Genomic DNA, 57,671 nt, shown 5'->3' on the forward strand with positions numbered 1-57,671 from the left:
GCAGNCCTTCGGCCTCCAGCGGGAGCAAGCTCCCTCGCCACAAAAGCGATCCGCGACTATGCTCGCTTAGAATTTTCCGCTCATAAGCTCATTCGAAAAAGTTATTTATTTTCGNATTCTTAGATCATTTAGTCTCCTCACTCGCCGACCCTCGGCCGCCTGATTAGGAGCTTCTCAATGAAACTGAATTTCCCTCTTCGCCTCCTGGCGGCCGCGTCTCTGGCTGCGGCGAGTTTCTTTGCCCAGGCGGCTGACGTGACCGTCGCCTACCAGACCACCGTTGACCCGGCGAAAGTCGCCCAGGCCGACGGCGCTTACGAAAAAGCCACCNACGCCAAGATCGACTGGCGCAAATTCGACAATGGCGCCGACATCATCGCCGCCATCGCCTCCGGCGACGTGCAGATCGGCTACCTCGGTTCCAGCCCGCTGACCGCTGCCGTCACCCGCAAAGTCCCGGTAGAAACCTTCCTCATCGCCACCCAGATCGGCGCCGCTGAAGCCCTGGTCGCCCGCGACGGTTCCGGGATCAAAACCCCGCAGGACCTGATCGGCAAAAAAATCGCCGTGCCGTTCGTATCCACCGGCCACTACAGCCTGTTGGCCGCGCTGAAGCACTGGAACATCGACCCGTCGAAAGTCACCGTGCTCAACCTCGCTCCGCCAGCCATCATTGCCGCCTGGAAGCGCGGTGATATCGACGCGACCTACGTTTGGGACCCCGCCCTGGGCGTGGCCAAGGAAAACGGCAAGGTGCTGATCACCTCCGGCGAATTGGCCAAGTTCGGCGCGCCGACCTTCGATGCGTGGATCGTGCGTAAAGACTTCGCCGAGAAACACCCGGAAATCGTCACGGCGTTCGCCAAAGTGACCCTGGACGCCTACGCCGATTACCGAAAAGACCCGAAAGCCTGGCTCGCCGACACAGGCAACGTCGACAAACTGGTGAAGCTCTCCGGCGCCAAGGCCAGCGATATCCCGNTGCTGCTGCAAGGCAACGTCTACCCGCTGGCCGCTGACCAGGTGACGCTGCTGGGCGCACCGACCACCAAAGCGGTGACCGATACCGCCGCGTTCCTCAAGGAACAAGGCAAGGTCGACGCCGTGCTGCCGGACTACGCGCCTTACATCAGCGCCAAGTTCATCACTCACTGATTCGGGAGTTCATTGCGATGGCCTTGCTACAACTGGAGCGCATCAGCGCACAGTACCCAGGCGCCACAGAACCGGTACTGTCTGACATCTCACTCGACCTTGGGCCTCAGCAATTGCTGGTGGCTCTCGGGCCGTCCGGTAGTGGCAAGACCTCGCTATTGAACCTGATTGCCGGTTTCGTCGAACCTTCTGCCGGGCGCATCACCCTCGATGGCGTGCCAGTCAAAGGCCCCAGTGCCGAACGTGGCGTGGTGTTCCAGGACGACGCCCTGCTGCCGTGGCAGGACGTGCTGGCCAACGTTGGNTTCGGCCTGGAGCTGGCCGGCATTGCGCGGGAAAAACGTGAACTGCGCGCTCGGGAAATGCTCGCACTGGTGGATCTTTCAGGCTTCGAAAGTCGCCGCATCTGGCAGCTCTCGGGCGGCCAGAAACAGCGTGTCGGCCTGGCCCGCGCGCTGGCCGCCGACCCACGCGTTTTGCTGATGGATGAACCCTTCGGCGCGCTGGATGCCTTCACGCGCGAACAGATGCAGGAGTTGCTGCTGCAAGTCTGGCGGCGCACGGCCAAACCGGTATTCCTGATTACTCACGACATCGAAGAAGCGGTCTTTCTCGCCACCGATTTGATTCTGCTGGCGCCGAACCCGGGGCAAATCGTCGAGCGCCTGANCCTGGATTTCGGCCAACGCTACGCCGCCGGTGAATCGGCCCGGGCGATCAAGTCCGACCCGCGCTTCATCGAAACTCGCGAACACGTACTCGCCAAAGTGTTCTCCCAACGCAGCACCGCCCAGCGGCAGGAGCGCGCATGAGCAGCTATCAAATTCCCGCCGTTGCGGTGAAACCAGGTTCGACGGTCATTCCTGTACGCCGCAGTTTGAGTACGCGCTGGATCAGCGTGCTGACGCTGGTNACCTTGCTGGCGATCTGGTGGGCCGTGACCGCTACCGGTTTGATCGAACCCTTGTTCCTGCCACCACCGTCTGCCGTGCTGCAAAAAGGCTGGCTGTTGGTGACCACGGGCTACATGGACTCCACATTGTGGCAGCACTTGGGCGCGAGCTTGAGCCGTATCGGTCTGGGCCTGGGCTTTGCGGTGCTGACCGCCGTGCCGGTCGGCATTGCCATCGGCTCCAACCGAATTGCCCGCGGCATTCTCGACCCGTTGATCGAGTTCTACCGGCCGATTCCGCCGTTGGCCTACTTGCCGTTGATTGTGATCTGGTGCGGCATCGGCGAACTGTCCAAGGTGCTGCTGATTTACCTGGCGATCTTCGCGCCCATCGCCATCGCCACCGCGACCGGCGTGCGCACGGTCGACCCGGCCAAGCTGCGTGCCGCGCAGTCGTTGGGCGCGACCCGTGCCCAGTTGATTCGCCATGTGATCCTGCCGAGCGCCCTGCCCGACATCCTCACCGGTGTGCGCATCGGCCTGGGTGTGGGCTGGTCGACGCTGGTCGCCGCCGAGCTGATCGCCGCCACCAGCGGCCTGGGCTTTATGGTGCAGTCGGCGGCACAGTTTCTGGTCACTGACGTGGTGGTGCTGGGGATTCTGGTGATCGCCTTGATCGCCTTCGCCATGGAAATGGGCCTGCGNGCCCTGCAACGCAAACTGGTGCCGTGGCACGGCCAGGCCCACTAAATAACCCTGTGGGAGCGAGCTTGCTTCCACAAAGAGCTCAGCGCTCTGGATTGAAGAGAATCACCATGANCCACTAAATAACCCTGTGGGAGCGAGCTTGCTTCCACAAAGAGCTCAGCGCTCTGGATTGAAGAGAATCACCATGAGTAACCTGACCATCGTCCCCCTCAGCTCTGCCCTCGGCGCGCAAATCAGCGGCATCGACGTCAGCCAACCGCTGCATCAGGAACAACGCGATGCCATCGAGCAAGCGCTGCTCAAGCATCAAGTGCTGTTCTTCCGCGACCAGCCGATCACGCCACANCANCAGGCGCGCTTCGCGGCCAATTTTGGTGACCTGCATATTCACCCGATCTACCCCAACGTGCCGGAACAGCCCGAAGTGCTGATCCTCGACACCGCGGTGACCGATGTGCGTGATAACGCCGTGTGGCATACCGACGTGACCTTCCTGCCCACCCCTGCCCTCGGTGCGGTGCTCAGCGCCAAGCTGCTGCCGGCGTTTGGCGGCGACACGTTGTGGGCCAGTGGCATTGCGGCGTACGAAGCGTTGTCCGCGCCGATGAAAAGTTTGCTCGAAGGCCTGACGGCCACTCACGATTTCACCCGCTCGTTCCCCCTGGAACGTTATGGCAACACGCCTGAAGCACTGGCCCAGTGGGAAGAAGCACGCAGAAAGAATCCGCCGCTGTCGCACCCGGTGATCCGCACACACCCGGTGAGCGGGCGCCGCTCGTTGTTCCTCAATGAAGGCTTCACGTCGAAGATCAACGAGCTGTCGGACACCGAGAGCGAAGCGATTTTGAAGTTTCTGTTTGCTCACGCAACGCGGCCCGAATTTACGATTCGCTGGCGTTGGCAGAAGGATGACGTGGCCTTCTGGGATAACCGCGTGACACAGCATTACGCCGTGGATGATTACCGGCCGGCGCGGCGGGTGATGCAGCGGGCGACGGTGTTGGGGGATGTGCCGTTTTTTCGGTGAGCCCTGAGTTCTTTACTGCCTGTTCTGGCCCCATCGCGAGCAAGCTCGCTCCCACAGTGGATCTGTGTNNAACNCATAACCCTGTGGGAGCGAGCTTGCTCGCGATGGCGATCCAACAGGCGCCAGAAGATGTAGCGCCGGAACACTTACTCAGCCGTCGAAGGCTTCTTCCAAAGATTGATCCCGCCTTCCTGGGCAAACCGATCAATCTCCGCCAGTTCTTCGGCACTGAAGCTCAAGTTCTTCAACGCCCCGACGTTCTCGATGATTTGCTCTGGCCGGCTCGCACCGATCAGCGCACTGGTCACCCGTGGGTCACGCAGGGTCCAGGCCAACGCCAGTTGCGCCAGGCTCTGACCGCGACGCTTGGCGATTTCNTTCAACGCGCGCACGTGGGCGATGTTGGCTTCGGACAAGTGCTTGGCCTGCAACGAGCCGCCACCCGGGCGATTGACCCGCGCATCCGCCGGTACGCCGTTGAGGTACTTGTCGGTCAGCAAACCCTGGGCCAGCGGCGTGAACGCGATCACTCCGGCGCCAAGTTCTTCGGTGGTGTCCAGCAGGTCTTTTTCCACCCAGCGGTTGAGCAGGTTGTACGCCGGCTGGTGGATCAGCAACGGTACTTTCCACTCCTTGAGCAGCGCCGCGATTTCGCGGGTTTTCACGCCGGAATAAGACGAGATACCGATGTACAACGCCTTGCCTTGTTGCACGGCCGTGGCCAGGGCGCTGGCGGTTTCTTCCAGCGGGGTGTCGGCGTCGAAACGGTGCGAGTAAAAAATATCCACGTAGTCAACGCCCAGGCGCTGCAGGCTCTGATCCAGGCTCGCCAGCACGTATTTGCGCGAGCCGCCGCCCTGGCCGTAGGGGCCGGGCCACATGTCCCAACCAGCTTTGCTGGAGATGATCAGTTCGTCGCGGTAATGCTTGAAGTCTTCGCGCAGCAAACGGCCGAAGTTGATCTCGGCGCTGCCATAAGGCGGGCCGTAGTTGTTGGCCAGGTCGAAGTGGTTGATACCCAGGTCGAACGCGGTGCGCAGCAAGGCGCGCTGGGTGTCGATCGGGGTGCTGTCGCCAAAGTTGTGCCACAGCCCCAGGGACAGTGCAGGCAGCACCAATCCACTGCGGCCTACGCGGCGATAAGGGATAGCGTCATAGCGGTTTTCGGCAGCGGTGTAAGTCATCGAATCCTCTCTTGTCTGTCTTGAACTTGATATCGACTGCTTCGCAAGTTGCCCAGCATACGCCCAGACAAACGCCGATAAACCTCCGACTCGAGAAAATGCTGAAACGTTTCACAAGTTTCATCTTGATGATCGTTCCCACGCTCTGCGTGGGAACGATCAAGAGCAGCGAAGCGAGGTCAAACAGCCCCCGCAAACACCTCCCCTAACCAATCCACAAACACCCGAACCCGTGGCGACATGTGTCGGTTGTGGGGGTACAACACCGACACCGGCATCGGCGGGGGGGGCGTGTCGATGAGGACTTCTCGCACCAGGCCTTGGGCAATCTGCGCTTCCATTCGGTAATGCGGACACTGGATCAGGCCGAGCCCGGCAATCGCCGACGCCGCGTAGATTTCCGCGCCGAACACTGAGACCGCGCCTTCGATAGCGACTTCTTTCAGCTCACCATCGACCATGAATTCGAAGGGGAAAACTTGGCGGTGGTGCGCGAGACGTAGTTCACTGCGCGATGGTGTCTCAGGTCTTCCAGGCTTTGCGGTTCGCCGTATTTGCGCAGGTAGGCGGGGCTGGCGCAGGTGATCTGGCGCAGGTTGGCGATGCGTTTTCCGATCAGCGCCGAATCACTTAAGGTGCCGGCGCGCAGCACGCAGTCAACGCCTTCGGCAATCAAGTCGACAAAGCGGTCGGCCTCGCTGATGGACAATTCGATGTCCGGGTAACGCTCCATGAATTGTGGCAATGCCGGGATCACAAAATGCCTGGCCAGGGTGCCGTGCAGGTCAACGCGCAAGCGGCCTTTGGGTGCGCAGCCGCGAAACGCCAGTTCGGCCTCTTCCAGTTCCGCCAACAGTTGCACACAACGCAGGTAGTAGGCCTCGCCATCCAGTGTCGGGCGCACCTTACGCGTGCTGCGTTCGAGCAAACGCGTACCGAGCCACGCTTCGAATTGATTCAACGTATGGGTCAATGTCGCCCGCGGCAGGTTCAGGTCTTCGGCGGCCAGCGTGAAGCTGCTGCGCTCGTAGATCCGCACGAAGACCTTCATCGCTTTGACTTGATCCACGACATGGCTCCTGAAGCTTGATTGTTGGCGATTATTGAACAGTCAAGGCAACTCTCGTGCATTTATCGGCCTGAGTAAACATGTGAATCTGGCTCCACACCCAACAAACACCTTCAAAGGAATCACCGCCATGACTACTCAAACTTCAAAAGTTGCCATCGTGACCGGCGCCTCCCGCGGCATCGGCGCGGTGATCGCCAAACAACTGGCCAGCGAAGGTTTTGCCGTCGCCATCAATTACGCCAGCAGCGCCACCGAAGCCTCAAAACTGGTTGTTGAATTGCGCCAGGCCGGCCATCAAGCCATAGCGATCAAGGCCGACGTGGCCAATGCCGACGACATGCGCCGGATGTTCGACGAAACCGAAGCGCAGTTGGGCAAGGTCGATGTGCTGATCAATAACGCCGGCATTCTCAAAGTGATGCCGCTGGCGCAACACACGGATGAACTGTTCGACCAGACCTTCAACATCCATGCGCGCGGCACCTTCAACACCATGCGCGAAGCGGCCACGCGTTTGAATAACGGCGGGCGGATCGTCAACTTCTCCAGCAGCACCGTCGGCCTCAACCTGCCAGGCTACGCGGTGTACATCGCCAGCAAAGCGGCCGTGGAATCCCTGACCCAGGTATTCGCCAAAGAAATGCGCGGGCGCAACATCACCGTCAACGCAGTCGCCCCCGGACCGGTGGCGACCGAATTGTTTTTGCACGGCAAGAGCGAAGAGCAGATCCAGAACTTCGCCAAGATGCCGCCGCTGGAGCGTCTCGGTCAGCCGGAGGACATTGCTCGCGTGGTGTCGTTTCTGGTTGGGCCGGATTCGGCGTGGGTCAATGGGCAGATTCTGCGGGCTAATGGTGGATTGGTTTAAGCTGGTTTGCAGGCTTGCCCGCGAANNTGGGCAGATTCTGCGGGCTAATGGTGGATTGGTTTAAGCTGGTTTGCAGGCTTGCCCGCGAAGGCGGTCTTGAGGGCAGCACACATCTAAAGGACGGAATGCATCATGCACACCACGATCATCATCACCTTCGGCCTGATCCTGCTGGCGCTGATGCTGTTCATCGGCGACAAAATCGGCTTCAGCCGCGAGACCCTGGCCTACAGTTTTGTGGTCCTGTGGCTGGCCCTGACGCTGATCAACGGCGCGGTCGGCATGGTCAATGCCGGCCAGCCGTTGAGCACGGAACTGGTCGTTGGCAGCGCCGTGTTCGGTGTACCGGTGGCGGCGCTGGTGCTGTTCATGGTCCTGAGCACTGAACCATGAGCACCACCGCCCTGGCGATCAACGCACCAGATGCAAGAACTGCAAATGCCGTTCGTACTGATCGAGGATGTCGTTGATGATCTGCTCCTTGGTGTAGCCCACCAGATCGTAGTCCTGGCTGCCCTCNCTCAAATGCACTTCGGCCCGGTAATAGCGACGGTTGTTGATCTCTTTCGACCCCATGCCACCCCGGGCAAACGACGGCGTGAAGTAGCCGCGCATCTGCACCTGGTAGACGAACGGGTGCTCCTCGCCATGGCCGATTTCCAGGCTGACACTGTCATTGGACGGGTCAGGCTGAGTGACCACGTTCAAGCCTTTCTCGACAAATACCGCCGTCACTTCCTCGATCGCCGGGCGCACCGTTGTATCAAGGAAGCGGTACACCTCATCGCGAGACGGGAAATGCACAGCCTGAGTCAAACGTTGACGCCAGCCACCACGCCTTGACCCGGACACCGGCGCCAGGGAGTGCAGTTGCGCGATCTGCTTCTGCGATTCGAGATGGAAAGCCTTGTGCAGCCCCCACATCATCAACAGCAGGATCAGCGAGAACGGCAACGAGGTCAGTACCACTGCGGATTTCAGCGAGTCGATACTGCCAGAGAACAGCAGCGCACTGGTCACCAGCGCCGTCATCGCGCCCCAGAACACCCGCAGCCATTTCGGCCCGTCTTCATCCGGGTTGCCGCCCTTGGCGGAGAGCGTCGACAGCACCACGGTGCCGGAGTCGGCCGAGGTGACGAAGAACACGAAGCTGATAAACACCGTGACGGCGATCACGGTCTTGCTCCACGGATAGGTTTCCAGCAGCAAGTAGAGGCTCATCGACGGGTCGTCGATGGCCGACTGGCCGAGGGCGGTCAACCCGTGGTTGAGTACCTGGTCGATGGCGCTGTTGCCGAAGATCGACATCCACGCCAGGGTAAAGCCCAGCGGAATCAGCAGCACGCCGAAGACGAATTCGCGGATGGTCCGGCCACGGGAAATCCGGGCGATGAACAGGCCCACGAACGGCGACCACGCGATCCACCAAGCCCAATAGAACACCGTCCAACCGCCCAGCCAGTCACTGGGTTTGTCGTAGGCGTACACATCGAAGCTCTTGGTCGGCAACGCGCCGAGGTAGTCACCGATGTTCTGGATCAGCGTGTTGAGCAAGTGCTGGGTGGGCCCGGCGAACAACACAAACAGCAGCAGCGCACAGGCCAGCAGCATGTTGATGTCGGACATCACCCGCACACCCTTGTCGACACCGGCCACGGCCACGAGGATCGCCGCGCCCATCATCAGGGTGATCAGGCCGACCTGAATCCACTGGGTGTGGGCAACGCCGAACAGGTAGTCGAGCCCTGAGTTGAGGTGCAGCACACCAAAGCCCATGTCGGCACCCAGGCCGAACACCGTGGCGATGATGCCGAAGCCGTCCACGGCGTAACCGATCGGGCCGTTGATGCGCTTGCCAATCAGCGGATAGAGCGCCGAACGNAGCGCCAGCGGCAGGTTATGCCGGTAGGCGAAATACGCCAGGGCCATGCCGACAAAGGCGAACACGCCCCAACCATGCAGGCCCCAGTGCAGAAACAGGATCTGCATGGCCTGACGCGCCGCATCCGCCGTGCCGGCCTCGCCTTGCGGTGGTTGGGCCAAGTGAGTGAGCGGTTCGGACACGCAAAAGAAGAACAGCGTGATGCTGATCCCGGCGGCAAACAGCATGCCGGCCCAGGACAGGTAACTGAATTCGGGCTCGTCGTGGTCGGCACCGAGTTTTATCTTGCCGTAGCCTGATAGCGCGGTGACCACCACGAAGACCAGATACAGGGTCATCGCCAGCATGTAGTACCAGCCGACCGTATTGGCCGCCCAGTTTTGCGCCGCCAGCAGCCAGGCGCCGGCCTGTTCAGGCATGGCAATGACGACGATGCCGAACAGCAGAATGAAGGTCGCCGCGAAATAAAACACCGGCGGATTCATGCGGACCTGGCCGCTTGGAGGGACGGACGATGCACTCATGAAAGGCGCACCTCGAGGGGGTGAAACAGGGCAATCAGTAACGGACTCGGCAAGGCAAGCCTCCTGTTGTGAACGGGCAGCAAACCGGCGGTTTAACTTGAATGAGCGTTCAAGTTAAACATGAATAGGGTGCTAAGGACTAATCGCAGGGCTCGGCGGTTCCCTGTGGCGAGGGAGCTTGCTCAAGGATGAGTATGACGGGGGATTTGGAGGATTCGTTCAGCGGGAAATTAGCTAGATGCGAGTATTACGGTTCGGCTTTAAACCCATCGCGAGCAAGCCCGCTCCCACAGGTTTTGTGTTGAACGGACAAAACCTGTGGGAGCGTGGCTTGCCCGCGATGGCGTCAGCAAGACCACTAGAAATTCAGGGATTTACTTCTGCGTCCCATCATCATGCTGCAAGTTCGCCTGCGTCAGGTTGCACCCCGGTGGCACGCTACGGGTCAGCCAGACGTTGCCGCCAATGGTCGAGCCCTTGCCGATGGTGATGCGCCCCAGGATCGTCGCCCCGGCATAGATCACCACATCGTCCTCAACAATCGGATGGCGTGGATGGCCCTTCTGCAATTGCCCATCCTCATCCGCCGGGAAGCGTTTGGCGCCCAACGTCACGGCCTGGTAGATACGCACGCGCTCGCCGATGATCGCGGTCTCGCCGATCACCACACCGGTCCCGTGATCGATGAAGAAGCTACGACCGATCTGTGCGCCCGGATGGATGTCGATACCGGTGGCCGAGTGGGCGATTTCTGCGCTGATCCGTGCCAGCAGCGGCANGCCGGCGCGATACAAATGGTGCGCCAGGCGATGGTGAATCACCGCCAGAATCCCCGGATAGCACAGCAGCACTTCATCCACACTGCGCGCGGCCGGGTCGCCGTGATAGGCCGCCAGCACATCGGTGTCCAGCAAGCTACGCAGCCCCGGCAACGCGAGGGCAAAGTCTTGAATGATCGCAATGGTCTTGGCCTCGACTTCAGTGTCGGCCTCGGCGCTGTGGCGCGCGGCGTAACGCAGTTCGAGTCGCGCCTGGGCCAGCAACGCATTCAACGCGACGTCCAGCGTGTGGCCGACGTAGAAGTCTTCACTCTCCTCACGCAAATCCACCGGCCCCAGACGCATCGGAAACAAGGCACCGCACAGCGCTTCAAGAATTTCTGCCATGGCGGCCCGGGAAGGTAACTCGCGACCGCCCTGCTCGCCGCTGGCGCGGCCGTTTTGTGCGCGCCACTGGTCACGCGCAGTACGCAGCTGGCTGACGATGGTCTGCAATTGCCAATGGCTGGAACGCTCGCTCACGGTAAAAACTCCTCACGGGCGGCCGGACTGTCTGGCCGCGTTGTCGGCGATTACTTTACGGCAAGGGCTGGAAGCCGAATTAAGAACCAATTGTGCTGTGTTCCGCACGTTTGGATATAAGCGATTGGCGGTTGCCCATGCATATAGGCGTGCCTATAGTCCTGACATCTCCCTTGGCCAGTACGGACCCATGATCAAACAACAGCTTGCCCGCTTTAACCGCCTCGACCTCCTCGGCCACCCTACCGCACTTGAAAAACTCGAACGGCTGTCGACCTGGCTNGGCAGGGATATCTACGTCAAACGCGATGACACCACGCCGCTGGCCATGGGCGGCAACAAGCTGCGCAAACTTGAATACCTGGCGGCCGATGCCCTCGCCCAGGGCGCCGACACATTGATTACCGCTGGCGCGCTTCAGTCCAACCACGTGCGCCAGACTGCCGCCATTGCAGCCAGGCTTGGCCTGGGCTGCGTCGCGCTACTGGAAAACCCGTTGGGCACCGACGACGCCAACTACCTGGGCAACGGCAATCGGCTGCTGCTCGACCTGTTCGATGCCAAGGTCGAACTGGTGGAAAACCTCGACAACGCCGACGAACAACTGCAGGCCTTGGCCGACCGCCTGCGCAGCAACGGCAAGAAGCCGTACCTGGTGCCGATCGGCGGCTCCAATGCCCTGGGTGCCTTGGGTTATGTGCGCGCCGGGCTGGAGCTGGCCGAACAGATCAAGGACACCGGTCTGCAATTCGCCGCCGTGGTCCTGGCCTCGGGCAGTGCCGGGACCCACAGTGGTCTGGCGCTGGCACTGAGTGAAGTACTGCCGGATTTGCCAGTGATTGGTGTCACGGTTTCCCGTAGCGATGAAGATCAGCGCCCGAAAGTCCAGGGCCTGGCCGAGCGCACTGCCGAGTTGCTGGGCGTGAGCCTGCCGGCGAGTTTCAAGGTCGAGTTGTGGGACGAATATTTTGGCCCGCGCTATGGCGAACCGAATGCCGGAACGCTGGCGGCGGTTAAGCTGGTGGCAAGTCAGGAAGGGTTGTTGCTGGATCCGGTTTACACCGGCAAGGCGATGGCCGGATTGCTCGATGGCATCGGTCGTCAGCGCTTCAACGACGGCCCGATCATCTTCCTGCACACGGGCGGGGCGCCGGCGTTGTTTGCCTATAAAGACTTCCTGTAGTGATCGTTCCCACGCTCTGCGTGGGAATGCAGCCCGGGACGCTCTGCGTCCCATTGGAACGCGGAGTCCCCCACGGTCAGCCCGGGACGCTCTGCGTCCCATTGGAACGCGGAGCGTCCCTTGAGGCATTCCCACGCAGAGCGTGGGAACAATCTCGCTGACATATTCGAATAAAGAATAACAAACTCAATATTTATTATTTTCCTATCTAAAAGCGCCATCATATAGTCACGCCGCAGGCGAATTTGCAGCGAGACGCATACGCTGCTTTAGGGCAGGATATTGCAGTCGTCCAAATCCCGATTTTGCCAACATTCCTAAAAGCGTCTTCATAAGAAAACACAGGGGCTTGTCATGAATTTTTCCGCACTACGTCGAAATCTGCTGGTCGGTTCGCTGGGCCTGGCGCTGAGCGCCGGTCTGCTGGGGCAAGCGGTTGCCGGTGAGCAGCTGCAAAAAATCAAGGACGCAGGCGTGATCAACGTCGGCCTGGAAGGCACCTACCCACCGTTCAGCTTCGTCGACGCCGACGGCAAACTGGCCGGTTTCGAAGTCGAGTTCTCCGAAGCCCTGGCCAAAGAACTGGGCGTGAAGGTCAAACTGCAACCGACCAAATGGGACGGCATCCTCGCGGCGCTGGAATCCAAGCGCCTGGACGCCGTGGTCAACCAGGTGACCATCTCCGAAGAGCGCAAGAAAAAGTATGACTTCTCCAAGCCNTACACCGTTTCCGGGATTCAGGCGCTGGTGCTGACCAAGAAGGCCGCGGAGCTGAACATCAAGACTGCCGCCGATCTGGCCGGCAAAAAAGTCGGCGTAGGCCTGGGCACCAACTACGAGCAATGGCTCAAAGACAANCAACCCAAAGCCATCATCAAGACTTACAACGATGACCCAACCAAGTTCCAGGACCTGCGCATCGGCCGCATCGACGCCATCCTGATCGACCGCCTGGCAGCCCTGGAATACGCCAAAAAAGCCCCGGACACTGCCGCTGCTGGCGATGCCTTCTCCCGTCAGGAAGCCGGTATTGCCCTGCGCAAAGGCGAGCCTGAANTGCTGGCGGCGGTGAACAAAGCTCTCGACAAGCTGCGCGCCGACGGCACCTTGAAGAAGCTGTCCGAGAAATACTTCAACGCTGACGTCACTCAATAATGGAAGCAGGTTTCCAACTCGCGCTGGACTCCGCGCCCTTCCTGCTCAAGGGCGCGTATTACACGGTGATTCTTAGCCTCGGCGGAATGTTTTTCGGCTTGCTGCTGGGCTTCGGCCTGGCCTTGATGCGCTTGTCGCGCTTCAAGCTATTGAGCTGGACTGCCCGTGTCTACGTGTCGTTCTTTCGCGGCACGCCNTTGCTGGTGCAACTGTTCGTGATCTATTACGGCTTGCCGCAATTGGGCATGGAACTCGATCCGCTGCCGGCAGCCCTGATCGGCTTCTCGCTGAACATGGCCGCTTACGCCTGTGAAATCCTGCGTTCCGCGATCAGCTCCATCGAGCGCGGCCAGTGGGAAGCGGCTGCCAGTATCGGCATGACCCGCGCGCAGACCCTGCGCCGGGCCATCCTGCCGCAGGCCATGCGCACGGCCTTGCCGCCGCTGGGCAACAGCTTTATTTCGCTGGTCAAGGATACGGCGCTGGCCGCCACCATCCAGGTGCCCGAGCTGTTCCGCCAGGCGCAGCTGATCACAGCACGCACCTTCGAAGTGTTCACCATGTACCTTGCCGCCGCGCTGATCTACTGGATTCTGGCCACGGTGCTCTCGCACCTGCAGAACAAGTTGGAAGAGCGGGTCAATCGGCATGACCAGGAGTCCTGACCCAATGATTGTCGTGGAAAAACTGACAAAGCAGTTCAAGGGTCAAGTGGTGCTCAACGGCATCGATCTGGAAGTGAAGGAAGGTGAGGTGGTGGCGATCATCGGGCCTAGCGGCTCGGGTAAAACCACGTTCCTGCGTTGCCTGAATTTTCTGGAAGAACCTACCAGCGGCCGGATCAAGGTCGGTGACATCGAGATCGATGGCAGCCGCCCGTTGAATCAGCAGCAGAGCCTGGTGCGGCGCTTGCGTCAGCACGTCGGCTTCGTGTTCCAGAACTTCAACCTGTTCCCCCATCGCACCGCCCTGGAAAACGTCATCGAAGGCCCGATCATCGTGAAGAAGATCCCGCACGCCGACGCCGTTGCCCTGGGTAAAAAGCTGTTGGCCAGGGTTGGCCTGGCGGGCAAGGAAGACGCTTACCCGCGACGCCTTTCCGGTGGTCAGCAACAGCGTGTGGCGATTGCCCGTGCGCTGGCGATGGAGCCGGAAGTGATCCTGTTCGATGAACCCACCTCAGCGCTCGACCCGGAGCTGGTCGGCGAAGTGCTGGCGACCATCCGCAGCCTGGCCGAAGAAAACCGCACCATGGTGATCGTCACCCACGAAATGGGCTTTGCCCGGGACGTGGCCAACCGTGTGGTGTTTTTCGACAAGGGTGTGATCGTCGAGCAAGGCGAAGCCAAAGCGTTGTTTGCCAACCCGAAAGAAGAACGGACTAAGCAGTTCCTCAGCAAGTTCCTGAATAACGCCCACCATTAACATCGCTTCACTGCTTGTTAACTTCCATGGATGGAAGTGACAACTCCCCCACCCCCACATCGTTCAACACTCTCTTTTCGTTCACTCGAACAATAGATCAGTTTTTACAACTGCATGCGGTACATATATATGTCCTGCAACAGATTCAACGCGCCTAAAATCCGCCAAATCCAGTGCCCTCGATGAGCACACGTTCGCCGCCACCCACCCTTGAAAATCGACAAATACGCGGCGAAATTCGACGGAGCAGTGCGGCTTATTAACTTCAATGCGTAGGATTTTTCTGAATAACGCTGAATGCACTACTTAACTAGCCAGTTCTATTGACACCCATTCAAGCTCACTCTTATCTAGTCTCCAGCAGGCGTCAGCCATCGTTCAAAATCATTATTTAAACTTGCAAATAGTGAACAACTTTGTTGCTCGGTAATACACGCCTTTTGATTTTTCAGAAACGGACTTCGCTGCAAGGCTTCAAGGAGAAACCCATGACAAGCACCTCGAATAAATCCGGACTTGCGGCCCCTACCCTGGCGCAATCCCACAAGACCGGCATCAATGTCACTTCGGCGGCCCACCTGCTGATCGATGTGGCGCCCTACCCCGGCATGGACGAAGGCGACCTGATCGAACTGTTCTGGGACAACTGCTACGTCGCTTCCCGCGTCCTCATGGCCGACGATGTCGGCGAAGTCGTCAGCCTGCGTGTACCGCAAAGCTTCATTGCCAATGGCTCCTCCTGCATTCACTACCGCATCATGCAGGTCGGACAAGGGCCGGCGCTGTCGCTCGCCACACGGGTACAGATCAAGCTCGATTGCCCGGGCGGTCAGCCACTCACGCTGTGCGGTCATGAAAACGAGCACCTGGCGCCAGTGGGCATCCCCGAAACCATTCGCCGTCAGGGGGTCAATCCGAACCAGATCAAACGCGGCGTACCGTTGACCATCGAGCCTTACCTGAACATGGCCGTCGACGATGAAATCACCCTGCGCTGGGGGGATGTGCGCATGGACCTGCCGCCGCTCAAGGCTGATGGAGTGGGTAAGCCGATTCAAGTCTGGGTGCCGCCGGCGATCATCCTCGAAGCGGGCGAAGACCTTCGGCTGGAAGTGACTTACTGCATCCTCGATCGCGTGGGCAACAACTCCGGCTGGGCACCGCCGCGCAGGTTGAAGATCGGTTGCGCCAATCCCTACCTGAAGGCCCGGCCCAAAGAGATGCTCATGGCCGCCGAACCGCGCAAGAAGTGAAAACACCGCCGTCCCACTGTGGGAGCGGGCTTGCTCGCGAAGAGGTCATGTCAGTCGCCATCAATGTTGNCTACGAGGCAAGTGTTGCTGCATAAACATGTGTTGCGCTACGAACAGACACCCTTCTATGCATATTCCTAAAAGTTAGTTTATTAATTATTTATACGCGTTTAGGGTATATAAACCGGACCACCGGACATTCTTGTTTTTATTTCGCCGCAACCATCGCGGCGACCCATGAGATGTGAGGTAGGTATGGTCCGGAACACAATCACCCCAGTGCAGATCGCCAGGGCATTGCGTGCAGCCAAGGAGCGGCACTGATGTCCAGTCTGGCAGATGCAATCGTTCAGAGTGATCTGGACATCGCCCCCCTGTTGTTGCCCGCGCAGGTCTTGCGCAACGACGCACAAGCCATCAAGGCCGCCCATGAGCTGGCGCAAGTCGCCCGCCTGCAAGCGGCCAAACGTGACCGGCAGCGCAAGTTGCCATGGTCGGAAATCGAACAGTTCACCCGCAGCGGATTGGGCAGCATTGCCATCCCGCGCGAGTACGGTGGCCCACAAGTTTCGTTTTTCACCCTGGCCGAAGTTTTCGCGATCATTTCCGCGGCAGACCCGGCACTGGGACAGATCCCGCAGAACCAGTTCGGCATCCTGAACCTGGTACTCGGCAGCGCCACCGAGGCGCAGAAAAAACAGCTGTTCAAAAGCGTGCTCGAAGGCTGGCGCATCGGCAATGCCGGGCCCGAACGCGGTACCAAAAATACCCTGGAACTCAAAGCGCGGATCACCGCTGACGGGGATGGTTTTGTCATCAGCGGGCAGAAGTTTTACTCCACCGGCGCACTGTTCGCCCATTGGGTGGCGGTCAAGGCGCTGAACGACGACGGCAAGCAAGTGCTCGCCTTCGTCCGTCGCGGCACACCGGGCCTGCGCATCGTGGATGACTGGTCAGGCTTCGGCCAGCGCACCACCGCCAGCGGCACCATTTTGCTCAACAACGTGCGGGTCGACGCCGAGCTGGTGGTGGATAACTGGAAGATCAACGACAGCCCGAACATCCAGGGTGCCGTGTCGCAATTGATTCAAGCCGCCATCGACGCCGGCATCGCCCGGGGCGCCCTCGACGACACCATCGCCTTCGTGCGTGAACGTTCGCGCCCGTGGATCGACGCCAAGGTCGAGCGCGCCAGCGATGACCTGTATGTGATTGCCGATATCGGCAAGCTGAAAATCGAACTGCACGCCGCCGAAGCACTGCTGCGCAAGGCCGGCAAGGTGCTGGACGAGGTCAGCGCGGCGCCAATCACCGCGCAATCCGCCGCCAGGGCATCGATTGCCGTGGCCGAGGCGAAAGTGCTGACCACCGAAGTGTCGCTGCTGGTCAGCGAAAAGCTCTTCGAGCTGGCCGGCAGCCGCGCCACCCTCGCCGAATTCAACCTCGACCGCCACTGGCGCAACGCCCGCGTGCATACCCTGCACGACCCGGTGCGTTGGAAGTATCACGCCNTCGGCAGCTATCACCTGAACGGCACGCTGCCGGCGCGCCACTCCTGGATTTAACGACCAGATCTCTGGAGAAACACATGACTCTTTCTCACCACGTCGCGGTCATCACCAGCGATGAGCAAGCCCTGATCGTCGCCACCGATCTGGCCGAAGATTTCAAACGCGACAGCGCCCTGCGCGACCGCGAACGTCGCCTGCCGCACCCGGAGCTGGAAGTGTTTTCCCGCTCGGGTCTTTGGGGCATCAGCGTGCCCAAGGAGTACGGCGGCGCGGGCGTTTCCAACGTGACCCTGGCCAAAGTGATCGCACTGATTGCCCAGGCTGACGGCTCGCTCGGACAGATCCCGCAGAACCATTTCTACGCCCTTGAAGTGCTGCGCGTCAACGGCAGCCCCGCGCAGCAGCAACGCCTGTACGCCGAAGTGCTCGCCGGCCAGCGTTTCGGCAACGCCCTGGCGGAGCTGGGCACAAAGACCGCCCATGACCGCGTCACCAGCCTGACCCGCGACGGTGACGGATATCGCATCAACGGTCGCAAGTTCTACGCGACCGGCGCAATCTACGCCCAACGCATCCCGACGTCGGTGGTGGATGAGCACGGCGTGCAGCAACTGGCGTTTGTGCGCCGCGACAGCGAAGGCCTGACGGTGATTGACGACTGGAGTGGCTTCGGCCAGCGCACCACCGGCAGCGGCTCCGTCGTGTTCGATAACGTGTGGGTCGCCGCCCAGGACGTGATCCCGTTCCAGAGCGCTTTCGAGCGCCCGACCACCGTCGGCCCACTGGCACAGATTCTTCACGCCGCCATCGACACCGGCATCGCGCGCGCCGCCTTCGAAGATGCGCTGCACTTTGTGCGCACCAAGACCCGCCCGTGGATCGACGCCGGCAACGACAAGGCCACCGAAGACCCGCTCACCCTGAAGAGCTTCGGCCACCTGAGCATTCGCCTGCACGCCACCGAAGCTTTGCTGGAACGCTCCGGCGAATTCCTCGACAAAGCTCAGGCCGACACCAACGCCGAGACCGTCGCCGCCGCGTCGATTGCCGTTGCCGAAGCCCGCGCCATCAGCACCGAAATCTCCCTCGCTGCCGGCAGCACCCTGTTCGAACTGGCCGGCAGCCAGGCGACGCTGANCGAACACGGCCTCGACCGCCACTGGCGCAACGCCCGGGTGCACACCCTGCACGACCCGGTGCGCTGGAAGTACCACGCGGTGGGCAACTACTACCTCAACGATGAAAACCCGCCACTGCGGGGGACCATCTGATGGNCNAGNCGAAAAANAAAATCCTGCTCAATGCCTTCAACATGAACTGCATCGGGCATATCAACCACGGCCTGTGGACGCATCCACGGGACACCTCGACGCAGTATAAAACCGTCGAGTACTGGACCGAACTGGCGCAGACCCTGGAGCGTGGGTTGTTCGACGGCCTGTTCATCGCCGACATCGTCGGCGTGTACGACGTTTACCAGAACTCTATCGACGTGCCGCTCAAGGAGTCGATCCAACTGCCGGTCAACGACCCGCTGCTGCTGGTCTCGGCCATGGCGGCGGTGACTAAAAACCTCGGCTTCGGCCTCACCGCCAACCTCACCTACGAGCCGCCGTACCTGTTCGCCCGGCGCATGTCCACGCTCGATCACCTGAGCCGTGGCCGGGTCGGCTGGAACATCGTCACCGGTTACCTCGACAGCGCTGCCAAGGCCATGGGCCTCACGGAACAGGTCGAGCATGACCGGCGCTACGACCAGGCCGACGAATACCTGGAGGTGCTGTACAAACTCTGGGAAGGCAGCTGGGAAGACGACGCGGTCATCAATGATCCGCAGCAAAGGGTCTACGCGCAGCCGGGCAAGGTGCACAAGGTCGAGCACCATGGCGAGTTCTATCAGGTGGAGGGTTATCACCTGTGCGAGCCGTCGCCACAGCGCACGCCGGTGCTGTTCCAGGCCGGCAGTTCGGACCGTGGCCTGCTGTTCGCCGGGCGACATGCCGAGTGCGTGTTCATCAGCGGGCAGAACAAGGCGGCGACCAAGGTCCAGGTGGACAAGGTACGCGCCAGCGCCGTCGAAGCCGGACGCAACCCGGATGACATCAAGGTGTTCATGGGCCTCAACGTGATTGTTGGCGCCACGCAAGAGCTGGCCTGGGCCAAGCACGCCGAGTACCTGAGCTACGCCAGCCCTGAAGCCGGCGTGGCGCATTTTTCGGCGTCGACGGCGATTGATTTTTCCCAATACGCGATCGATGAACCGATCCAGTACGTGAAAAGCAACGCGATTCAGTCGGCCACCAAGAACCTGCAAAACAACGACTGGACCCGGCGCAAATTGCTCGAGCAACACGCCCTCGGCGGCCGCTACATCACCTTGGTCGGCTCGCCCGAGCAAGTGGCGGACGAACTCGAATCGTGGATCGCCGAAACCGGGCTCGATGGCTTCAACCTGACACGGATTGTCACGCCGGAAAGCTATGTGGATTTCATTGAGCTGGTGATTCCGGAGTTGCAGCGGCGTGGGTCGTACAAGACCGCTTATGACGACGGCAGCCTGCGGGAAAAGCTGTTTCACGGCGAGGCGCATTTGCCTGAGCAACATACGGGCTCGGCGTTTCGCCGCTAAAAGCATCGCCAGCAAGCCGGCTCCTACAAGGACAACGCATTCCCCTGTAGGAGCCGGCNGCATTCCCCTGTAGGAGCCGGCTTGCTGGCGATGAGGCCCTGACAAACACTCCAAATTTATGCCCTGACTGGAAAAAACCTCATGAAAAAGAACTCCCTCTCCCACCCAGTCAAAGCACTGGCCCTGGCCCTCGGTTTATTCAGCTCGGCGGTGTTTGCTGCCGATGCACCGCTGAAAGTCGGCACCACCGCCGCGTTCGCGATCCCGCTGGAAGCCGCCGTGGCAGAAGCCGGCAAACAAGGCCTGCAAGTCGACTTGGTGGAGTTCAGCGACTGGATCGCCCCCAACGTCAGCCTCGCGGCCGGCGATATCGACGTGAACTACTTCCAACACATCCCGTTCCTGGAAAACGCCAAGGCCGCCGCCGGCTTCAAGCTGGAGCCGTATGCGCCGGGCATCATCAACAACGTCGGGCTGTATTCGAAGAAGTACAAAAGCTTTAACGACCTGCCCCAAGGGGCCAGCGTGGCGATTGCCAACGACCCGATCAACAGTGGTCGCGGCCTGCAACTGCTGGCCAAGGCCGGCTTGATCACGCTGAAGCCGGGGGTGGGCTACAAGGCCACCGAAGAAGACATCATCGCCAATCCGAAGAAGATCAAAATCCTGCAGGTAGAAGCTGTGCAACTGGTGCGCGCCTATGACGACGCCGACCTGGTGCAGGGTTATCCGGCGTATATCCGCCTGTCCAAGACCTTCGATGCCGAGTCGGCGCTGCTGTTCGACGGCCTCGACCACCCGGAATACGTGATCCAGTTTGTCGTCCAGCCCAAGAGCAAAACCGATCCGCGTGTGATCAAGTTCGTCGACATCTACCAGCACTCGCCGGTGGTGCGCGCAGCCCTGGATAAGGCCCACGGCAAGCTCTATCAAGCCGGTTGGGAAAGCTGAGGATGACGGCTGCGATCCAACGGCGACTGGATATTCCAGAGCCACATAAAGCCGAACAGACCGAACTGCACCCGGACCTGAACCGCGCTCACGTACGCTTCATCGGTCTGGGCAAAACCTACACCGGCCAGCAGGGNNCCGTGCATGCCTTGCAAGGCATCGATCTGGCGATCCAGCGCGGTGAAGTGTTCGGCATCATCGGCCGCAGCGGCGCCGGCAAGTCCTCGCTGATCCGCACCATCAATCGCCTGGAGCAACCCAGCAGCGGCCGGGTGCTGATTGATCAGGTGGACATCGGTGAGTACGACGAAGACCGCCTGGTGGCGTTGCGTCGGCGTATCGGCATGATCTTCCAGCACTTCAACCTGATGTCGGCCAAGACCGTGTGGCAGAACGTCGAGTTGCCGCTGAAAGTCGCCGGCGTGCCCAAGGAAAAACGCGAACAGAAAGTCCGCGAACTGCTGGAACTGGTCGGCCTGCAAGGCAAGCACAACGCCTATCCGGCGCAGCTGTCCGGCGGACAGAAACAGCGCGTCGGCATCGCCCGCGCCCTGGTGCACGACCCGGAAATCCTGCTGTGCGACGAAGCCACCTCGGCGCTCGACCCGGAAACCACGCAATCGATCCTCGGCCTGCTGCGTGAAATCAACCGGCGCCTGGGGCTGACCATTGTGTTGATCACCCATGAAATGGCGGTGATTCGCGAAATCTGCGACCGCGTGGTGGTGCTGGAACACGGCCGCATCGTGGAGCAAGGCCCGGTGTGGCAAGTGTTCGGCAACCCGCAGCACGAGGTCAGCAAGACCTTGCTCGCACCGCTGCAACATGCGCTGCCGGAAGAACTGCAAAGCCGCTTGCGCCCGCAACCTCAGTCCTCAGACGCAGCGGTTGTGTTGCGTGTGCAATTCACCGGTAGCGCCACGGACGAACCAGATCTGGCGGCCTTGTTCAGCGCCCTCGGTGGCCGCGTGAGGTTGCTGCAAGGTGGTGTGGAACGGATTCAGGGCCACGCGCTGGGGCAATTGCTGCTGGCAGTGACCGGTTCGTCGCTCGGCGCTGAAGAATTGCGTCAGCGCGCCGGCCACTGGGCGCAACAGGTGGAGGTGCTGGGCTATGTGGTTTGATCGTTTATTGCAGGGCGCCGTCGATACCTTGTTGATGGTCGGCGTGTCGTCACTGATTGCGTTGCTGGTGGGCATTCCGCTGGCGGTGTTTCTGGTNACCAGCANCAAGGGCGACATCTATGAGGCACCGGCGCTGAATCGCGCACTGGGTGCCTTCGTGAACCTGTTCCGCTCGATTCCGTTCCTGATTCTGATGGTGGCGCTGATTCCGTTTACCCGGTTGATCGTCGGCACCACTTACGGTGTCTGGGCCGCCGTAGTGCCGCTGACGATTGCGGCCACGCCGTTCTTTGCGCGTATTGCAGAAGTCAGTTTGCGCGAGGTCGACCACGGTTTGATCGAAGCGGCGCAAGCGATGGGCTGCCGGCGCTGGCACATTGTCTGGCATGTGCTGTTGCCCGAGGCGCTGCCGGGGATTGTCGGTGGTTTCACCATCACACTGGTGACCATGATCAACTCGTCGGCCATGGCCGGCGCGATTGGTGCGGGCGGGTTGGGGGACATTGCGTACCGGTATGGGTATCAGCGGTTTGATAGCCAGATCATGCTGACGGTGATTGTGCTGCTGGTGGTGTTGGTCGCGATTATCCAGCTCGGCGGGGACCGCTTGGCGCGAGGCCTTAACAAACGCTAAGCCAATTGCGAACACTTACTGTGGGTGAAGGAGCTTTTGTGGCGAGGGGGCTTGCCCCCTCGCCACAAAAGCGTCGGCTACCGTGGGTAATGAGCCACTTCATCTGACACACGAACACTTACTGTGGGTGAAGGAGCTTTTGTGGCGAGGGGGCTTGCCCCCTCGCCACAAAAGCGTCGGCTACCGTGGGTAATGAGCCACTTCAGAGGGGAACATTTCCCACAGGAAAATCAGTGTGCCTACAGGCCTGCTCCCTTTCATTTGCAGGACATTTCCTAGATCATTCCGCTCGCTTGCGCCGGTGGATTCTCGTGGCTAGTCTCCGTCCGTCACTGCTCATCAGTGATCGGGTTTAGTCGCCCGGACCGGACGCATAGCGCCACCCATTCTCAGGCATTTCCTTTGCCTGAAATTTAATGGTGGCTGTGCGTAGGGCACCTTCGGGTGCGCCGGTTCCCGGTGTCCGGTCGACTAACCTGCGTGCAGCCGCCACCCCTAATTCGTTTAGTCGCGAGATCGGTTGGCTCCAACTAATCACCGGAGTTTTACCCATGAAAAGATCTGTCCCCGATCCACCGCCCGAGACAACCACCGAAAGCAAACCCTCCGATCCACTCAGAGATCGCTCCGCGCTTTACCGCGCCATCGATTTCTACCTCACCGGCAACCAGCCCTCTCCACCGGATGAATTGCGGTTCTACAACGTCAGCGAAGATGTCAGTTTCGAAGATGCGCAGCTCCACCTCGCTGACCTGCTTCGTTGTGCTTCTGTTTCGGCGTATCAATGTGGTGAACACCTGAAAGGCGCGGACCGAGCCATGGTGTTTTCCGTTTGGCATTTGCTGGAGATTGCCAAAGCCATGGTTGATCGCTCCATTGATTGTTTGGGGATGAAGCAAGGCTGAGACGTCGGTCGGTAGTTACATCGCTATCGCGGGCAAGCCCGCTCCCACAGGTGTGCGCGATCGACTGGNGTGCGCGATCGACTGTGGGAGCGGGCTTGCCCGCGATTGGCTGCGCAGCAGCCACCCGGCTCATGGCGTATATTCGGCAAACCTCAATTGCCTGCGCAGCCGACCATGAAACAAACCCCCGACGACCTCCAGAAGATCACCGCCACCACCCTGGGCCATTACAACTCGGTGGCCGAAGATTTTCGCGAGGGGACTCGCGATCATGATGTCAGCCAGAACATCGACGCCCTGCTGCGGCATATTCAGGGCGAGGCGCCGTTCGACATTCTCGATTTTGGCTGTGGGCCGGGGCGTGATTTGCAGACGTTCACACGTATGGGCCACACGGCTGTCGGGCTCGACGGGTCGGAAAAGTTTGCGCAGATGGCCCGCGAAGACAGTGGTTGTGAGGTGTTGCANCAGGACTTTCTGAAGCTGGATCTGCCGGCCGAACGCTTTGACGGGGTTTTTGCCAATGCGGTGCTGTTTCATATCCCGCGCCAGGAATTGCCCCGGGTGTTGAAGGAATTGCGCGGGGCGTTGAAGCCGGGTGGCGTGTTGTTCAGTTCCAATCCTCGCGGCGAGAATCAGGAAGGGTGGAATGGGCCGCGGTATGGGGCGTATCACGATCTTGAGGCTTGGCAGCAATTGCTGACGGAGGCGGGGTTTGTGGAGTTGGAGCATTACTATCGGCCGGCGGGGCTGCCGCGAGAGCAGCAGCCTTGGTTGGCGAGTGTCTGGCGCAAAGTGTGAAGCCTTCAGACTTGTGGTGCCTGGGCTGACGTCTTCGCGGGCAAGCCGNAAATTGTGATCGACGCAAATCCTGTGGGAGCGTGGCTTGCCCCCGATGAGCGCGTAGCGCTCGATTTTAAGTCTCTTTCTGCGGCTCGCGGATTTTGTACCAGGCAACGTAAAGCGCCGGCAAAAACAGCAACGTCAGCAACGTCGCAATAATGATNCCGCCAATCATCGCGTACGCCATCGGCCCCCAGAACACTTCCCGGGCAATCGGGATCATCCCCAGGCTGGCCGCCGCAGCGGTCAATAGAATCGGCCGGCGCCGATGCTCCGTGGCCTGCGCCACGGCATCCCAAGGTGAAACGCCCTCGTTCTCCAAGGCATCGATCTGCGTCACCAGAATCACCGAGTTGCGGATGATGATGCCGATCAGCGCGAGGATGCCGAGGATCGCCACAAACCCCATAGGCGTGCCCGTGGGGATCAGTGCCAGCACCACACCAATCAGGCCGAGCGGCGCGACACTCGCCACCAGGAACATCTTCTGCACGCTGTGCAACTGGATCATCAGGAAGGTGGCCATCAAAAACAGCATCAACGGCACCACTTTGGCAATCGGGCCCTGGGCCTTGCCGCTTTCTTCCACAGTGCCGCCGGTGGCGACCTTGTAACCCACCGGCAAACCGGCGCTGAATTTATCGATGGCGGGTTTGAGCTGTTTCACCAAGTCAGTCGGCTGAATCTCGTCGCGCACTGCCGCCTTGATGGTGATGGTTGGTTTACGGTCACGGCGCCAGACCAGCGGTTGCTCGAGTTCATAGCGCACCGTGGCGAAAGCCAGCAGCGGAATCGACGTGCCGCTCGGGGTGACGATCTGCAAGTTCTGCAGGGTTTCCGGCGTGCCGCGCTCCGCGTCCACCGCACGTCCCACGACGTTGATCAGGTAGATATCGTCATCGACCTGAGTGACCTGCGAACCGACCACGATGCTGTTCATCAGNTGCGCCACGTCTTCCGACGACAGCCCCAGTTGCCGCGCCTTGTCCTGGGCGATGTCCACGCGCAGCACTTTGCCCGGTTCGTTCCAGTCGTAAATGATCTCGCCGATGTGCGAGTTCTTGTCCAGCTCGGTGGCCAGGGCGATGGCGTGCTTGCGCACCTGATCGATGTCCTTGCCGCTGACCCGGTACTGAATCGGGCGACCCACCGGCGGCCCCATTTCCAGCGCCTGGACGTAGCTGCCGATGCCGACGAAATCTTTGCGCAGCCGCTCGCGCAAGCGTTGGCTGAGGGCGTTACGCGACTCCAGGCCTTTGCTGACGATCACCAGTTGCGCGTAGTACGGGTTCTGCAATTGCTGGTCGAGGGGCAGGTAGAAACGAATCGCGCCCTGGCCGATATAGGTGCTCCAGCGGGCAATGTCCGGGTCATCCTTGATGATGGCTTCCAGGCGGTCGACCGCTTTGCGTGTTTCGTTGATCGAGGCGTTTTGCGGCAGGTTGAGGTCGACGAGGATTTCCGGGCGGTCCGACGACGGGAAAAACTGGTTCTGCACAAACTGCATGGAAAACACCGAGGCCACGAACAGCGCAATGGTGATACCGATCGCCCACCAGCGATTACGCATGGCCCAAAACATCCCGTAATTGAATGCCCGGCCGATGCGGCCCGGCTCGGCGTCATGGGGTTTCACGTTGGTGCTGAGAATGTGCACCCCAATCACCGGTGCAAACAGCACCGCCACCACCCACGACACCAGCATCGCCACGGCAATCACCGCAAACAGGGTGAAGGTGTACTCGCCCGCCGAACTGGCATTGAGGCCGATCGGCACGAAACCGGCCACGGTGACCAAGGTGCCGGTGAGCATCGGGAAGGCCGTCGAGGTGTAGGCGTACGTCGCCGCCTGCTCCTTGGTTTCACCTTTCTCCAGGCGCGTGATCATCATCTCCACGGTGATCATCGCATCGTCCACCAGCAGGCCAAGGGCGATGATCAACGCGCCCAGCGACACCCGCTGCATGGTGATGCCGCTGTACTCCATAAACACGAACACCAGCGCCAGCACCAACGGGATCGAGCACGCCACCACCAACCCGGCACGCATACCGAGGCTGACGAAACTGACGATCAGGACGATCACCACCGCTTCGAACAAGGCACTGGTGAAGCCGCCGACGGCTTTTTCCACCACTTCGGCCTGGTCGGACACCGTGTGCACACCGACGCCCACCGGCAAGTCGGCGGTCAGGTCGGTCATGCGCTGGTGCAACGCCTTGCCGAACGCCTGGATGTTGCCGCCCTTCTTCATGGCGATGGCGAGGCCAATGGCCGGGTGGCCGTTGAAACGGAACTCCGGGGTCGCCGGGTCAACGTAGCCACGGCTGATGTCGGCAATGTCCGCCAAACGATAGAAGCGGTCATTGAGCCGCAGGTTGACGTTGGCCAAATCTTTCTCGGAAGCGAACTGCCCCGAGGTGCGCACCGAGATGCGCTCCGGACCGGCCTCGATCACACCGGCCGGGGTCACCGCGTTCTGGGTTTGCAGGCTTTGCACCACCTGGCGCTGATCGATGCCCAGCGCCGCCAGTTTGCGGGTGGAGAAGTTCAGGTACAGGACTTCATCTTGCTCACCGACCATCTCGACCTTGCCCAGCCCCGGCACCGAACGGATCTCGGCACGCACCTGTTCCACGTAATCGCGCAACTGGCGCATCGACAGGCCGTCGGCGGTAAAGGCGTAGACCGAACCGTACACATCACCGAATTCGTCGTTGAACCCCGGCCCTTGCAGGCCCTGGGGGAAGTCGCCACGAATATCGTCGATCTTCTTGCGCACCTGGTACCAGATATCCGGGATGGCCTTGGCGCTGGTGGTGTCCTTGAGGAACACGAATACCGTGGATTCGCCCGGCCGCGTGTAGCTTTTCACGTAGTCGAGGGAGTCGAGCTCTTCGAGTTTTTTCTCGATGCGGTCGGTGACCTGCTTGAGGGTTTCTTCCTGGGTCGCGCCGGGCCAGCGGGTCTGGATCACCATGGTCTTGATGGTGAACGACGGGTCTTCCTCACGGCCAAGGTTCATGTACGAGAACACGCCCATCAGCAGCGCGACGAACATCAGGTACCAGACGAAGGACTGATGCTTGAGGGCCCAGTCGGATAAGTTGAAGCTCCCTTTCATCGCGGGCTGTCCTCGTCGATTTTGACTTTTTGCCCGGGTTTCAGGCTGTTCACACCCGCGCTGACCACCCGTTCACCGGACTTCACGCCACTGGCCAGGATCATCGTTGAATCCGTGCGGCTGACCAGGCTGACGTCCCGTGGGGAAACAGTCTGGGTCTGCGCATCGATCACCCAGATGCGCGATTTGCCATCGATCTCCTGCAGCGCGCTCAGCGGCAATTCGATACGCGGCTTGATCGCGGAGCTGAGGGTGACACTGATCGCAGTGCCCAGGCGAAAACCGGGCGGTGTGTCTGTCAGGGTCAGGCGGGCTCGCCGGGTGCGCGTGGCGCTTTGGGCCTGGGGCTCGATCTCGCGCACGATGGCGGTGGTGTTGACGCTTGGGTCNAGTTGCGCCGCGACCTGAAACACGACATCGGTCGGCAGTTGGTCGACCAGGGTGTCCGGCAGGTCGATCACNGCTTCCTTGATATCCGGGCGGGCCAGGGTCACCACTTGCTGACCGGCGCTGACCACTTGGCCGGCCTCGGCATTCCACAAGGTGACCACGGCTTTGTGGTCGGAACGCAGTTCGACGTAGTTGAGCTGGTCCTTGGCCTGATCGACCGCCGCCTTCGCTTGATCGAGGGAGGCCTGGGTGGTCTTGAGGTCAGTCTGTGCGGAGTCGAGTTGCGCCTGGGCACCCACGCCACGATCGAACAACGCCTGCTGACGCCGGGCGTTGGCCTGGGCGTTGATGAATTGCGCCTGGATGCTGGCCAGATCGCCTTGGGCGGCGCGCAACTGGTTCTGCTGGTCGGTGGGGTCCAGGGTGGCGAGCAGCGCGCCCTTTTCCACTTCGGCACCGACATCGACGTTACGGCTGGCGATGCGCCCCGGCACGCGGAACCCGACATTGCTTTCATAGCGGGCCTGGATGCTGCCGGCGAAGCGGCCGAGATTTTCCTCGTCCAGCGACTGGACCTTGACCGACAGCACCGGGCGTATCGGCTCCGGTGGCGGTTCTTCTTCCGAGCAGGCCGCCAGCATCACCGCCGTGCACACCAGTAACAGACGCTTCATGGCTGGGCTTCCACAGCGAGATCCTTGTAGGTGTTTTCGGCGATTTCAACTTTCACGCCGGGGTGCAGCAACTGACCGCCCGCGATGACGACTTTTTCGCCGCCCTGCAGGCCGGCGCTGATGATCACTTTGCCGGTCAGGTAACGACCGACCGTGACGGTGTGCAGTTGCGCCTTCCCTTCACCGTCCACCAGCCATACCGCCGGATCGCTGAGGTTTTTGGTCAGCGCCGACCACGGCAGTTCCACGGCGGACTTGCCCGGCGTCTTGGCCGTGGCGCTCACCACCGAGCCCAGTTGCATGCCCTCGGGCAGGCTGGCCAGGGTGACTTTGACTTGCACGGTGCCGGTCTGTGCGGACACCGCCGGTGTGATCTCCCGCACGGTGCCGGTGGTTTTGATCGCCGGGTTGTCGAGCAGGCTGACCACGATGGTTTTATCCTCCGGCGCCTCGGCCAGCAGCGATTCGTAGACGTTGAACACCGCATCACGTTCACCATCGCGCGCCAGGCTGAAAATCGGCACCGTCGCCTGCACCACTTGGCCGACCTCGGCCTGACGCGCCGTAATCACACCCGGTGCCTCGGCAATCAGCGCGGTGTAGCCGAGCTGTTCACGGGCGTTGGCGAATTGCGCCTGGGCAGCGGTCAACGCGCTCTGACTGCTGCGCAAGGCGGCTTGCGCGGAATCGTATTCGCTTTGGCTGGTGTAGCCCTTGGGCAGGAGTTTTTGCTGGCGGACGAACGCGGCGGCGGTCTGTTTGACCCGGGCCTGTTCGGCGGTGACTTGGGCCTGGGCCGAATCGACGTTGGTCTGCAGGTCCTTGGGATCGAGCTTGGCCAGCACTTGTCTGGCCGACACCCGGTCACCGACATCGACCATGCGCTGAATGATCTTGCCGCCCACGCGGAACGACAATTCGGTCTGGACCCTGGCCTGAACATCGCCAGTGAGCGTCACCGACGCGGCGTAATCCAAGGGTTTGACCTCCTGGACGAAAACCCGTGGACGGTCCTTCTCGACCGGTTTTTTATCGCCGCACGCGGTCAGCAGCGCAAGGAGGCTCAGACCAACCACTATGTTCAATCCGGGACCAGCCATGCAGACTCCTTTGCGTTGTACGGACGTGCCAATGGCGATACGACTGTGAGCTTAGAACAGGGTTCCACGGGTGCACAGGTTTGCCATACATACCGTGGGAGCGAGCTTGCTCGCGATGGCGGAGTTTCANCTTCCCGGCAGGCACCGACTTTAAAGGTATAAAAAGAAGAATTTAAATACCGTTAAAGCATATTGATATCACGCAAAAAACTATCCTGCGGATTTGCCGTGGCGAAGGAACACGACTATTTTCCTTGCAGCTGTAGGAGGGATCTTTTTTTCAAAAAGACCCTCCAAGGACGCACAGCTTTTGGCCAGACTCCCTGGCCGAACCCTCACAAGGAAGAGAAAAATGGCTGACTTGAAAGTGCCAAAGCGGTTGGATCCGCAGGAAATCGTGAAGTTATTGGTGGCGTTGCGCCGGGCGCTGGAGGCCAGGGCGGCCTAACGCTCGTGAGGCGAGCAGATTCCCCTGTGGAGAGGGGGCTTGCCCCCTCGCCACAAAAGCTCCCTCGCCACAGGTTGCCTAACGCTCGTGAGGCGAGCAGATTCCCCTGTGGAGAGGGGGCTTGCCCCCTCGCCACAAAAGCTCCCTCGCCACAGGTTTCTCGCACGCAAAAAAACGCCGACGCTATTGCTAGCCGTCGGCGTTCGAAACCTTGAAGGGGTTTACCTCGCGAATCAGAACGCCGGCAGTACCGCGCCGCTGTACTTCTTGNCGATGAATGCTTTGACTTCCGGGCTGGTCAGCGCCTTGGCCAGTTTCTGGATAGCGTCGCTGTCCTTGTTGTCTGGACGTGCGACCAGGAAGTTCACGTAAGGCGACTTGGCATCTTCGATGATCAGCGCGTCTTTCGCCGGGTTCAGGCCAGCTTCCAGGGCGTAGTTGGTGTTGATCACGTCCAGGTCAACCTGGTCCAGCACGCGTGGCAGCAGGGCCGATTCCAGCTCNTTGAACTTGAAGTTGTGCGGGTTCTTGGCGATGTCTTTCGGAGTGGACAGGGCGTTTTTCGGGTCTTTCAACTCGATCAGTCCAGCCTTCTGCAGCAGGAGCAGGGCACGGCCACTGTTGCTGCCTTCGTTTGGCAGAGCGATGGTCGCGCCGTTTGGCAGCTCGGAAATATTCTTGATCTTCTTCGAGTAACCGCCGATGGGTTCAACGTGCACGCCGATCACAGTGACCAGGTTGGTGCCCTTGCCCTTGTTGAAGTTTTCCAGGTACGGCAGGGTCTGGAAGTAGTTGGCGTCCAGGCGCTTCTCGGCAACCTGTGTATTGGGTTGTACATAGTCAGTGAAAACCTTGATCTCCAGGTCCACGCCTTCTTTGGCCAGGGTCGGCTTGACCAGCTCAAGGATCTCGGCGTGCGGGATCGGGGTGGCGGCAACGACCAGTTTCTCGTTGGCCTGGGCGAAGCTTGCAGTCAGGGCAGCCGCCAGTGCGGTAAACAACAGAACCTTTTTCATGCAGTGTCCTTATCGAAATTCCGGGGCGTCTCTGACGACCGTTTTTTGTNNGTGTGCCAGCGAAGTGCTATCGCGGCGTGGGATGGACAATACCGGGATTTTTTATTCCCGAACAATATCTTTTATTCACTTTCATATTCCATTTTGTTCATAAAGATCACTACAGCGTCTGGGTCAGGCTTTCCAGCAAACGCTTGAGTGCCGAACGCTCTTCAGCCGTGCCATTTTTGCTCACTTGCGCGATTTGCCACTCGATCTGCACCAACGACACAGGTACTTCAGGCAGATTCAAATGCTCCGGCAAAATCTCGTCACCGGTGCTGACCAGCAGCGCGAAGTGAATAACNTTTTCCAGCTCGCGGGTGTTGCCCGGCCAACTGTGGTGTTCCAGCACGCGTTGGGCGGCGTCGCTGATCAGCGGCACCGGCAGGTCAAGGCGCTGGCTGTAGATGCCGAGGAAGTATTCGGCCAACGAAAGGATATCGCCGACCCGCTCGCGCAATGCCGGCAGTTCGAGCTGGCCTTCGCTGAGGTAGTGATAAAGCCGCTCATGGAATTTCCCGGCCGCCACCGCCTGGGCCAGATCGATACTGGTGGCCGCCACCAGACGCACGTCCACCGGGCTCGGTTGCTGAGCGCCAACGCGGGTGACTTCGTGGTTTTCCAGGGCGGCGAGCAATTTGATCTGGATCGGCAGCGGCAAGTCGCCGATCTCGTCCAGATACAAGGTGCCGCCGTTGGCCGAACCAAACCACCCCGCCCGACTGCTGGCCGCGCCGCTGTGGCTGCCGGCGGCATAGCCGAACAGTTCGGCGTCGGCATAGGTAGGGCTGATCGCGCCGCAATTGACCGANACNAACAACCCGCCGCGATCACTCGCACGATGGATGTGCCGCGCGAGCAATTCCTTGCCGCTGCCGGTTTCACCACGGATCAACACCGAGATCGAGCGCGGCGCCAGTTGTTCCAGCTCCTGGCGCAACTGCCGGGACCGTGGATCGACAAACACCAGCGCCTTGGCGCGAATGCTCAGCGGGCTCTTTTCGGCGTCGGGGAAGGTCAGCAGTGGCTGGCCGAAGGCTTCAAAACTCATGGCAGACTCCCGCCCAAAACCGCCGGGAGACGGGTAGGCGTGCTAAAAAATAAAAAGGTTCAAGCGCGTCGCAGGGCGTGGTGTTCCATTCGGTTTTGCAGGCGATAGAGATAGGCAAAGCCCTGCTCCCAGCGCTGATGCCCGGACTTCACGTTGATGTGTCCGGCACCCGCCAGAATCCCCGCCTCCGCGCCCCAGTTGCGGGCCAGTTCAAGGGCTCGCGGCGCACTCACGGCGCTGTCGTTGTCGGAGCTGACGACCTGGCTCGGGAAGGGCAAAAGAGTTGTGGGAATCGGNGCGAAGTTGCGCAAGGCCGGTGAACAGGCCGGACGTTCGACATCCGCCGGGGCCACCAGCAAGGCGCCACGCACCTGACGCAAAAAATGCACCGGCGCAGTGGCCGCCCAATGGGCGACGGTGATGCACCCCAGACTGTGCGCAATCAAGATCACCGGCGTGCTGTCGGCAGCAATCGCTTCGGCCAGCGCCGCGACCCAGTCTTCACGACGCGGCGTCAGCCAGTCGGCCTGCTCCACCCGCGCGCTATTCGGCAGACTGTTTTGCCAATGACTTTGCCAATGATCTTCTGGCGATCCTTGCCAGCCCGGCACGATCAGGTAGCGAATTGATTCGTTGCGCATGGGGGAACTCTCCTGCTGCGTGTCTGTTCCCGGTCGAGTATAGGGAGGAGAGTTATATTCGTTAAGGAATAAGAAGCTATTTATTAAGACCCATAAGGAATATGAAGCCGTTTTGAATGGATAAAAAAAGGGACCGCACCCTGCCAAGGAGACGGCCCCGGAAACTCAAAATCTGCTATCGCTAATCAACATCACTGGATGCGATGATTGACTGAAACGCTTATCCAATAAAGGAATATTTAATTACTTTACTAGATCCAAAATGCATATGTAGATCAGCGATACAACAACTACCAAGCCATCCTGCCTGGGTCATAACATACCGCCCCTTTGGGTCAGATTGATGACGGGCGCCTTTGCCGTTTTGAGTTTCCGAGAATATCGATCAAGCCTGAGCGGCACGCACCTCCTGCGCCTCTGCTGTTTCCTTGCGCACAAACCGGTTCGCCCGCCCAAACGTCCCGAAATCATTGAACCGCACACCCATCTCGCGCATCACTTTNTGCGCCACTGGCGCCGTCATCTGGCGGATGTAGAACGGTTCCTTCACCACAAAATGATGGATGCCATGGGTGCTGCCGAAGTTGAAGCAGAACGCCTGCATCGGCCACATCCACCAAGGGTTCAGCACCTGGGTTTGCTGAATCACGTTGCCCAGCTCCACATCNCCGTAGTAGTGCATGTTGGAGCTGACAAAATGCAGGCAAAAGGTGCGCAACACGTTCGGGCCGATGATCACCACCGCCGCGATATCGATCACCTGCATCACCGACAACGTGGTCGTCGACCATTCGATCGGCGTACCCAGCAGATCGGCAATGCCATTCGCCCCATGAAAACCGAGGAACACGTACCAGGCACCCCAATGCACCAGCGCCAGCGGCGCGTAGACCTTCAGCGTGCGTTTGATGATGCTGAATTTATGCGCCCAGGTCTTGGCTCGCAGCATGCGAATGAATGCCGACATCACGTTGTCGCCGACCATCAACAACCGCGCGAATCCCCAAGGTTCGCCGTTGGTGATCGCGCGCTCTTCCATGTCGGCTTCCGTACCGGACACCTTGTGATGATTGAGGTGCAGATGACGGCGAATCCATGGATTGATCGTGCTCGGGCGCGCCAGCCACACCAGACCCATCATCAGGTTGTGCGGCACCCGTTGTTTGCGGAAGTACATGCTATGAATCAGGTCGTGCTCCAGCTCGTGGGTCAACGAGGCGAAGAACGCGTTGAGCAACAGGCACGCCCACCAGGCCATGTGCCCGGTCAGGTAGAGCGCCGCTGAACCGATCATTCCAGCCAGGGCGAAGGCCAGAATGCCCGCGCCCAAGGCGTCCTGATGGTTAAGAATCGGGTAGCGTTTGCGCAGTTCGACCCCTCTGGCCAACACCACTTCGCGAATATGGGCTGATCGTTGGGCTGCATTCAGTCGCTGGGGACTTGCAGAAGTACCGTCCATGCTTCCATCCTCTGGTTATTGATGTTCGCATCCTGCCTTGTGAAGCCTCACAACGCGGTAGCCGTGAACGCCAACCTGTTGACCGGAAGCGCCAATCAGCATGACCGAACCCACTTCGCTCGCCAGCTGGACCCGCGCCCTGCGCAAACAGCTCGATGCCCTAGGCCTCGACAGCACCGCCCTGTGCCAACAGGCGGGGCTCGATCCGCAATTGATGGACGACCCGAACGCCCGTTACCCGTTGTCGGGCACCACGCGCCTGTGGGAAATCGCGGTGCAGGTCAGCGGCGACCCGGCGATTGGCTTGCGCGTCTCACGCTTTGTCAGCCCGACCACGTTCCATGCGCTCGGTTATGCGCTGGTGGCCAGCGGCAGCTTGCGCGAGGTGTTCGAGCGGATCGTGCGTTATCACCAGGTGGTCAGCGATGCGCTGGAACTGGAGCTGACCCGCGCTGAAGATCGCTACCGCTTCTGCCTGAAAATCCCTGCCGGCAACCCGGCCCCCGCGTTCGAAGCCATCGATGCCTTCACGGCGATTTACGTGCGCACCTGCCGCAATCGCCTGGGCCGCGAATATGCCCCGCTGGCGGTGTACCTGCGCCGCCCGGAACCGGCCGACCCGCATCAATGGCACAAAGTCTTTCGTTCGCCAGTGCACTTCGCCGCCGACGAGGACCGACTGGAATTTGCCCTCGTGGACTTCGACAGTCACCTGGACGATGCCAACCCGGAACTGGCCGAACACAACGAAGCGGTGCTCAAGCGCACGTTGGCGCAACTCAAGCCGCTGACGTGGGAACGCAAGGTCCGCGATGCCATTGAAGAACAATTGCCCGAAGGCGAACCGAGCGCCGAACACATCGCCAAGGCCCTGCACCTGAGCTTGCGCAGTCTGCAACGGCATCTGGCAGACGAAGGCTGTCGGTTTGATGCGCTGCTCAATGAGTGCCGCGAGAACCTGGCGCTGCTGCACCTGCGGGACCCGCAGTGTTCGTTGGCCGAGATCAGCCATTTGCTGGGCTTTGCCGATACCAGCAGNTTCAGCCGCGCGTTCAAACGCTGGACCGGGATGACACCGGGGCAGTTTCGGGATGGGTTGCGGTGATAGATCCGAAAGGTGGGTTGCCTGTTCCGGCCTCATCGCGAGCAAGCTCGCTCCCACAGGGATTTGTGCCAGGCGCGGACTTATTGGTAAACACGAACCCCCTGTGGGAGCGAGCTTGCTCGCGATGGCGTTTTTCCAGACACCGCAGAAATACTTAACGCCCCCGATCCCGCCGCAACAACTTGCGCACCCGCGTCACCAGTTCACTCACGGCAAACGGCTTGAGCAAGTAATCATCCTCATGCAGCTCCAACCCACGCAGGCGATCTTCGATGCCATCCTTGGTGGTCAGCAACAGCACCGGCGTTTCGCCGAGCTTGCGGATCTGTTGCAGCAACTGCCAGCCGTTGAGCCCCGGCAGCATCACGTCGAGGATGATCAGTTCGTATTCGCCGGACTCGATAAAGCGACGCCCGTCCATACCGTTGAGCGCCACATCGACCGTATAACTCGCCTCGTTCAGGCCGTTGGCCAGGCGTTTGGCGATCTCCGGTTCGTCTTCTACTAACAGCACACGCATGGCACACCTCGATTATCGTCATCACAGGCTAGGCGCCTTCGCAGCGGTTGCCCATCAAATATTTTTTTCACCNTGTCGCCAGAACCCGCAACCGCTCGGCATCGACAATCTCGATCTCGCCATACTTCAAATTCAGAACCCCCTGCCCCTGCAAGTCCTTGAGGATCTGGTTGGTGGTCTGGCGCGACAGCGACAACATCGATGCCAATTGTTCCTGGGGCAGTTGCAGCACCCGGCGCGGCGGATCGTATTCGCCGTAGCCCTCGGCGATCATCAGCAAGCGGTGAGCCAAGCGTGCCGGGGCCGGCATCAGGCTCAGCTGTTCGAGGTTGATGAAGGTCAGGCGCAGTTTGTGGCTCATCAGCAATGCCAGCTGCCGCCAATACACCGGTTGTTCGTCGAGCAACGCCAGCAGCGCGGTCTGTGGGATGTGCAACAGCGTGCACTGGCCCACACCGAAAGCATCGTGGGTGCGCGGCTGGCCGTCGAACAGGCAGATTTCGCCGAACCAGTAAGGCAGCTCGACCTGGCTCAGCAACGCTTCCTTGCCCTGTTCGCTGACCGCGCCGATGCGCACCGAGCCTTCGAGCACCGCATACAACCCGCACGGCGGGTCACCGCGCTTGAACAACAATTGCCCCGTCGACAACCGTCGCAGCCGGGCCGCTGCCAGCAGACTATCCTGTAGTGGAACAGGTAAATGACTGAACCACTGCCCCGACTCCAGGCGCGAACGCCAAACCTGCATGTCCATTTAAACTCCTGGAGATTGTCGCCTGCCTGACAGAGCGAAACGTGAACCCGAGGCATGATCAATCACCCTACAGGAGGAATAACAATGAAAAGCCTCGTTGACCATCTCAGTCAATACGCCGCCTACCATCGCGACCCCCGCAATATCGCCAGCCACTTCATCGGGATTCCACTGATTGTGGTGGCCGTGGCGGTGTTGCTGTCACGGCCGCAATGGGTTGGAGGCTGGGTTTCACCGGCGGTGCTGGTGGCACTGGCCTCGGCATGGTTTTACCTGCGCCTGGAGGTGCGGCTCGGGGTGTTGATGACGGTGTTGCTGGGGCTGTGCGTTTGGGCGGGCCAGGTGTTGGCGCAGCAAAGTACGCTGGTATGGTTGGCGAGCGGGATCGGGATGTTTGTGGTGGGCTGGGCGATTCAGTTTGTCGGTCATCACTATGAAGGGCGCAAACCGGCGTTTGTCGATGATGTGACGGGATTGATTGTCGGGCCGTTGTTTGTGGTGGTTGAACTGGCGCTTTTGCTGGGGATGCGGCGGGATTTGAAAGAGCAGATCGAGGCGCGGGTGGGTGGGGTGCGGGTTAATCCGAAGCGTGCTGCTGCGTAGGACGCCATCGCGGGCAAGCCCGCTCCCACAGAATCGAGATTGAACACAAAATCTGTCGCCAACCCGGAAACCTGTGGGAGCGGGCTTGCCCGCGATGCATTTAGAGGCTGGCGAGTTTCTGCCAGACCTTCGGTTTGAAGAACAATGTCTCGCCCTTCGCCAGGCCGATCAGGCTGTCGTGATCCTTCACCACTTCAGCTTCGATCAACTCGCTCTGGCCTTCGACCTTCAACGTCACCCGAGTCGTCGCGCCCAACGGACGGATATCCCGCACTTCCGCCGCGTGATGGTCTTCCAGCTCATGGCGCGACAGCGACACTTCGTGCGGGCGGAACAGCACGTGCTTGTCCTCACCCAGGTGCAGGCGGTTGGAGTCGCCGAGGAAGTGGTACACAAAATCGCTGGCCGGGTTTTCGTAGACGTCGCCCGGTGAACCGATCTGCTCGATCACGCCCTTGTTCATCACCACGATACGGTCGGCGACTTCCATCGCCTCTTCCTGGTCGTGCGTCACAAATACCGACGTCAGGTTGATGTCTTCGTGCAGGCGCGCCAGCCAGCGGCGCAGTTCTTTACGGACCTTGGCGTCTAGGGCGCCGAACGGTTCGTCGAGCAGCAAGACTTTCGGCTCGACCGCCAGCGCACGGGCCAGGGCGATACGCTGGCGCTGGCCACCGGAGAGTTGCTCCGGATAGCGATCAGACAACCAATCGAGCTGCACCATGTTCAGCAGTTCGTGAACCTTGACCGCGATCTGGCTTTCGCTCGGGCGCTGGTTTTTCGGCTTCATGCGCAGGCCGAAGGCGACGTTGTCGAACACTGTCATGTGGCGGAACAACGCGTAGTGCTGGAACACAAAACCGACGTTGCGATCCCGCACGTCGTGGCCGGACACGTCTTCACCGTGGAACACAATGCTGCCGTCATCCGGGGTTTCCAGCCCGGCAATGATGCGCAGCAAGGTAGTNTTACCGCAACCCGACGGGCCGAGCAGGGCCACGAGCTCGCCGCTTTGAATGTCCAGGCTGATGTTGTCCAGCGCCTTGAACGCATTGAAATTCTTGCTGACGTTACGCACTTCAATCGACATGACTTATTCCTCACCGGCGCTTTTGCGCAGGCGGTTGATACGGTTCTCGCTCCACTGCTTGAGCAGCAGGATGAAGAGCGCCAGGATCAGCAACAGGCTCGCGACGGCAAACGCGGCGACATGGTTGTATTCGTTGTAGAGGATCTCGACGTGCAGCGGCAGGGTGTTGGTCACGCCGCGAATGTGGCCGGACACCACCGACACCGCGCCGAACTCACCCATGGCCCGCGCAGTACACAGCACCACGCCGTAGATCAGGCCCCATTTGATGTTCGGTACGGTCACATGCCAGAACATCTGCCAGCCATTCGCACCGAGCAGGCGCGCGGCCTCTTCTTCCTGTGTGCCCTGCTCCTGCATCAGCGGGATCAGTTCACGGGCCACGAACGGCACCGTCACGAAAATGGTCGCCAACACGATGCCCGGCAAGGCGAAGACGATCTGGATGTCGTGATCCTGCAACCACGGCCCGAACAGGCCCTGGGCGCCAAACATCAGCACGTAGACCAGGCCCGCGATCACCGGCGACACCGAGAACGGCAGGTCGATCAGCGTGACCAGGATGCTCTTGCCACGGAACGAGTACTTGCTCACGCACCAGGCGGCGCTGACCCCGAATACCACGTTGAGCGGCACCGAAATTACCACGGCGATCACCGTGAGCTTCAGCGCCGACAGCGCGTCGGGTTCGAGGATTGCGGTGAAGAANGCACCGATTCCGAGTTTCAGGCCCTGAGACACCACGATCACCAGCGGCAGCAACAGGAACAGGGCGAACACCAGCCAGCCAAGGCCGATCAGGATTCGCCGCGATGAAGCACTGCCACGGCGGGCGGCGTTCGAGGACGCGGCGGAAATAGACGATTGGGACATGTTCCGCGCCTCCTTATGGACGTTCGATGCGCCGCTGCAACAAGTTGATCAGCAGCAGCAGGACAAAGGAAACCACCAGCATCAGCACGCCAATGGAGGTGGCGCCGCGGTAGTCGTATTGGTCGAGCTTGACCATGATCAGCAGCGGCAGGATCTCGGTTTTCATCGGCATGTTGCCGGCGATGAAGATCACCGAACCGTACTCGCCGACCCCGCGGGCAAAGGCCAACGCGAAACCGGTCAGCCAGGCTGGCAGCAGCGCTGGCACCAGAATATGGCGGAAAACCTGTAGCGGTTTTGCACCCAGGCACGCCGCCGCTTCTTCCACTTCACGCGGGATATCAGCCAATACTGGCTGTACGGTACGTACTACGAATGGAAGCGTCACAAAAGTGAGGGCAAGGGTGATGCCGAGGGGGGTATACGCGATCTTGAAACCCAGGTCCGCTGCAAACTGACCCACCCAACCATTGGGCGTGTACAGCGCGGTCAGCGCGATACCGGCCACGGCGGTGGGCAGGGCAAACGGCAGGTCGATCATCGCATCGATGATCTTGCGGCCGGGGAAGGTGTAACGCACCAGCACCCAGGCCAGCAGCGTACCGATTACGCCGTTGATCAGCGCGGCGTACAACGCGGTGCTGAAGCTCAGTTTCAACGCCGCCAGCACGCGTGGTGCGGAAATAATGGCCCAGAACTGATCCCAGGTGAGTTGAGCGGCGTGCACAAACATCGCCGCAAGGGGGATGAGTACGATCAGGCTGAGGTACACCACGGTGTAGCCCAGCGTCAGCCCGAAGCCGGGTATGACGGGGGAGATACGACGCGACATAAAAGTCCTTGGTTGAGAACGCGCAAAGCCCCGAATGTAAATCCGGGGCTCGTTGATGGCTATTTAAAATTACTGCGCCTGATAGATCTGGTCGAACACGCCACCGTCATTGAAGAATTTCGGTTGGGCAGTTTTCCAGCCGCCGAAGTCTTTGTCGATAGTCACCAGGTCCAGTTTCGGGAACTGCTGGGCGTATTTGGCGGCGACTTTCTCNTCACGTGGACGATAGAAGTTTTTCGCCGCAATTTCCTGGCCAGCCGGGCTGTACAGGTGCTTGAGATACGCCTCGGCGATCTCGGTGTTACCCTTTTTCTCGGCGTTTTTGTCGACCACTGCCACCGGTGGCTCAGCAAGAATCGACAACGAAGGCACGACGATGTCGAACTTGTCAGCGCCACCGTCTTCTTTCAGGGCCAGGAATGCCTCATTTTCCCAGGCCAGCAACACGTCGCCCTGACCGTTGTTGACGAAGGTAATGGTCGAGCCACGAGCGCCGGTGTCGAGGATCGGCACATGCTTGAACAGCGCTTGAACGTATTCCTGGGCCTTGGCTTCGCTGCCGCCGGCTTTGAGGCCATAGGCCCAGGCGGCGAGGAAGTTCCAGCGGGCACCGCCGGAGGTTTTCGGGTTCGGGGTAATGACCGAAACGTCTTTCTTGATCAGGTCACCCCAGTCCTTGATGCCTTTAGGGTTGCCCTTGCGCACCAGGAACACGATGGTCGAGGTGTACGGGGTGCTGGCGTCCGGCAGGCGAGTTTGCCAGTTTTCCGGCAGGGTCTTGCCCAGCTTTGCGATTTCGTCGATGTCGCCGGCCAGGGCCAGGGTCACGACGTCGGCGCGCAGGCCGTCGATCACCGCACGGCCTTGTTTGCCGGAGCCACCGTGGGACTGCTGGATTTTCACGTTATCGCCAGCGTGGTCCTTCTTCCAGAAGTTGACGAACTCGGCGTTGTAATCCTGATACAGCTCGCGAGTCGGGTCATACGACACGTTGAGCAACTCGTAATCCTTGGCAACCGCGGAACCAGCAAAAAGTGCACTGGCCAGGGCGGCCAAAGCGAAATGACGAATCGACGACATGGTGAAAGCTCCTGGAATTCTTGGTGTGTTGGCTTTTTTTATGGTGTGCTGGACGCGGGTTGTCGGTTTGTTTAGCTCGGTTTGGTACCCGGGTTCTGCAAACGGAATTTTTCTTTGCGTTCGATCTGTACCACTTGGGCGTTATGCACAGTGATTTCCACCGCGCCAAACCGCAGGTCGCGCAAGGCGCTCTGGATCTCNCGCAAGATGGTGGCTTCGTCTTGACCGTCAACGCTACGTAGGGATGCGCTCATGGTGCTGCTCCTTCAACTGAGAGGTTGCCTGGCAGTGGCGGCACTGCTTGCGGCGTGAGAGCAATAGTAGAGAAGCGCGGATATTCTTAAAAATACTATTTAAGAATGTTTATATAACCAGAAAGAATTTTCTGGCAGGACGTGGGGTTGCGAGGTTTTTTACGCGTGCGACACTGCCAAATAAAATTATTTGACGGGGCGCGGGCTTAGCGGATTTCCGGCGTGTGCTTCCAATCCAATTGCTCGGCCGGGACCGGTCGCCCAAACCAGTAGCCCTGCCCCAGATCGCAGTCGTGTTCGAGCAGGAAACGCGCCTGCTCGACCTGCTCGATTCCTTCGGCGTGCACCTGCATCCCCATGCTGCGCGCCAACGCGATAATCACCCGCACGATCGCCGCGTCGTCCTCATCCCACGGCACACCGGCGACAAAACCCTGGTCGATCTTGAGCTTCTGCACCGGCAAGCGCTTGAGGCGCAGCAGCGATGAATAGCCCGTGCCGAAGTCATCAATGGCCAGGCGCAAGCCCAGTTCACGCAGGCGATGCAGTTGCTCAAGGGCCACTTCGGGGTCTTCCATTACCGCGCTCTCGGTGACTTCCAGCTCCAGAAACGCTGGATCGAGCCCGGTTTCGTGAAGCACTTTCGCCACTTGCTGAAAGAGCTCACGGCGAGCGAACAGTCGAGACGAGACGTTCACTGCGATAAACGACAACGCCATACCGGCCTGCTGCCACGAGCACATTTGCTGACAAGCCTGGCGCATCACCCACGCATCTATTTCCGCGATCAATCCGGTGCGTTCGGCGATGGGGATGAATTCTGCCGGTGGCACCAGCCCACGTTGCGGATGCTCCCAGCGCACCAGCGCCTCGGCGCCCACCAGGCGACGGGTCCTGAGGTCGTGAACCGGCTGGTAATAAACGCGCAGTTCCTGCTTTTCCAGCGCTCGGCGCAGTTCAACGGCGATTTCCACGCGATTCTGCGCGTGGGCGGTCAGCTCTTCGGTGTACAACGCATACCCTTCGCGGCCGGCGCTCTTGGCCTTGAACAGCGCCGAGTCGGCATTGCGCAGCAACTGTTGGGCGCTCAAGGCATCGCCGGGGAACAGGCTGATACCGATGCTGGTATTGATGAACAGTTGATGCCCGCCGATCAGGAACGGCTCTTTGAGACCCTCAATGATCCGCTGCGCCAGCGCCGCCGCCTGCATCAACTGCGGACAGCTTTCGGCGAGCACCGCGAACTCATCGCCGCCCAGACGCGCCAACGTGAGCTCCGGGCCGAGCATGGCCTGCATACGCTTGGCCACGGCTTTGAGCAGTGCGTCACCGATCGTGTGCCCGAGGCTGTCGTTGATCATCTTGAAATGATCCAGATCGATCATCAGTAGCGCACAGCCACGCTTGTGCAGTTGCGCCGAGGTCAGTGCCTGCTCGGTCCGGTCGGTGAACAGCAAGCGGTTAGGCAAGTCCGTCAACGGGTCGTGATGAGCCAGGTGCTTGAGTTCGTGTTCGGAGTTCTTGATGGCGCTGATATCGGAAAACACCGCGACGTGATGGCTGAGCTGGCCCCGATCGTCGTGAATGACGCGGATCGTCTGCCATTGCGGGTAGATCTCGCCGCTTTTCCGGCGATTCCAGATTTCCCCGCTCCACTCACCGAGGCTCTTGAGTGTCGCGAACATCGTCTGGTAAAAATCCGCGGCGTGATGGCCCGACTTGAACAGGCTCGGTCGCTGCCCCAACACTTCCGCCTGCGAGTAACCGGTGATTTCCATGAACGCCCGGTTAACGTGGACGATCAACCCGTTGCTGTCGGTGACCAGCACACCTTCACGCGTGCAATCGAACACCGCCGCCGCCTGACGCAAACGCTCGCGGTCGTCATGCCGCTCACGCAATGTGTTGCCAATTCCCAGGCAACGGAGCAATCGCGCTCGGGCGATGAAAATCAACCCGGCGCTCAGCAGGATCCAGGCATAACCGTTGATCAGTTGCCACCGCACCAGCTCGTCGGAGCTATCGAAGAAACTGTTCAATAAATAGCCGCTGAGCTGCAGCCAGACGATGGAAAGCAACAGATAAAGCAGCGCTGCACGCAACGCGTCGCGATAGGTGGCAGACATTAGCCGTCCTTGTCCCTGCGAAAAGGATGGGATTATAGGTTAAAGAAACATCCAGCCACTCTTATCTGAAAGGGTGACTGGTTTTATCTGTGGGCTTAGTGATAATGCAACGGCTGTTTTTTTCTTTATCGAGGGCCCTATAGCCTATGTGGTACGAAGGTTTTCTCGGCTTGTCACCCTGGTCACTGGTGGCAGTCACCCTGCTGATGACCCACGTGACGATCATCGGCGTCACGGTCTATCTGCACCGTTATTCAGCCCATCGCTCGCTTGAGCTCAATGCTGGCCTGAAACATTTCTTCCGCTTCTGGCTGTGGTTGACCACGGCGCAGAACACCCGCGAGTGGACTGCTATCCACCGCAAACACCACGCCAAATGTGAAACCGTCGACGACCCGCACAGCCCGGTCATCAAAGGCCTGTCCACCGTGCTGCGCAAGGGGGCCGAGCTGTACCGCGCCGAGGCGGAAAACCCNGAGACCCTGCGCATCTACGGCAAGAACTGCCCTGAAGACTGGATCGAGCGCAACCTCTACAGCCGTTTCCCGCTGTTGGGTGTGGCGATCATGGGCGTGATCGACCTGCTGCTGTTCGGCACCATCGGCATCACCATCTGGGCGATCCAGATGATGTGGATTCCGTTCTGGGCCGCCGGCGTCATCAACGGCCTGGGGCATGCCATCGGCTACCGCAACTTCGAATGCCGCGACGCGGCGACCAACCTGGTGCCATGGGGCATCATCGTCGGTGGCGAAGAACTGCACAACAANCACCATACCTACCCGAACTCGGCCAAGCTGTCGGTCAAGAAGTGGGAGTTCGACCTGGGTTGGGCCTGGATCAAAGTCTTCAGCTTCCTGCGCCTGGCCAAGGTGCAGCGCGTCGCGCCAATCGCGCACCGCGTGGAGGGCAAAGGCAACCTGGACATGGACACCGCCATGGCGATCCTCAACAACCGCTTCCAGATCATGGCCCAATACCGCAAGTTGGTGATCGCGCCACTGGTCAAGCAAGAGCTGGAAAAGGTCGATCACTCGGTCCGTCACCAGTTCCACCGGGCCAAGCGTCTGCTTTCGCGGGAAACCAGCCTGCTGGACGATAAACACCACCTGCGCATCCAGACCATGCTCGAGCACAGCCAGGCGCTGAAGGTAATTTACGAGAAACGCCTGGCCTTGCAGCAGATCTGGGTCAAGACCAGCTCAAATGGCCACGACATGCTGGCTGCCATCAAGGATTGGGTGCACGAAGCGGAAGCCAGCGGGATTCAATCCCTGCGCGACTTCGCCGACCAGCTGAAAACCTACTCCCTGCGCCCGGCCGCTGTCTGACTTGGCGCCACAAGCTTGCCTCTGGAAAGAGGCGTGCCTGTCTCGGCTGCGCAGCAACCAGACCTGACGACGCGTTTTAACTGAATAAACGCGTCGCCTATACCGCCCGGCGGGAGCCAGCTCCCTCGCCACCAAGGGCGGGAACCAAACGCCAAATCCCCTATCTCAAAGACACTTCGCCGCCCGGCGGGCTTTGCTGTAGCCGCTTTCGAAACTCGAGCGGCGTACGCCCTTTGAGATTTGTCCCGATGGTCCCCAAAAACCCACAAGACTCATCCCTTCCTCAGCTGCCCGACGCTGCCCAAACGCTGATGGCACTCATGCATGCCCAAGGCGAAGTGGCGCGCCTGAGCGAACGCGAACAGTTGTTCAGCTCCCTGCTGGTGAGCGTTAATGCGGTGCTTTGGGCATTCAATTGGGAAACCCGCCAGGTGCTCTATGTCAGCCCGGCCTATGAACGGATTTTTGGCCGTTCGGCAGGCCTGTTGCTGTCCGACTACAACGAATGGCGCGACAGCATTTTCCCCGATGACCTGGATTACGCCGAGCGCAGCCTGGCCGAAGTCCTGGTCAAAGGTGCCGTTGAAGACCGCGAATACCGCATCATCGCCGCCGGTGGCCAGGTGCGCTGGCTCAGCGACAAATGCTTCATCAACCGCCAGGCCGAGCCGGGCCAACCAGTGATCATCGTCGGCATTGCCGAAGACATCACCGAAAAGAAACGAATGGAGGCCGAGCTGCAGCGCCTGGCGACCACCGACGTGCTGACGCAAAGCAGCAATCGCCGACACTTCTTCGAATGCGCCCAGCGCGAGTTTGCCCAGGCGCGCAAGCAAGGTGCACCAATGGCGTTCCTGTTACTGGACATCGATCATTTCAAAGTGGTCAACGACACCTACGGTCATCAAGCGGGCGACAACGTACTGCAACGAATCGCCGAAAGCGGTCGTGCCGCATTACGCCGGGGAGATGTATTCGGGCGGATCGGGGGTGAGGAATTCGCAGCGGTGTTCCCCGGTTGCGCACCGGACATGGCCATGCAAGTTGCCGAGCGCCTGCAACGGCAGATTCAGCAATTGAGCTTCAGTCATGACGACCAGACGTTCGGCATCACCGTCAGCCAGGGCTTGACCAGCCTGACTGCTGAGGACGATTCCCTCGACAGCATGTTCGCCCGCGCGGATGCCGCGATGTATGAAGCCAAGCGCCAGGGCAAAAACCGCATCATTTCCGTGTAATAAATCCAACACAAAACCTGTGGGAGCGGGCTTGCCCGCTCCCACAGGTTTTGTGTGAAGTTTACTTTTTGCGCAAACGCATCAATTCCGGCAAGCCGATCTTGAGCAACCGCGCCGTCCGGCTTTTGGCCAATTCCTCAATGCCCTCATGCTCGGTCAGGCGCGCCAGTTGCGCGGCCATGTTCATCACCAGCGCTTCGCGAGAGTAAACCCCGCCACCGAGCTGGTAGGCCGCTGCGATCAACTCTCGCAACTCCAGCGGCAGCCGCCAGCGAGTCCGCAGCGCCGAACCGTAGGCTGCGCCGAACTCGGCCAAGGCATTACCCACCTCCTCCCGTTCATCCAGCTCGCCACCGGCCTGTTTCCATTCCTGCAAACACAGCAGCAACGCAAGGTCGCCGAGGCAATGCAGCATGCCCGCGCAATAACAGCGCTCCTGATTCAGATCCAGCAACCGCGCCAGCGTGCGCGCGTATTCGGCGGTGTGCAGCGACAAGTCCCAGAAGCGCTCGGCATAGTCCGCCAGGAACGGATCGCTGAGCCGGGCACTGCGCTTGAGCGCCAACCCCAGGATCAGGTTCATGCTTTGCGCGGAGCCCAGCCGGTGCAGCGCCTGGGCCAGTGTCTGGACCGAATCGCCAACATGCAGTGCTGCGCTGTTAGACGCCGCGATCAGCACGGCGGTGATGTGCGGGTCGGTGCGGATTTCCTCTTCCAGCCGCACCAGGTCAAGTCCGCGGGTATTCAGGCTGGCGTTGACCGCCACCTGCACATCGGCCATCAGCGGCGCACCCTCCGCCAGTTCACGACGGCGCTCCAGGTACACCGACAAGGTCATGCCGGCCGCCAGCGTCGGCATTGCACAGTAAACCTCTTCACCGGCGTTCAGCAGCAGATCCTGCAGACGCTGGGTCAGGCTTTCCATGTTCAGGGGTTTGGTCAGGTATGCCGTGGGCGCCAAGGGCAAGGCCTCGCGCACGCTGGCACTGTCATTGCGGCTGCTCATCAGAATGAAAGGCAGCGGCGGATTGCGTTTGCGCTGACGGACGTGGCGCAAGACATTCAGGCCATCGATGCCAGGCAATGCCCAGTCAACGATCACCAGGTCGTAAGGGTGTTCCGCCAACAGTTCCAGCGCCTGCTGGCCATCGGCACACAAATCCAGCCGTGCGTCGCACCGCACATTCAACAACACTTGCTTGAGCAGGTCCCGAGACCAAGGGTCAGCCTCGGCAATCAGCACACGGGGTACAGCGGGTAAATCCACAGCAGTCATCTACACACTCCCTTTGCGATGCTTGTACCTTAGTCAATGCGGGTCATTTGGAATGGTGCGACTTGTCTTCGGGGACAAAAAAACCCGCCGAAGCGGGTTTTTTGTCTATCAGCTCACACATTCATCTGAGCATCTTAGATCAGAGTTCCGAGAAGCACTCTTCGATGATTGCCAGACCTTGGTCCAATTGCTCATCCGGCGAGGTCAGCGGTACCAGTACGCGCAACACGTTGCCGTAGGTACCGCAGGACAGCAGGATCAGGCCCTTGTCGCGCGCCTTGGCGACCACGGAGGCAACAGCAGCCGCGTTCGGCTTGTGGCTGTCNCCGTCGACGAACAGCTCGACCGCGATCATCGCGCCCAGGGCACGGACTTCGCCGATCACCGGGTATTTGGCCTGGATGGCTTTGAGGCCGGTCACCAAGCGCTCGCCGACAGCCTTGCAGCGGTCCAGCAGGTGCTCTTCTTCGAACACTTCCATCACCGCCAAAGCAGCAGCGCAAGCGATCGGGCTACCGGCATAAGTGCCGCCCAGGCCACCTGGGGCGATGGCGTCCATGTATTCAGCCTTGCCGCACACACCGGCCAGCGGGAAGCCACCGGCGATGGATTTGGCGAAGGTGGTCAGGTCGGCAGCAACGCCCATCTGTTCCATGGCAAAGAAAGTACCGGTACGGCCGGCACCGGTTTGCACTTCGTCGGCGATCAGCAGGATGCCGTGCTTGTCGCACAGCTCACGCAGACGCTTCATGAACGACTTAGGCGCGACGTAGAAACCGCCTTCGCCCTGCACCGGCTCGATGATGATGGCCGCGATATCACGCGGCTCGGCATCGTTTTTGAAGATGCGTTCGATGCTGGCGATGGAATCATCGTCGCTCACACCGTGCAGTTCGTTCGGGAACAGCGCACGGAACACACCGCCGGGCATCAAGCCCATACCGGCCGAGTAAGGCACGACTTTACCGGTCAGGCCCAGGGTCATCATGGTGCGGCCGTGGTAGGCGCCGGTGAAGGCGATCACGCCGGCACGGCCCGTCGCGGCACGGGCGATTTTCACGGCGTTTTCAACGGCTTCGGAACCGGTGGTCACCAGCAGGGTTTTCTTGGCGAAATCACCTGGCACCTTGGCGTTGATTTTTTCGCACAGTTCTACGTAAGGTTCGTAGGCCAGTACCTGGAAGCAGGTGTGAGTCAGTTTGTTCAACTGCGCGGTCACGGCGGCGATGATTTTCGGGTGCACGTGGCCAGTGTTCAGCACGGCGATACCGCCGGCGAAGTCGATGAACTCGCGACCTTCAACGTCGGTCACGGTTGCGTTCTTTGCCGACTCGGCGAAGATCGGGTGAATCTGGCCAACACCGCGTGGTACAGCGGCTTCGCGGCGTTTCATCAGGGAGGCGTTGGTCTTGCTCATAAAGTCCTCATTCGCCACTCATCGGGTGGCGGGGTCCAAGGAATACGTGGCGGGGAGGCAACTACGGCAGCATGCGATGATCGACTGCCACAGCTTTCCCGGCCACAGAGAAAATTCCGTTTGAAGCGCAGAAAGGGACAGCGCTCTCGTGCCCTTCCCGCTTATTGCATTCCCGCCTGCCGAGCTTAGATGCCCAGGCAGAGGTATTTGATTTCCAGGTAATCCTCGATCCCGTACTTGGAGCCTTCACGGCCCAGGCCCGAAGCCTTGATGCCGCCGAACGGCGCCACTTCGTTGGAGATCAACCCGGTGTTGACGCCGACCATGCCGTATTCCAGGGCTTCAGCCACACGGAACACACGGCCCAGGTCGCGGGCATAGAAGTAGGAGGCCAGGCCGAACTCGGTGTCGTTGGACATCGCGATCACTTCGGCTTCGTCTTTGAAGCGGAACAGCGGCGCCAGCGGGCCGAAGGTTTCTTCCTTGGCCACAGCCGCGTCTTTCGGCACATTCACCAGAATAGTCGGTTCGAAGAAGTTGCCTTCCATCACCTTGCCACCGGCCAGCAGCTTGGCGCCTTTGCTCAGGGCATCAGCAATGTGCTCCTGAACCTTGGCCACGGCTTTTTCATCGATCAACGGGCCGGTGGTGGTGCCTTCTTCCAGACCGTTGCCGATCTTGAGTTTGGCCACGGCCACCTTGAGTTTTTCCGCGAACGCGTCGTACACCGAATCCTGGATGTACAGGCGGTTGGCGCAGACGCACGTCTGGCCGTTGTTGCGGTACTTGGAAATGATCGCGCCTTCGACGGCCTTATCCAGGTCCGCGTCGTCGAACACGATGAACGGCGCGTTACCGCCCAGTTCCAGGGAGACTTTCTTGATGTCCTTGGCGCACTCGGCCATCAGCTGGCGACCGATTTCGGTGGAGCCAGTGAAGGACAATTTACGCACGATCGGGTTGCTGGTCAGCTCGCTGCCGATATCACCGGCGCTGCCGGAGACCACGCTGAACACGCCTTTAGGGATGCCGGCACGCTGGGCCAGTTCAGCCAGGGCGAACGCCGAAAACGGGGTTTGCGAGGCCGGCTTGAGCACCATGGTGCAACCGGCGGCCAGGGCCGGGCCGGCTTTACGGGTGATCATCGCGGCCGGGAAGTTCCACGGCGTGATGGCGGCGGTAACGCCGATCGGCTGCTTGATTACGATCAGGCGCTTGTCCGGCTGATGGCCGGGAATGACATCACCGTAGACGCGCTTGGCTTCTTCGGCGAACCACTCGATAAACGAGGCCGCGTAGACGATTTCGCCTTTGGCTTCGGCCAGTGGCTTGCCCTGTTCCAGGGTCATCAGGCGAGCCAGGTCGTCCTGGTTTTCGATGATCAGTTCGAACCAGCGACGCAGCTTGTTGGCGCGGTCTTTGGCGGTGAGTGCACGCCAGGCCGGCAGGGCCTTGTCGGCGGCTTCGATNGCNCGGCGGGTTTCGGCAGCGCCCATTTTCGGCACAGTGCCCAGAATTTCGCCCGTTGCCGGGTTGTTGACCTTGATCGTNTGACCGTTGTCCGCATCGACCCAAGCGCCATCGATAAAGGCTTGTTGGCGGAACAACTGGGTATCTTTGAGCTGCATGTCGGCTTTCCTTAACAGCACCGCGCGCACGCGGAGCGAATTAGAGTTGTAGAAAGGCGCCTTGTAGGCTGCCGTCAGGGAAATCATTCACCGGGCTGAAGCACATAAATAGCGCACTGTTCGAAACTCGTGCGGTTCAGCACCCAGACAAGAGCGTTTGAAATCTCGAACGAATCCTAGGATCAATGCNGGNACAGGACAATAGGGCGTTCGAAAAAAAGAACGAAAACGGCGCATTTGCCTATTTTTTCTGATCAACGTAGCAAACGGTTGTTACGGTTGCTAAAACCGCAGTCGATTCAGCAGCATGGACGCCCGCAGTGCATATGAGTATCATGGCGCCCGCANGCATCCGTAGCTCAGCTGGATAGAGTACTGCCCTCCGAAGGCAGGGGTCGTGGGTTCGAATCCCGCCGGGTGCACCAGATACGCNAAACGAGAAAGCCTCAGACCGCAGGGTCTGGGGCTTTTTTGTGGGTGCTGGTTCGCTCTGACCAAGGCGTACTGAGTACAGATTCAGTTGTTCGGTTTAACCGAACTACTGCACCGGTCAACAACCGCCTAAGCGGTTGTTTCTTACAGCTAGCTTCAATAGCCTTAGCTTTCGCTCTGACCAAGGCGTACTGAGTACAGATTCAGTTGTTCGGTTTAACCGAACTACTGCACCGGTCAACAACCGCCTAAGCGGTTGTTTCATTCAGTCGTCCAATCAAATTCGTCGTATTCATCATTCTCTTCATCCTCAACCTCTTCCTCATCAAGGAAGTCTTCCTCCAGCGCTTCCTCTGCCTGCTTCGCCAGCAGAAACTCCTTACGACTCTCAGTCACAGCACGCCGCAATTCCTCGCCCTTTTCCGGGCAGTTGAGCATTTGGGCGATGCGGTCGATTTTTTTTGCCACGGCATCCTCCAACGCATCGGCTATAGGCCGATAGTGCGCGCTTTCGGGGCTCGTTGCCAAATGGCCGACCGCCCTGCTGCTCAGTTTTTCTGCAATTCCTTGAGTTTCACGATGAGATTTTCCTTGGGAAAGCGTTTGTGCAAGGTCGCCATCAGCTCATCAGCTGCTTTGGTTTGACCGGCATTTTGCAGGCGGATCACTTCACGTAACTGGTCGTCGATAAACTTCGCCGGGGCCGCCGCTGGACGTTTACTCACCTTTGCCTCTTCTGCCATGTCAGCGCTGATCGATTCGCTCTGTGCCGGCGCGGAAAATTCAGCCATTGGCGCCACAGGTGCTGGCGCGGACATCGCGCCAGCCGGGGCAGCCATTGAGCGGGCAACCGATGCAGGTGCTTCTGCAGCTTCTTTCTTGGCGGCAAAAGACGAGGTTTTGGGCGCTGGAGTGGAATCAAACGTTGGCACTTGCTCGGGCGTACGTTGCACCAGCGCCATCATGAGAGCGACGCCGACGAGGCTGGCGAATGCGACCTGCCAGCGGGGTTTCTGGCAAGCCTGGACCCAGCGTTGCCACAGGTTCGGTTTGTGTGCAGGTGTTTCACGGTGTGCAGCAGCCAGGATGAATGCATCCAGATGAGCCGGTGGCTCGCCAGCCGCATGTTCACGGTAATGCTGAAGCACTTGGTCTTCCGGTGTTTTGCGGGCGTCAGTCATGTCAGTACCTCCTCGGCCAGCAGCCGACGCAGTTTTTGCTGGGCGTAGCGCAAGCGACTCTTGACGGTTTCCAGGGGGGTTTCGGTGAGGGCTGCGATCTGCGGCAGGTCGAGATCGCCGTGGGCGCGCAGCAGGAACACTTCGCGCTGGTCGGCGGGCAGGTCTTGCAACGCGGTTTCGAGGCGTTGGCTGTCGCGGCTCAGGCTCAGCAGTTGCTCGGGATCGGTCGCTTCATCAATCACGGCGTGGGTTTGTTCGTCGTAGCTGTCGTGCAAAGGGTTGTGAATGCCATGTTTGCGCCAGTGATCGATCAATCGGTTGCGGGCAATCTGATAGAGCCAGGTACGAAAATTCGCCCGGCCTTGTGGCTGACTGGTGCTGCGGATCAGGCTCAGCCAGGTGTCCTGGTAAACCTCTTCGGCCAGTTCGGGCTTGCCGCTCAATCCGAAGAGGAATCGGTAAAGGCCCTGGCGATGACGGGCGTACAAGATCTCGAACGCTGGCCCGTCGCCTGCGCGATACCGGGCCAATAGCGATTCGTCGCTCGGTTCAGGCGCGGACATGTCAGTTATAAGCTCCTTTAGGCGACTCAGTGTTGGAGGCAGTGGTGGATCGCAGGCTCTGTGCCAATTCCACCAGTTGCACGAACTCTGCGCGCAGACCGAATGGGTCGTCACCCCGTGCACCGCGCGCCAAGGCTTCGGTGTCCTTCAGGCTGAAATCACCGGTGTAACGCCCGTCCTTGAGCTGCTGGGAAAACGCCGCCACGGCCGCTGCAAATCGCAGGTCGTCACTGGCCTTGCCTTCAGAACCACCTGCGATCGGGCGCTCGATCAAACGACTTTTCCCACCTTCCGGCAGCTGATAACGCACACGCAGCATCGCCAATTCCCCGACTGTACCGGAAGCCACCGACTCAGCCTTGCCGTACCGCAGCGGCTCCAACCAGCCCTTCTCGCCCTTGGGCACGATTTCGTACAACGCCGTCACCGTATGTCCTGCACCGATTTCTCCGGCGTCGACTTTGTCATTGCTGAAGTCCTCACGCTTCAGCGCCCGATTCTCATACCCCAGCAGCCGATATTCGCTGACCTGCGCCGGGTTGAACTCCACCTGTAGCTTCACNTTNCGCGCCACCACCGCCAGGGTCGAGACGAGTTGGTCCACCAGCACCTTGCGCGCTTCGCGCAGGTTGTCGATGTAGGCATAGTTGCCATCGCCTGCGTCAGCCAATTGCTCCATCAGGTGCTCGTTGTAGTTATCCACACCAAAGCCCAGGGTGGTCAGGGAGACACCACTTTTGCGCTGGTCGACGGCCATTTGCTTAAGGCTGTCGAAGTCGCTGATGCCCACATTGAAGTCACCGTCGGTGGCCAGCAGGATGCGGTTGATGCCCTTGTCGATAAACNCCTGNCGCGCCATCTGATAGGCCAGTTCGATGCCCGAGGCGCCTGCCGTCGAGCCACCGGCGGTCAATTGATCAATCGCGGTCCGAATCTTCGCTTTTTCCCGTCCGGACGTCGGCTCAAGAACCACACGCGAATCGCCGGCGTAGACCACCAAAGACACCCGGTCCTGTTCGCGCAGTTGATCGACCAGCAANTTCAGCGTGCTTTTCACCAGTGGCAAGCCTTCGCGGCGGTCCATGGAGCCGGAGACATCCACCAGAAACACCAGGTTGGCCGGCGCCAGATCCGCCACCGCGCGATCAGACGCCTTGATGCCGATGCGCAGCAGACGGGTATGCGGATTCCACGGCGATGGCGCCAGTTCAGTGGTCACGCCGAACGGCGAGCCGTCTGTGGGCAGCGCGTAGTCGTAGGGGAAGTAATTGACCATTTCTTCCAGGCGCACCGCGCCTTCGGGGGGGCAGGCGTCCCTGATTCAGCAAGCGCCGGACATTGGCGTAAGCGCCGGTATCGACGTCGGCGCTGAAGGTCGAAACCGGCGCCTCGGCCACGCTGTGAATCGGGTTATCCGCCAGGGCCTGATGTTGCTCGCGCTGCTCATCCCGATAACCCGGCGCAGCCATCTCAGGCGCAAAGCCCGCCATGGGGGCCGGACGTGCGCTGCGTTTGGCCATCGAGGCATCCGCCGCAACAGACTCGCTGCGCACCAGCGCCTCGGTCTTCATTGCACCTTGAGCCGGTGGTGGCACCGCTGCGGACTCAGGTTTAGAGGAAACGCCGCAACCGGCAACGGCCAGCAGCAACCCGACGGTGAAACCCTGGGCGGCCGGGCGGAGGAAATGCAGAGGGAGGGACATGGGGGCTGACCTCAGGAGGAAATTGATCCATTCATCCTCTGAGACGAGCCCCCGTTCAGGTTCGGGTTAACCCGGCCAAGAAATAAATCTCAGCGGTGATAACGCCGCACCACGCTGCTGTTTTTCAGCACATGACCTTTGATTTTCTCCAGCAGCTGCGCACGCGTCAGGCCGGCGGGCAAAGCGTCTGGAGCGAGGTCCAGGGCGTACAGTTGAATAATGTAGTGATGCGCACTATCGCCAACGGGCGGGCAAGGACCGACGTAACCGGTGGTGCCTTTGCTGTTGGTGCCGCCGACGCCTTCAAGGGCGGATTTTGCGCCGACACCCGCCGCAATCTGGTGCGTCGTGGCTTTGATGCCGTAATGCACCCAGTGATCGACGCCCTGGCCTTTCTGGCCGTCGGGATCGTGCATGACGATGGCGTAGCTCAAAGTGCCCGCCGGGCCAGCGTTCCAGTTCAGCGCCGGTGACGCATTGTGTCCGCCGCAACCCGGGGCATCGCTGGCGGCGGCCGAGGTGAACAGTCGGTCATCCGTAACACCCGGGATATTCAGGGTAAAGCGCTCCTGGGCCTGCGCCGGAAATTGCACGCAAAAGGCGACTGCAACGGCCGCCAGCCAAGGGTTCAGAGAGGTCAATCGGGTCATTCCAAAGCACCTTGTGCGGATGGGGCCTTCGTCGGCCTGCGAACTATAGCCGTACCGTTGGTGCGGTGGCAGTGGGAATTGGCTGAACCTCGGGTTACGCGCCAAACTCTTAAGTGAAACGCCCGCCTGGAGAGTGATCATGGCCCTGCACCGCGTCGCCCGTTTTACCGATGTGCCCGAAAACCGAGGCCTGGAAGTACGGATCGCGGACACCAAGATTGTTTTGCTACGGGTCGGCGATCAATTGCGCGCCTATCAGGGTGAATGCCCCCACGCCGGGGCGCCGCTGGCCGAGGGTGCGCTGTGTCATGGGCGCCTGATCTGCCCGTGGCACAAGGCCGCGTATCGGATCGAAGACGGCGGGCTGTGTGATCCGCCGTCTCTGGACAGCCTCAAACGCTATCCCCTGGAAATGCGTGATGACCAGGTCTGGGTCGACGATCAGCCACTGTCGGATCCCCACACCCCTCCGGCCGATGACGAGCGTACATTTGTGATCATCGGCGCTGGTGCCGCCGGCACCGCCGGAGCAGCGGCATTGCGCGAGAAAGGCTTTGGTGGCCGCGTCCTGTTGATCGACCGTGAAGCCGATGCCGGTTACGACCGGACGGTGCTGAGCAAATTCGTGATTGCCGGGGATATGCCGCCGGAAGAAGTCCCGCCGCTACGAGAGGAAAGCTTTTACCGCGAGCAGCGGATCGAACGAATAACCGGCGAAGTGGCGAACCTGGATGCCGCCAACAAAACGCTGCACCTGGCCGATGGTCAGTCACTGACCTACGAGGCCGCGCTACTCGCGACCGGCGGCACACCCAACCCCCTCAAGCTCCCCGGCGCCGACTTGCCACAAGTCTTTTTGCTGCGCTCCAAGGATCAGGCGACGCGGATTCTGAACGCTGCAAAACCCGGCCAACGAGCGGTGATCATCGGCGACAGCTTCATTGCTCTGGAGTCTGCGTCGGCCCTGCGCCAATACGGTCTGGAGGTCACCGTGCTGGCACGCCACGCGGTGCCATTTGCCAAGCAGTTCGGCGAAGCGGTCGGCAAGGCGATTCGCGCCCTGCATGAAGCCAATGGTGTGGTGTTTCATACCGATAGCGAAGCCGCGCAGATTGAAGGCACTGACAAGGTTGAGGCGGTGAAACTGGAAAACGGTCAACGTTTGCCGGCGGACCTGGTGCTGGTCGGCATCGGTGTCAGCCCGGCGACGGAACCGTTTGCCGACCTGCCCAAGGAAAAGGACCGTTCACTGCTGGCAGACGGCGGCATGCGCGTGGCCGAAGGGCTCTGGGCGGCGGGTGATATCGCGACCTTCCCGCTCAACGGCCAGCCCCAGCGCATCGAACACTGGCGCCTGGCACAACAACAAGCGCGAATCGCTGCGGCGAACATGCTGGGCGGCGACGAACATTACCTCGACGTGCCGTATTTCTGGACGTGGCACTTCGGCAAAAATTACGACTACCTCGGCCACGCCGAAAGCTGGGACGAAGTCGAGTTCAAGGGCAACCCTGACCATCCGCCCTTTATCGGTTTGTTCAGCAAGAACGGCGTGGTCGCGGCGGCGGTTGCTTGCGACAAAGAGCGGGCGATGGCGATGCTCGCTGAACGAATGAAACAACCGCTGCCAGTGGATGAGGCATGGCTGTTGATTCGGGACGTGGATTAGGTTTTAAACGCCAGACAGCAAAACGCCCGGCCTCTGCGAATGGCAGAGGCCGGGCGTTCCATTGACGCGAGCGGTTTTACTGAATCGGTGCAACGCCGCCGAGCTTGCTCATCACGAAGCCGACAAATTGCTCAACGGTCATTTTCTGGCCGTTGAATTCCACCTGATTGTTGGCGTAGTGCAATTGGGTGACGATGTCGTTGCCTTCCAGTTTGGCCAATTGCGTACCGACCGCCATGCTGCTGAACATGTCCGCAGTCGCCGTCGCTTGATCGGCAACGAGCTTGGCATCGGTCTGACCCTCAATTTCCGATTGCACGGTGAGCAGGTCAACCAGCATTGGCTTGGACACTTTCAGATTGAAATCCAGCAGTGCAATCAGCTGTTGGGTCAGTTGGTCTGGCGGCAGGTCCATGGACTTCGGTTTGGTCAGGTCGAGCACCAGGTTGGCGCGGCTTTCACCGTTGGTGGATTTGAACGACAGATTCTCCAGGGCCACCTGCGGGCCAGCGGCGAGCAGTTTTTCCAGGCCGGTTTTGACCTGTGCCTCTTCTTCCGGGGTCAAGACCAGTTCCGGGGCCGGCTCACCGGCGGCAGCGGCTTCAGCGGCGGCTTTCTCGTAAGGCTGCAGTTTGGTCTGGTAGATCTGCATCAGGGCCATGGTCGCCGGCATGTCGAGGTTTTTCAGGCTCATGGCCATCTGCGCCGAGCCGACAGCCTTGCCATTCAACGACACTTCGCCAACCTTGTAATCCGCACGCCCCGAACCACTGGTGCCCGTTTCCTCGGTCAGGTTCTTCATTTCAAATTTCTTGAAACCCAGAATCGATTGCTTGGCGCCGAAGGTGGTTTTGCTGTCGGTCAGCTCCAGGGTGTTGTCGCCGATGTAATAGCCGTAGGGGCTTTTGGTCAGGTTGCTGGCCAGGGTCAGGCCGTTCAGTTCAACCTTCACCGGCGTCTGGTCTTCAGCCACCGAGGTCAACGTCATGCTGTCCATGTAGCCGTTGGCCTTGACCTTCTGCGCCTGGGCGCTGGCGGCGACGTCGAGGTTCAGACCGGAGAATTTCAGGTTGGACTTGTCATCCAGCGCGACGTCCAGCGGCAGCAATTCAAGGGTGCCGTTGGTGGAATTGTCGTAACCGATATTGACCAGGCCTTTGAGCGGCGATTGGTCC

Annotated in this window: 50 protein-coding genes, 1 tRNA gene and 2 pseudogenes (1 of these 53 running past the window's edge); 25 read left to right on the plus strand and 28 right to left on the minus strand. The window is 60.1% G+C overall.

Annotated elements, in window-relative coordinates; genetic code table 11:
• Window positions 1–177: 177 nt before the first annotated feature.
• The 4 genes from tauA (at window position 178) to tauD (ending at window position 3,782) form a co-directional block, all read left to right on the plus strand.
• On the plus strand, window positions 178–1,155 hold the full coding sequence (tauA, locus tag B7L09_RS16110; RefSeq protein ID WP_094469664.1) for a taurine ABC transporter substrate-binding protein: 978 nt from the start codon (window positions 178–180) through the stop codon (window positions 1,153–1,155).
• A 17-nt stretch (window positions 1,156–1,172) separates the two neighbouring features.
• Window positions 1,173–1,967, plus strand: a complete 795-nt coding sequence (tauB, locus tag B7L09_RS16115) for a taurine ABC transporter ATP-binding subunit (protein ID WP_094469665.1) — start codon at window positions 1,173–1,175, stop codon at window positions 1,965–1,967.
• Window positions 1,964–2,797, plus strand: coding sequence for a taurine ABC transporter permease TauC (tauC, locus tag B7L09_RS16120; RefSeq protein WP_094469666.1), 834 nt, complete (start codon window positions 1,964–1,966; stop codon window positions 2,795–2,797). The genes tauB and tauC overlap by 4 nt, the downstream gene beginning before the upstream one ends.
• 142 nt (window positions 2,798–2,939) lie before the next feature.
• Window positions 2,940–3,782, plus strand: a complete 843-nt coding sequence (gene tauD, locus B7L09_RS16125) for a taurine dioxygenase (RefSeq protein ID WP_094469667.1) — start codon at window positions 2,940–2,942, stop codon at window positions 3,780–3,782.
• A 146-nt stretch (window positions 3,783–3,928) separates the two neighbouring features.
• On the opposite strand, the gene mgrA is transcribed toward tauD, so the two are convergent.
• Both mgrA and B7L09_RS16135 read right to left on the minus strand, forming a co-directional pair.
• Window positions 3,929–4,966 (minus strand): L-glyceraldehyde 3-phosphate reductase, encoded by a 1,038-nt coding sequence (gene mgrA / locus B7L09_RS16130; RefSeq protein WP_094469668.1) that lies wholly within the window; start codon window positions 4,964–4,966, stop codon window positions 3,929–3,931.
• 179 nt (window positions 4,967–5,145) lie between these two features.
• Window positions 5,146–6,035: pseudogene (locus B7L09_RS16135) on the minus strand (LysR family transcriptional regulator).
• Between the two features lie 130 nt (window positions 6,036–6,165).
• Here B7L09_RS16135 and B7L09_RS16140 point away from each other — a divergent pair.
• Both B7L09_RS16140 and B7L09_RS16145 read left to right on the plus strand, forming a co-directional pair.
• Window positions 6,166–6,906 (plus strand): SDR family oxidoreductase, encoded by a 741-nt coding sequence (locus B7L09_RS16140; protein WP_094469669.1) that lies wholly within the window; start codon window positions 6,166–6,168, stop codon window positions 6,904–6,906.
• 132 nt (window positions 6,907–7,038) lie between these two features.
• Entirely contained in the window at window positions 7,039–7,299 is a 261-nt protein-coding gene (locus tag B7L09_RS16145) for a hypothetical protein (RefSeq protein ID WP_094469670.1), read from the plus strand.
• Window positions 7,300–7,317: 18 nt separating this feature from the next.
• Here B7L09_RS16145 and betT read toward each other — a convergent pair whose 3' ends face one another.
• Both betT and epsC read right to left on the minus strand, forming a co-directional pair.
• Window positions 7,318–9,273, minus strand: coding sequence for a choline transporter BetT (gene betT, locus B7L09_RS16150; RefSeq protein ID WP_176457716.1), 1,956 nt, complete (start codon window positions 9,271–9,273; stop codon window positions 7,318–7,320).
• A gap of 413 nt (window positions 9,274–9,686) precedes the next feature.
• Window positions 9,687–10,613, minus strand: coding sequence for a serine O-acetyltransferase EpsC (epsC, locus tag B7L09_RS16155; protein WP_094469672.1), 927 nt, complete (start codon window positions 10,611–10,613; stop codon window positions 9,687–9,689).
• 190 nt (window positions 10,614–10,803) lie between these two features.
• Here epsC and B7L09_RS16160 point away from each other — a divergent pair, with 190 nt between their 5' ends.
• From B7L09_RS16160 to B7L09_RS16220, 13 genes are all read left to right on the plus strand, one after another.
• A complete protein-coding gene (locus tag B7L09_RS16160) occupies window positions 10,804–11,796 on the plus strand; it encodes a D-cysteine desulfhydrase (RefSeq protein ID WP_094469673.1) in 993 nt (330 codons plus the stop codon).
• 354 nt (window positions 11,797–12,150) lie between these two features.
• Window positions 12,151–12,951 (plus strand): cystine ABC transporter substrate-binding protein, encoded by an 801-nt coding sequence (gene tcyJ, locus B7L09_RS16165; protein ID WP_094469674.1) that lies wholly within the window; start codon window positions 12,151–12,153, stop codon window positions 12,949–12,951.
• The gene (gene tcyL, locus B7L09_RS16170; RefSeq protein ID WP_094469675.1) at window positions 12,951–13,616 is read left to right on the plus strand and encodes a cystine ABC transporter permease; all 666 of its coding nucleotides are present in this window, start codon (window positions 12,951–12,953) and stop codon (window positions 13,614–13,616) included. The genes tcyJ and tcyL overlap by 1 nt, the downstream gene beginning before the upstream one ends.
• Before the next feature lie 4 nt (window positions 13,617–13,620).
• On the plus strand, window positions 13,621–14,376 hold the full coding sequence (gene tcyN / locus B7L09_RS16175; RefSeq protein ID WP_094469676.1) for an L-cystine ABC transporter ATP-binding protein TcyN: 756 nt from the start codon (window positions 13,621–13,623) through the stop codon (window positions 14,374–14,376).
• 488 nt (window positions 14,377–14,864) lie between these two features.
• Window positions 14,865–15,629: a hypothetical protein gene (locus B7L09_RS16180; protein ID WP_094469677.1), complete on the plus strand. Its 765-nt coding sequence runs from the start codon at window positions 14,865–14,867 to the stop codon at window positions 15,627–15,629.
• 323 nt (window positions 15,630–15,952) lie between these two features.
• Window positions 15,953–17,194, plus strand: a complete 1,242-nt coding sequence (locus B7L09_RS16185; protein WP_094469678.1) for an SfnB family sulfur acquisition oxidoreductase — start codon at window positions 15,953–15,955, stop codon at window positions 17,192–17,194.
• A gap of 23 nt (window positions 17,195–17,217) precedes the next feature.
• Complete coding sequence (locus B7L09_RS16190; RefSeq protein WP_094469679.1) at window positions 17,218–18,411, plus strand: SfnB family sulfur acquisition oxidoreductase; 1,194 nt, start codon at window positions 17,218–17,220, stop codon at window positions 18,409–18,411.
• Window positions 18,411–19,769 (plus strand): LLM class flavin-dependent oxidoreductase, encoded by a 1,359-nt coding sequence (locus tag B7L09_RS16195; protein WP_094469680.1) that lies wholly within the window; start codon window positions 18,411–18,413, stop codon window positions 19,767–19,769. Before B7L09_RS16190 ends, B7L09_RS16195 begins: the two co-directional genes overlap by 1 nt.
• A gap of 141 nt (window positions 19,770–19,910) precedes the next feature.
• Window positions 19,911–20,720, plus strand: a complete 810-nt coding sequence (locus B7L09_RS16200) for a MetQ/NlpA family ABC transporter substrate-binding protein (RefSeq protein ID WP_094469681.1) — start codon at window positions 19,911–19,913, stop codon at window positions 20,718–20,720.
• Window positions 20,721–20,722: 2 nt separating this feature from the next.
• Window positions 20,723–21,844 (plus strand): methionine ABC transporter ATP-binding protein, encoded by a 1,122-nt coding sequence (locus tag B7L09_RS16205; protein ID WP_094469682.1) that lies wholly within the window; start codon window positions 20,723–20,725, stop codon window positions 21,842–21,844.
• A complete protein-coding gene (locus tag B7L09_RS16210; protein ID WP_094469683.1) occupies window positions 21,834–22,478 on the plus strand; it encodes a methionine ABC transporter permease in 645 nt (214 codons plus the stop codon). The genes B7L09_RS16205 and B7L09_RS16210 overlap by 11 nt, the downstream gene beginning before the upstream one ends.
• A gap of 551 nt (window positions 22,479–23,029) precedes the next feature.
• Window positions 23,030–23,383 carry a DUF6124 family protein gene (locus B7L09_RS16215; RefSeq protein WP_094469684.1) on the plus strand — a complete coding sequence of 118 codons (354 nt, stop codon included), beginning with the start codon at window positions 23,030–23,032 and terminating at the stop codon, window positions 23,381–23,383.
• Between the two features lie 174 nt (window positions 23,384–23,557).
• A complete protein-coding gene (locus tag B7L09_RS16220) occupies window positions 23,558–24,184 on the plus strand; it encodes a class I SAM-dependent methyltransferase (RefSeq protein ID WP_094469685.1) in 627 nt (208 codons plus the stop codon).
• A gap of 115 nt (window positions 24,185–24,299) precedes the next feature.
• Here the strand turns inward: B7L09_RS16220 and B7L09_RS16225 are convergent, their stop codons facing one another.
• The 7 genes from B7L09_RS16225 to B7L09_RS16255 form a co-directional block, all read right to left on the minus strand.
• Window positions 24,300–27,350 carry an efflux RND transporter permease subunit gene (locus B7L09_RS16225; RefSeq protein WP_094469686.1) on the minus strand — a complete coding sequence of 1,017 codons (3,051 nt, stop codon included), beginning with the start codon at window positions 27,348–27,350 and terminating at the stop codon, window positions 24,300–24,302.
• Window positions 27,347–28,414, minus strand: a complete 1,068-nt coding sequence (locus B7L09_RS16230) for an efflux RND transporter periplasmic adaptor subunit (protein WP_094469687.1) — start codon at window positions 28,412–28,414, stop codon at window positions 27,347–27,349. Before B7L09_RS16230 ends, B7L09_RS16225 begins: the two co-directional genes overlap by 4 nt.
• A complete protein-coding gene (locus tag B7L09_RS16235; protein WP_094469688.1) occupies window positions 28,411–29,514 on the minus strand; it encodes an efflux RND transporter periplasmic adaptor subunit in 1,104 nt (367 codons plus the stop codon). The genes B7L09_RS16230 and B7L09_RS16235 overlap by 4 nt, the downstream gene beginning before the upstream one ends.
• A 681-nt stretch (window positions 29,515–30,195) precedes the next feature.
• Window positions 30,196–30,978, minus strand: coding sequence for a MetQ/NlpA family ABC transporter substrate-binding protein (locus B7L09_RS16240; RefSeq protein ID WP_094469689.1), 783 nt, complete (start codon window positions 30,976–30,978; stop codon window positions 30,196–30,198).
• A gap of 160 nt (window positions 30,979–31,138) precedes the next feature.
• Window positions 31,139–32,071 carry a sigma 54-interacting transcriptional regulator gene (locus B7L09_RS16245; protein WP_094469690.1) on the minus strand — a complete coding sequence of 311 codons (933 nt, stop codon included), beginning with the start codon at window positions 32,069–32,071 and terminating at the stop codon, window positions 31,139–31,141.
• Between the two features lie 59 nt (window positions 32,072–32,130).
• Window positions 32,131–32,712 carry an alpha/beta hydrolase gene (locus B7L09_RS16250; RefSeq protein WP_094469691.1) on the minus strand — a complete coding sequence of 194 codons (582 nt, stop codon included), beginning with the start codon at window positions 32,710–32,712 and terminating at the stop codon, window positions 32,131–32,133.
• A gap of 385 nt (window positions 32,713–33,097) precedes the next feature.
• A complete protein-coding gene (locus B7L09_RS16255; RefSeq protein WP_094469692.1) occupies window positions 33,098–34,171 on the minus strand; it encodes a fatty acid desaturase in 1,074 nt (357 codons plus the stop codon).
• A gap of 100 nt (window positions 34,172–34,271) precedes the next feature.
• Between B7L09_RS16255 and B7L09_RS16260 the strand changes: the two genes are divergently transcribed.
• The gene (locus B7L09_RS16260; protein ID WP_094469693.1) at window positions 34,272–35,276 is read left to right on the plus strand and encodes an AraC family transcriptional regulator; all 1,005 of its coding nucleotides are present in this window, start codon (window positions 34,272–34,274) and stop codon (window positions 35,274–35,276) included.
• A 154-nt stretch (window positions 35,277–35,430) separates the two neighbouring features.
• Here the strand turns inward: B7L09_RS16260 and B7L09_RS16265 are convergent, their stop codons facing one another.
• Window positions 35,431–35,796, minus strand: a complete 366-nt coding sequence (locus tag B7L09_RS16265) for a response regulator (RefSeq protein WP_094469694.1) — start codon at window positions 35,794–35,796, stop codon at window positions 35,431–35,433.
• A gap of 67 nt (window positions 35,797–35,863) precedes the next feature.
• On the minus strand, window positions 35,864–36,550 hold the full coding sequence (locus B7L09_RS16270) for a Crp/Fnr family transcriptional regulator (protein WP_094469695.1): 687 nt from the start codon (window positions 36,548–36,550) through the stop codon (window positions 35,864–35,866).
• Between the two features lie 84 nt (window positions 36,551–36,634).
• On the opposite strand from B7L09_RS16270, the gene B7L09_RS16275 reads away from it, so the two are divergent.
• Window positions 36,635–37,153, plus strand: coding sequence for an Mpo1 family 2-hydroxy fatty acid dioxygenase (locus tag B7L09_RS16275; RefSeq protein WP_094469696.1), 519 nt, complete (start codon window positions 36,635–36,637; stop codon window positions 37,151–37,153).
• A gap of 100 nt (window positions 37,154–37,253) precedes the next feature.
• On the opposite strand, the gene B7L09_RS16280 is transcribed toward B7L09_RS16275, so the two are convergent.
• From B7L09_RS16280 to dibA, 6 genes are all read right to left on the minus strand, one after another.
• The gene (locus B7L09_RS16280; RefSeq protein ID WP_094469697.1) at window positions 37,254–38,243 is read right to left on the minus strand and encodes a sulfate/molybdate ABC transporter ATP-binding protein; all 990 of its coding nucleotides are present in this window, start codon (window positions 38,241–38,243) and stop codon (window positions 37,254–37,256) included.
• 3 nt (window positions 38,244–38,246) lie between these two features.
• Window positions 38,247–39,116 (minus strand): sulfate ABC transporter permease subunit CysW, encoded by an 870-nt coding sequence (gene cysW / locus B7L09_RS16285; RefSeq protein ID WP_094469698.1) that lies wholly within the window; start codon window positions 39,114–39,116, stop codon window positions 38,247–38,249.
• A 13-nt stretch (window positions 39,117–39,129) separates the two neighbouring features.
• Window positions 39,130–39,948, minus strand: a complete 819-nt coding sequence (gene cysT / locus B7L09_RS16290; protein WP_094469699.1) for a sulfate ABC transporter permease subunit CysT — start codon at window positions 39,946–39,948, stop codon at window positions 39,130–39,132.
• Between the two features lie 69 nt (window positions 39,949–40,017).
• A complete protein-coding gene (locus tag B7L09_RS16295; RefSeq protein ID WP_094469700.1) occupies window positions 40,018–41,028 on the minus strand; it encodes a sulfate ABC transporter substrate-binding protein in 1,011 nt (336 codons plus the stop codon).
• A gap of 71 nt (window positions 41,029–41,099) precedes the next feature.
• Window positions 41,100–41,282: a sulfur starvation response protein OscA gene (gene oscA, locus B7L09_RS16300; protein ID WP_094469701.1), complete on the minus strand. Its 183-nt coding sequence runs from the start codon at window positions 41,280–41,282 to the stop codon at window positions 41,100–41,102.
• A gap of 206 nt (window positions 41,283–41,488) precedes the next feature.
• Complete coding sequence (gene dibA / locus B7L09_RS16305; RefSeq protein ID WP_094469702.1) at window positions 41,489–43,408, minus strand: phosphodiesterase DibA; 1,920 nt, start codon at window positions 43,406–43,408, stop codon at window positions 41,489–41,491.
• Between the two features lie 146 nt (window positions 43,409–43,554).
• Here dibA and desA point away from each other — a divergent pair, with 146 nt between their 5' ends.
• Window positions 43,555–44,739 carry a delta-9 fatty acid desaturase DesA gene (gene desA, locus B7L09_RS16310; protein ID WP_094469703.1) on the plus strand — a complete coding sequence of 395 codons (1,185 nt, stop codon included), beginning with the start codon at window positions 43,555–43,557 and terminating at the stop codon, window positions 44,737–44,739.
• Between the two features lie 248 nt (window positions 44,740–44,987).
• The gene (locus tag B7L09_RS16315) at window positions 44,988–45,977 is read left to right on the plus strand and encodes a GGDEF domain-containing protein (RefSeq protein WP_094469704.1); all 990 of its coding nucleotides are present in this window, start codon (window positions 44,988–44,990) and stop codon (window positions 45,975–45,977) included.
• 61 nt (window positions 45,978–46,038) lie between these two features.
• Here the strand turns inward: B7L09_RS16315 and B7L09_RS16320 are convergent, their stop codons facing one another.
• From B7L09_RS16320 to gabD, 3 genes are all read right to left on the minus strand, one after another.
• Entirely contained in the window at window positions 46,039–47,253 is a 1,215-nt protein-coding gene (locus tag B7L09_RS16320) for an HDOD domain-containing protein (protein WP_094469705.1), read from the minus strand.
• Between the two features lie 139 nt (window positions 47,254–47,392).
• On the minus strand, window positions 47,393–48,670 hold the full coding sequence (gabT, locus tag B7L09_RS16325) for a 4-aminobutyrate--2-oxoglutarate transaminase (protein ID WP_094469706.1): 1,278 nt from the start codon (window positions 48,668–48,670) through the stop codon (window positions 47,393–47,395).
• A 185-nt stretch (window positions 48,671–48,855) separates the two neighbouring features.
• Window positions 48,856–50,298 (minus strand): NADP-dependent succinate-semialdehyde dehydrogenase, encoded by a 1,443-nt coding sequence (gene gabD / locus B7L09_RS16330; protein WP_094469707.1) that lies wholly within the window; start codon window positions 50,296–50,298, stop codon window positions 48,856–48,858.
• Window positions 50,299–50,646: 348 nt separating this feature from the next.
• Here gabD and B7L09_RS16335 point away from each other — a divergent pair.
• Window positions 50,647–50,723: transfer RNA gene (locus tag B7L09_RS16335), tRNA-Arg, on the plus strand.
• A gap of 268 nt (window positions 50,724–50,991) precedes the next feature.
• Here the strand turns inward: B7L09_RS16335 and B7L09_RS16340 are convergent.
• From B7L09_RS16340 to B7L09_RS16360, 5 genes and pseudogenes are all read right to left on the minus strand, one after another.
• Window positions 50,992–51,258 (minus strand): hypothetical protein, encoded by a 267-nt coding sequence (locus tag B7L09_RS16340; protein WP_255142087.1) that lies wholly within the window; start codon window positions 51,256–51,258, stop codon window positions 50,992–50,994.
• 20 nt (window positions 51,259–51,278) lie between these two features.
• The gene (locus B7L09_RS16345; protein WP_094469709.1) at window positions 51,279–51,911 is read right to left on the minus strand and encodes a hypothetical protein; all 633 of its coding nucleotides are present in this window, start codon (window positions 51,909–51,911) and stop codon (window positions 51,279–51,281) included.
• On the minus strand, window positions 51,908–52,474 hold the full coding sequence (locus tag B7L09_RS16350; RefSeq protein WP_094469710.1) for an RNA polymerase sigma factor: 567 nt from the start codon (window positions 52,472–52,474) through the stop codon (window positions 51,908–51,910). The genes B7L09_RS16345 and B7L09_RS16350 overlap by 4 nt, the downstream gene beginning before the upstream one ends.
• A 1-nt stretch (window position 52,475) precedes the next feature.
• Window positions 52,476–54,177 (minus strand): annotated as a pseudogene (locus B7L09_RS16355) (vWA domain-containing protein).
• Between the two features lie 89 nt (window positions 54,178–54,266).
• Complete coding sequence (locus B7L09_RS16360) at window positions 54,267–54,827, minus strand: YbhB/YbcL family Raf kinase inhibitor-like protein (protein WP_094469711.1); 561 nt, start codon at window positions 54,825–54,827, stop codon at window positions 54,267–54,269.
• 139 nt (window positions 54,828–54,966) lie between these two features.
• Here B7L09_RS16360 and B7L09_RS16365 point away from each other — a divergent pair, with 139 nt between their 5' ends.
• Window positions 54,967–56,496, plus strand: coding sequence for an FAD-dependent oxidoreductase (locus tag B7L09_RS16365; protein ID WP_094469712.1), 1,530 nt, complete (start codon window positions 54,967–54,969; stop codon window positions 56,494–56,496).
• A 76-nt stretch (window positions 56,497–56,572) separates the two neighbouring features.
• On the opposite strand, the gene B7L09_RS16370 is transcribed toward B7L09_RS16365, so the two are convergent.
• Window positions 56,573–57,671 carry the 3' portion of a YdgA family protein gene (locus B7L09_RS16370; protein WP_094469713.1) on the minus strand. Its footprint extends 407 nt past the window's final position, so only the last 1,099 of its 1,506 coding nucleotides appear in the window; its start codon lies beyond the right edge, outside the window; the stop codon is at window positions 56,573–56,575.

Source organism: Pseudomonas mandelii, from assembly GCF_002251635.1.
Lineage (GTDB): Bacteria > Pseudomonadota > Gammaproteobacteria > Pseudomonadales > Pseudomonadaceae > Aquipseudomonas > Aquipseudomonas mandelii_B.

Excerpts from the sequence above, each read along its gene's own strand:
- B7L09_RS16140 (WP_094469669.1), top strand. The coding sequence starts at position 6,166 with ATGACTACTCAAACTTCAAAAGTTGCCATCGTGACCGGCGCCTCCCGC.
- B7L09_RS16145 (WP_094469670.1), top strand. The coding sequence starts at position 7,039 with ATGCACACCACGATCATCATCACCTTCGGCCTGATCCTGCTGGCGCTG.
- tcyN (WP_094469676.1), top strand. The coding sequence starts at position 13,621 with ATGATTGTCGTGGAAAAACTGACAAAGCAGTTCAAGGGTCAAGTGGTG.
- B7L09_RS16180 (WP_094469677.1), top strand. The coding sequence starts at position 14,865 with ATGACAAGCACCTCGAATAAATCCGGACTTGCGGCCCCTACCCTGGCG.
- B7L09_RS16200 (WP_094469681.1), top strand. The coding sequence starts at position 19,911 with ATGAAAAAGAACTCCCTCTCCCACCCAGTCAAAGCACTGGCCCTGGCC.
- B7L09_RS16215 (WP_094469684.1), top strand. The coding sequence starts at position 23,030 with ATGAAAAGATCTGTCCCCGATCCACCGCCCGAGACAACCACCGAAAGC.
- B7L09_RS16235 (WP_094469688.1), bottom strand. The coding sequence starts at position 29,514 with ATGGCTGGTCCCGGATTGAACATAGTGGTTGGTCTGAGCCTCCTTGCG.
- B7L09_RS16265 (WP_094469694.1), bottom strand. The coding sequence starts at position 35,796 with ATGCGTGTGCTGTTAGTAGAAGACGAACCGGAGATCGCCAAACGCCTG.
- B7L09_RS16275 (WP_094469696.1), top strand. The coding sequence starts at position 36,635 with ATGAAAAGCCTCGTTGACCATCTCAGTCAATACGCCGCCTACCATCGC.
- cysT (WP_094469699.1), bottom strand. The coding sequence starts at position 39,948 with ATGTCGCGTCGTATCTCCCCCGTCATACCCGGCTTCGGGCTGACGCTG.
- dibA (WP_094469702.1), bottom strand. The coding sequence starts at position 43,408 with ATGTCTGCCACCTATCGCGACGCGTTGCGTGCAGCGCTGCTTTATCTG.
- B7L09_RS16315 (WP_094469704.1), top strand. The coding sequence starts at position 44,988 with ATGGTCCCCAAAAACCCACAAGACTCATCCCTTCCTCAGCTGCCCGAC.
- B7L09_RS16320 (WP_094469705.1), bottom strand. The coding sequence starts at position 47,253 with ATGACTGCTGTGGATTTACCCGCTGTACCCCGTGTGCTGATTGCCGAG.
- B7L09_RS16345 (WP_094469709.1), bottom strand. The coding sequence starts at position 51,911 with ATGACTGACGCCCGCAAAACACCGGAAGACCAAGTGCTTCAGCATTAC.
- B7L09_RS16350 (WP_094469710.1), bottom strand. The coding sequence starts at position 52,474 with ATGTCCGCGCCTGAACCGAGCGACGAATCGCTATTGGCCCGGTATCGC.
- B7L09_RS16360 (WP_094469711.1), bottom strand. The coding sequence starts at position 54,827 with ATGACCCGATTGACCTCTCTGAACCCTTGGCTGGCGGCCGTTGCAGTC.
- B7L09_RS16365 (WP_094469712.1), top strand. The coding sequence starts at position 54,967 with ATGGCCCTGCACCGCGTCGCCCGTTTTACCGATGTGCCCGAAAACCGA.